We start from the raw sequence: 55,764 nt of genomic DNA on the forward strand, positions 1-55,764 counted from the left end.
TCGGCGCGGATGCGCTTGTACTCCTGCAGTTCCTTCTGGAACGCGTCGAACATCTGCTGATCGTCCTGCCGGGAAATCGTGCGCCGGTAGAACTCGATGTGCTCGTCAAGCTGCTGGTCGTTACGCGGCAGGGCTTCCAGCGCGACACGGCGGTCGGCCTCGGTGGGCGCGTTGAACGCGTCCTGCACCACGACGAAGCCGCCGAACCATGACGCCCGGATCGACGTGCTGTAGTAGATGCCGGGCACCGCGTCGGTGTTGATCATCTGCGCTTCTGCTTCGACATGCAGAAGCCGCCGGTAGTCCACCACCACCATCAGCGTCATGATGGCCAGAATGGCCAGGAAACTGACCAGAATTCTTTGGCGGAGCGTCACATTCTTCATACCGGGAGACCTTTGTCCTAAATCGACTCGTCGACGCCCTGCCGGGACGCCCCTGGGTTATTCCCGCGCCGGCTAAGCCGCACCCGGCGCTTTTTACGGGAATATGGGAAATTTCGACAATTATTACAAAGGTGCCGCGCCGCAGCCATGAAAAACGCGGGAAAACGCGAAACATGGCGGCCTTGTAGGAAAAAAGCAAAGGTCTCTTACATAAAATCAATCGCGCGCGTGTCCGAACAGTTACATCTGCAGTGAGCCGGCCGCGCGCCACAGCGCGACCGGCGGCCGGTCCTGGACCCAGTCGCGGGCCTTTTCATAGGCGTGCGCCAGTTGCAGCACGGCCAGGTCGCCCCGGGGCGGACCGATCAGCTGCATGCCCATCGGCAGCCCATCGGCATTGAAACCCACCGGCACGCTGATGACCGGGCAACCGGCCAGCGTCCAGGGCGTGACGGTTTCCATCCAGCGGTGATACGTGTCCATGGGCCGCCCCGCGATCTCCTTGGGCCAATCCAGGTTGACGTCGAACGGAAAGACTTGCGCGGACGGCACCGCCAAAAAGTCCACGTCCTCAAACATGCGCAGCACAGCCTGATACCACGCGCTGCGTTCTTCCGTGGCCTGATAGACCTGCCGGGCCGTCATGCCTTCCAGCCCCTCGACCTCCCAGATCAGCGCGGGCTTGACCAGCTTTCTCGTGTCGGGATTGTGGACCAGGTCGTGGAACTGCCCGCCCACCATCAGGTGACGGTGCGCCAGCCAGATGCGCCACAGGCGGTCGCCCGCGAACGGCACCCGGTAGGCGTCGACCTGGCAGCCGGCCGTCTCCAGATCCTTCAGCGCCTGCTCGCACAGGTCCAGGATGCCCGGCTCCATCGCCAGGTAGCCGTCCCAATCGCCCAGCCAGCCGACCCGCTTGCCGGCAAGGTCCACGTCCAGCGGCTGCGCGTACAGAGCCGGATCGTCCGTCAGCGACAGCGGCGCGCGCTTGTCGTGGCCGGCGATCACCGACAGCAGCAGGGCCACGTCGCGCGGCGTGCGGCCCATGGGGCCTTCGTAGGAAAGTTGCTTGAGAAAGACTTCGGGCGACGGGCCGGACGGCACGCGGCCGGCCGAGGGGCGCATGCCGTACACGTTGCAAAAGGCCGCCGGGTTGCGCAGCGAACCGCCAAAGTCGCTGCCGTCCGCCACAGGCAGCATGCGCGCGGCCAGTGCCGCCGCCGCCCCGCCGCTGCTGCCGCCCGCCGTCTTGGTGGCGTCGTAGGGATTGCCGGTGGCGCCATACACGCGGTTGTAGGTGTGCGAGCCCAGACCGAACTCCGGCACATTGCTGCGGCCGATGAAGATCGCGCCGGCGGCGCGCATGCGCTCGACCAGGATGGAGTCATGCTGCGTCACCGTGTCCTTGTAGACCAGCGAGCCCATCGACGTGACCATGCCGCGCACGGCGGTCAGGTCCTTGGGCGCCTGCGGCATGCCATGCAGCCACCCCTGCCACTGCCCCGCGGCCAGCTGCGCATCGCGCGCATCGGCTTCGCGCAGCAGCTCGTCGCTGTCGCGGCGCGCGACGATGGCGTTCAGCTTGGGATTGACCTGGTCGATATGCGCCAGATACGCCTGCATCACTTCGCGGCAGGACACCCGGCGGCCACGGATGGCGTCCGACAGCGAATGCGCGGGCATGGCCACGATGTCATTGAGCGGGGCGGAAGTCGGCATGGCTTTTCGTCTCCTGGGCGCGCGCCGCGGATTCGCCGGGCGCGCATGTTGTCATGGGGCGCAGCGCGGCGGCCGGCCGCGCGCATCGCGACAATACTACGCAAATCGGTGGCCCCGCGCCTGGGAAAAGCGCCGGTTGTCAGGCGCGGCGGACGCCGTCAACGTGCCTGCCCGCACGGCCCCATCCCGGCAATTTCCGCCAGGCGGGTCTTAGCGATTGGCTCAAGCAACCCTGCCGACAATTGCGCCAGGTCAAACCGCGCGATTCGCCCGCCGTCCTAACATCGCCTCCTGCCATCCCGCCCGGAGACTCTCTTGACCACCACCGCCCCCGACGACCTCTGCACCGAAGCCGAAATCCAGGACATGGTCCACACCTTTTACGGCAAGGCGCGCGCCGACGAAGCCCTGGGCCCCATCTTCAATGGCATGGTGCACGACTGGGACGAACACCTGTCCACGCTCTCGGATTTCTGGTCCGCCGTGATTCTGGGCACCCGGCGCTTCACGGGCATGCCCATGCCCAAGCACGCGGCCATGCCCAACCTGAAGGCCGAACTTTTCGAACGCTGGCTGGTCCTTTTTAGCGAAACCACCGACGCCCTGCCCAATCGCGCCCTGGCCGACGCCGCGCAGGAAATGGCCAGGCGCATGGCCCGCAGCCTGTGGTACGGCTACCAGCTATCGCGCGATCCCAACCAGCCGCTGACCGAACTGCGCCCCGCCTGACGCCTTGCAAGGTCAGTCCACGCGCCACCACCCCGGCAACAGTCCGCGCACCTTGGCGCGCCGATAGCGGTCATCAATGAGGTGCACCGTGCCCTCATCGTGTTCGGTCCGGATGACCCGGCCGGCCGCCTGCACCACCTTCTGCATGCCCGGGTACAGATATGTGTAGTCGTACCCGTTCTCCTCGCCATAGCGCATGTCCATGGCGCGCTTCATGTTCTCGTTCACCGGATTGACCTGCGGCAGGCCCAGCGTCGCAATGAAGGCGCCGATCAGCCGCTTGCCCGGCAGGTCCACGCCTTCCGAGAACGCGCCGCCCAGCACCGCAAACCCCACCCCCTGCCCCGTTTCGGTGAACCGCGCCAGGAAGGCCGCCCGCCCCGGCTCGTCCATGCCCGGCGTCTGCAACCAGATCGGCACCTGCGGATGGCGCTCCCGCATCAGGTCGGCCACGCGTTTCAGATAGTCGAAGCTGCTCAGAAAGCCCAGGTAATTGCCCGGCCGCTCGGCGTACTGGCGCGCGATCAGGTCCGCGATGGGCGCCAGCGAACGTTCGCGATCGCGAAAGCGCGTGGACACGTTGCCCACGACGCGCACCGCCAGCTGGTTGGCCTTGAACGGCGCGGCCACATCGATCCACGGGGTGTCCTTGGGCAAGCCCAGCGTGTCCCGGTAAAACTGCTGCGGACTCAGCGTGCCGGAGAACAGCACCGTCGCGTGGGCCGCGGCATGCCGGGCGGCCAGATACGGCGCGGGAATCACATTGCGCACGCACAGCGTCGAAGGCGGGGTCTTGGCGCTGCTGACGCCGGCGTCGCCAAGCGTCACATCGAATAGCGCGTGCGAGCCGAATTGCTCGGCCAACCGCATGAAATGCAACGCCTCGAAATAGAACCCAAGTAAAGGATCGTCCTGCGGCAGCGGCGTCTGGCCGATGAACTCGGTGATGGCCGCCACCGCCTTCTGCACCGCCGTCAGCACGCCGGCCGGCGCGGCATCGTAGGCCTGATAGCGTTCGGCCTGCTTCTTGTTCAGCGCGTTCCACGACCGGTGCAGCCCGTCCAGCGATTTCTTCAGTGCCTTGGGCGCCGCGTACCGCGCGGCGGTCAACCGGCTCTGGTCGAGTTCGCCGGTGTACATGCGCCGCGCACGATCCACCAGGTTATGGGCCTCGTCGACCAGCACGGCCACCTTCCATTGATGCGCCTGCGTCAGCGCATGCAGCATGGCCGTGGCGTCGTAGTAGTAGTTGTAGTCGCCCACCACCACGTCGCTCCAGCGGATCAGCTCCTGCGACAGGTAGTAGGGACACACGTCGTGCGCAAGCGCGGTGGCGCGCACGGCGGGCGCGTCCAGCCGCGTGTATTCAAGCGCCGCGGCGCGGGCCTGCGGCAGGCGGTCGTAGAAGCCGCGCGCCAGCGGGCAGGAATCGCCATGGCAAGCCAGATCCGGATGTACGCAGCTTTTATCGCGCGCTTGCAGATCCAGAATGCGCAAGCCAGGCTTGGCGGGCTGCGCATTGATGGTTTCCAGCGCCTCGACCGCCAGCCCCCGGCCCGACCCCTTTGCCGCCAGGAAGAACACCTTGTCCAAGCCCGTGCCCGGACTGGCCTTGAGCAGCGGAAAGATCGTGCCCAGCGTCTTGCCGATGCCCGTGGGCGCCTGCGCCATCAGGCAGCGCCCATCGCGCGCCGTGCGGTACACGGCTACCGCCAGATCGCGCTGCCCGGCGCGGAACTCGCCATGCGGAAACGCCAACGTCTCCAGCGCTGCGTCACGCGCCTGCCGGTGCGCGAGTTCGGTCTTGGCCCATGCCAGGAAACGCTCGCATTGCAGCTGGAAGAACGCGGCAAGGTCCGCCGCCTGGTGGGTCTCCACCAGTACGGTCTCTTCCTCGGTCGCCACGTTGTAGTACACCAGCGCCACCCGCACGTCGGCCAGGCCCCGCGCCTGGCACAGCAGATGGCCGTACACCTTTGCCTGCGCCCAATGCACCACGCGGTGGTTTTCGCGCACGCTGTCGAACTGCCCGCGGTAGGTCTTGATCTCTTCGAGCTGGTTGGCGGCAGGGTCGTAGCCATCAGCACGCCCGCGCACCAGCAGGTCACCGAACACGCCCGACAGCGACACTTCGGTTTCGTAGTCCGGCCCACGGCGCCCTGTCACGGCCGCATGGCCAGCCATGCCTTCCAGGCCGCTGGGCGCGGGCGTGAAACGCAAGTCCAGATCCCCCGCCCGCGCCGTGAATTCGCACAATGCCCGCACCGCCACCGCATAGCTCATGCGGCCTCCTGCAACCAGCTCACGTGGCACACGCGCACCGGCATGCCGTGCGCGACGCAATATTGCAGCCAGCGGATCTGGTTGTCCTGCAGCTTGTCGCCCGGCCCCTTCACCTCGATCAGTTCATAGCGGCGCTCGGCGGGCCAGAAGCGCACCAGATCGGGCAGACCGGTGCGGTTGCCCTTGACGTCGCGCAGCAGCCGCGTGAAGAAAAGCTTCAGGTGCGCGGCCGGCAGGCAATCCAGCGCCTGCGCCAGCAACGCTTCGGACAAGGCGCCCCAAAACACGAACGGCGACTGCAGGCCCGCCTTGTCCGCATAACGCTGCAGAATCACGTCCCGGTAAGCCGGCGTGTCAAGGAGGGCCAGGCAGGCCTCGAACTGCGCCTGACGCCGGGCATGAAAATCCGGGGCTTCCAGATCCGCAGGACCGCGTTGGAACGGGTGAAAGAACGCGCCCGGCAGCGGTGCGAACACGGCCGGCCAGCACAGCAATCCGAACAGCGAATTGATCAGCGCGTTCTCGACATAGTGCACCGGCGCGTCGTCGTGATGCAGGTGATCGCGCGTCACGTATTCGACCGCGGACGGTTGCGCCGGGCGGGCCAGCGCCAGCTCCGTGCGCGGCAGGATCGGTGCCGCGGCGCGTGCCGCCGCGCCCTGCCCCAGCCCGCGCCGCAGCCGCGGCATCATGCGTGCCACGCGCTGGCTCTCTTCCTCGCTTTCGGGCGCGCTGGCGGCTTGCTGGGCCAGCGTCATGGCGTCTTCGAAGCGCTGCATCCTTTCGTACACGCGGATGCGCCGATGCCGCGCGCCGGGATAGCCGCAGGCCGCGTACACGCGCTGGGCGGCTTCCCAGTCCTGTGCGCGTTCGCAGGCTTGACCAATGCGCAGCAACACCTTGGCGCGGCGCTTTTCCAGCCATGCGTTGCCGCTGATGCACGCCTGCGCCGCCTGCAACAGATCGTCCACCGCCGCCCCCTCGTCCAGCGCCTGGCGGCAGGCGTGCAGCGCCAGATAGCAATCCACGTCCGCCCGCGTCTGAAAGGCCCGCGACGCCGCATCGAACGGCACGGTCTCGTACTGGAACACGCCCAGGTCCGCCAGCACGAACTCCGACCAATCCTGATGCAGATTGCCGAAGAACATGAGGCGCAGGCGTTCGCAACGGTCCGCCACCAGCACACGCCAGACGGCTTCGGCGGATTGCGGCGCCCAATCGCAGAATGGCCGGGTTTGCGTCAGATCGGCGCGCAGCGCTTCAAGCATGTCGGCCTTGCGCACGCCCGGCCTGGCTGCCGCGTGCGAGGCGAACACCCGGCAGAGCTCGGGCTTGGTCAACAGCACGAACAGTTCATCCAGCGCCATCGGCGCGCGCCGGTCCAGCCACCCCAGCGCTTCGAGCGGCCGGGCCGCTTCCTCGACGGCCGGGATCTCTTCGTACACCAGCCGGCTGGCGCGAAACCATGGTCCGCGCCGCATCAGCATGCGCACCATCAACGCCTGCGACGCCTGAGGCAACGCCGCGAAGTCCGCCAGAAAGCGGCAATCGTCCTCGTCCAGCAGATCGGCGTAGCGGTCCGAGACCCACGCCAGCGCGCGCTGGAAATTGTGGAGATAGTAGTAACGGTGCGGGGGCAACATCGGCGGCGGCCGGCTGGACTGTTTATTTATCCAGTAATCATAGCAGGCCGGCAGTCTTCGCTGAACCGCAGGCCCGGGGCCGCCCGGCAACCCGCCGCCCGCCCCAAACTGCCCGCACCGCCTCTCGCGCAGGGAAAACTCGGCAGGTCGGCGGCTCATCTACTCACGCATGAAAAACGGCGCCGGAAAGCCTGTGCTCTCCGGCGCCGTTTGCCGTCCCGCCCATCACAAGGCGGGACAGTCAATCACGACATCGTCACATCACTGCGCGCGCACCGGTTGCGGCGCCGCGCCGATTTCCTTGCGGACCTTGGCAACGTCGGACGCGCTGACCGCCGCGCCCTTGTTGCCCCAGCTCGACCGCACGAAGCTCACGACATCGGCAACTTCCTTGTCGGTCATGCGCCAGTCGAAGCCCGGCATCGCGTACGCGGTGGGCGCCGAGGCCGTGCCCGGCATCTGCGCGCCCTTGAGCACGATGTGGATCAGCGAGGCCGGATCGGCCGAGTTGACCGTCGAGCTCAATGCCAGCTGCGGGAACGTTTCGGTATAGCCCTTGCCCGTGCTGCGATGGCAGGCCGCGCAGTTGTTCAGGAAGGCCATCGCGCCGTCGCTCTTGTCCTTGCCGGACCGCAGCGCTTGCGCCACGGTTTCGTCATAGGCCAGCGGCTTGGTCGCGTCCTTGTTCACGGGCGGCAGGCTCTTCAGGTACACCGCGATGGCGTTCAGGTCGTCATCGGTCAGATGCTGGGTGCTGTCCTCAACCACCTGGGCCATGCCGCCAAACGCCGCCGAATGGCCGTTGCGGCCGGACTTCAGGAAGGTCGCAATGTCCTCCTTGCTCCAGCTGCCCAGGCCGTCGGTCGCGTCGCCGCGCAGGTTCTTGGCCAGCCAGCCTTCCACCACGCCGCCCGACAGGAAGGCCGAGCCGTCCGCGTCGGTCAGCGCCTTTTCCTGCAAGGCCACGCCGCGCGGCGTGTGGCAGGTGCTGCAATGGCCCAGGCCCTCGACGAGGTACTGGCCGCGCAGCAGCGCCTGCTTTTCCGCGCCGCTCGTGTTCACCGTGACAGGCGCCGTCGCAACGTCAGGCGCGAACATCCAGCGCCACACCGTCAGCGGCCATCGCATGGACATCGGCCAGACGATGTCGGTGTCCTTGTTCTCCTGCTTCACGGGCTCGACGCCGTGCATGAAGTAGGCGTACAGGGCCTTCACATCCTCGGGCGTGACGTTGGCGTACGCGGTGTACGGCATGGCCGGGTACAGCGAATGTCCGTCCTTGGCCACGCCGTGGCGCACGGCCCGGTCGAAGTCCTCGTACGAATAATTGCCGATGCCCGTTTCCTTGTCCGGCGTGATGTTCGTCGAATAGATCATGCCCAGCGGCGAATCGATGCCCAGGCCGCCGGCAAAAGGCTTGCCGCCCTTGGCCGTGTGGCAGGCGATACAGTCGCCGGCGCGCGACAGGTATTCGCCCTGCTTGATCATCTGCGCGTCGCTGGACGCTGGCGTGCCGTCGGCCGCGAACGCGGCGCTGGCAACGAGGGCCGAGAAGGCCGCAACAATGGTGTGCTTGATCATTGTTCCGTCTCCTTAAGCCTGGACCAGCGGGCCGGGGTTCTTCAGATACTGCTCGCGGATCGCCTGCGCCGCCCAGTAGGCCAGCGCGCCGACCAGACCGGTCGGGTTGTAGCCCATGTTCTGCGGGAACACACAGGCGCCCATCACGAACACGTTCGGCACGTCCCAGCTTTGCAGGTACTTGTTGACGACGCTTTCCTTCGGGTTGCTGCCCATGATGGCGCCGCCCGTGTTGTGCGTGCTCTGATAAACGCGCGTGTCGTAGTGCGAACCCTTCTTGCGCACGCCCACGAAATACTTCTCGGGGTTCATCGCCTTGGCCACGGTCTCCATGCGCTTGCCCATGTAGCCCAGCATGTCGAACTCGTTGTCGTGCCAATCGAACGTCATGCGCAAGAGCGGCTGGCCGTAGGCATCCTTGTAGGTCGGATCCAACGACAGGTAGGCGTCGCGGTACGACATCACCGAACCCGAAATGCCGATCGTCATGTAACGCTGGTACGCATCCTGCACGCCGGCCTTCCAGGCCGTGCCCCAGGTCGCGGTGCCCGGCGGCGTGGGCGTCTGCTTGATGGGACGCCCGCCCGTGCGCACATGGCGAATGCTGGCGCCGCCCAGGAAACCCAGCGGCCCGTGGTCGAACTGGTCGCCGTTCAGGTCGTCCATGCCCACGCCACCCGCGCCCGTGCCGACGAAAGGATTGAGCTGCGTGCCCTTGGGCAACAGCACATTGACCCCACCGTTCATCTGGTAGGCGTAGTTCTTGCCCACCACGCCTTCGTTGGTCTTCGGGTCATACGGCTTGCCGATGCCCGACAACAGCAACAGGCGCACGTTGTGCATCTGGTAGGCCGACAGGATCACCAGGTCGGCAGGCTGCTCGATCTCCTGGCCCTTCGCGTCGATGTACGTCACGCCGACGGCCTTCTTGCCGCTCGAATCCAGAATGACCTTGATGACCTGCGCCTGCGTGCGCAGCTCAAAATTGGGCTTCTTCAGCAGCACCGGCAGAATCGTCGTCTGCGGCGAGGCCTTGGAATACATGTAGCAGCCGTAGTTCTCGCAGAACCCGCAGAAATTACAGGGGCCAAGACGCACGCCGTACGAGTTGGTGTACGGGCCCGACGCGTTGGCGGCCGGCGTGGGATACGGGTTGAAGCCGACTTCGCGCGCGGCCTTCTCGAACAGCGACGCCCCGTGGGTCGTGGCCAGCGGCGGCAGCGGGAATTCCTTGCTGCGCTTGCCTTCCAGCGGGTTGCCGCCTTCGACGATCTTGCCGTTCAGGTTGCCGGCCTTGCCCGACGTGCCACAGACGTATTCGAACTTGGAGAAGTACGGCTCCAGTTCGTCGTAGGTCACGCCGAAGTCCTGGATGGTCATGCCTTCCGGAATGAACTTCTTGCCGTAGCGCGTTTCGTAGCGCGTGCGCAGTTCCAGTTCTTCGGGCAGCACACGGTAGTGCATGCCGTTCCAGTGAAAGCCCGCGCCGCCCACGCCCGTTCCCAACAGGAACGAACCGTTCTGGCGGTACGGCACGGCCACGTCGTCCACGTTGTGGCGGATCGTGACGGTTTCCTTGGACAGGTCCTGGAACAGATAGCCGCGAACCGAATACTTCAGCTCGTCGATCACCTTGGGATACTCGGCATCCTTGGGCGTGTCCTGCATGCCGCCGCGCTCCAGCGCCAGCACCTGCAGGCCCGCTTCGGTCAGCTCCTGGCCCAGAATGGCGCCCGTCCAGCCGAACCCGACCAATACCGCATCAACTTTGTCTTTCTTGATCGCCATGATTTAACCCTTCTCCCCAGAGATCGACACGGGGCCATAGGGGTACTTGACGTTGGGCTGGTCCGCCCAGTCCATGAAGTCGGCGCGCGCGCCGGGAAAGCCCACCATCTTCCAGCCCACCATGCCCTTGTTGCCGCCATAGATCGGATCGGCGAGAAAGCCTTCCTTCGTGTTGGCAAGCAGGAAGCTGAAGAACGTCTTGGACGGCACGGATTCGAACGCGATCTTGCCGGACTGCAGATCCTTCAGGATCTGCTCCTGCAAGGCCTTGTCCAGCTCGGCGTATGCCTTGCCGTGCGTTTTCACGCACCAGGCATCACAGGCCTCGATGCCGTTGCGATAGACCTGGCGGGGATTCTGGTCGAGCTGGTAGCCCAGTTCAGGCACCTGGTCGGTGTGGAACGGCCCGTCCATGTACCACAGCTTGCCGTGGCCAAAGGGCGTTTCCATCTGACGATCGATGAACTCCGGCACGCCGGCCGCGATGGCGCCAGGGCCGTACTCGTCGGCGGGAATCAGGTGATCCACCGCGGCCACGATGAAGGCCCATTCGGCCTTGGTGAAATAGGTGGGCTCGTACGGCTTGGCCGCCTTTGCGGCATTGCCGTCGGCGGCGTTGGTACAGCCGACGGTCAGGCCGCCGACCGCCAGCGTCGACGCTGGCACAATGGCCATCGCCTGCAGAAACCGCCGGCGCGGTTGTGCGTCATCAGTCATGGACATCTCCGTGAATATTCCAAGTTGTCCTAGCGCGCTACCGAACATGCAACCTGGAAACACGAACTGCCCGAGCTAGTGACAACATGCTCTTTTCTTGCTCAAGATCAAGACTGCTCTTTGAAAAGGGACGTAAGAGCAGGTGTCGGCATTATGCGCTTCTGATCCGCTCGTTCGACCGTATCAGTTGGAATTTCTTGACGTGGAAAAGTCTTTTGCATTAAGGACAACGTAAGAACATCTGAAAAGCATTGCTTTCTGACAGCAAGGTGAACAAAAACCGTCGTCGGCCGTCCAGTACAATCCGCGTTTGGCGACGTTGTGATCGCCCATTTGTCTGGACCCCAAGCATGTTGCGTCTGTCTGAAATCAAGCTGCCGTTGAACCACACGCCCGAGGAACTGCCCGCGGCAATCCTCAAGAAACTGGGCATTCCGGCCAGCGACCTGAACGGCTTCACCATCTTCCTGCGCAGCTACGACGCGCGCAAAAAGCACAACATCCTGCTCATCTATGCGCTGGATGTGGACGTGGCCAACGAAGCCGCAATCCTCGAGCGCTTTCACGACGACCGCAACGTCAAGCCGTCTCCGGACACCGAATACAAATTCGTCGCCCAGGCGCCCGCCACGCTCGCCAAGCGCCCCATCGTCATCGGCACCGGGCCCTGTGGCCTCTTTGCCGGCCTGGTCCTGGCGCAAATGGGCTTCAAGCCCATCATCCTGGAACGCGGCAAGGCCGTGCGCGAACGCACCAAGGACACCTGGGGCCTCTGGCGCAAGCGCATCCTGAATCCCGATTCCAACGTTCAATTCGGCGAAGGCGGCGCGGGCACGTTCTCGGACGGCAAGCTCTACAGCCAGATCAAGGATCCCAAACACTACGGCGAAAAGGTGCTGAAGGAATTCGTCCTGGCCGGCGCGCCTGAAGAAATCCTTTACGTCAGCAAACCCCACATCGGTACGTTCCGCCTGGTCGGCATGGTCGAAGTCATGCGCGACACCATCACCAAGCTGGGCGGCGAAGTCCGCTTCTCCAGCCGCGTTGAAACCCTGCACCGCGAGAACGGCAAGGTCACCGGCGTCACGTTGGCAAACGGCGAACACATCGAAGCCGACCACGTCGTCCTGGCCATCGGCCACAGTGCCCGCGACACCTTCCAGATGCTGCTGGACCAGGGCGTCTTCATGGAAGCCAAGCCCTTCTCCATCGGCTTTCGGATCGAACACCCGCAATCGCTCATCGACCGCGCACGCTTCGGCCCCAACGCCGGCCACCCCATCCTGGGTGCCGCCGACTACAAACTGGTGCATCACGCCAGCAACGGCCGCTCCGTGTACAGCTTCTGCATGTGCCCCGGCGGCACCGTCGTCGCGGCCACGTCCGAACCGAACCGCGTCGTCACCAACGGCATGAGCCAGTATTCGCGCAACGAACGCAATGCCAACGCCGGCATCGTCGTGGGGATTTCACCTGAGGTCGACTACCCCGAGCACGTGCTGGCCGGCGTCGACTTTCAGCGCAAGTGGGAATCGCAGGCGTTTGAGCTGGGCGGCCGCGACTACAGCGCGCCGGGGCAGTTGGTTGGCGATTTCCTGCAAGGCAAGGCGTCGACTGAATTTGGCGCGGTGCAGCCGTCGTACACGCCGGGCGTGCACCTGACCGATCTGGCCACCGCCCTGCCCGACTTCGCGATCACTGCGATTCGCGAAGCATTGCCGGCGTTCGACAAGACCATCAAAGGCTTCAACATGCCCGATGCCGTGCTGACGGGCGTGGAAACGCGGACGTCGTCGCCGATTCGCATCAAGCGCGATAACGAGACGCTGGAGAGCATCAACACGCAAGGATTGTTTCCCGCGGGCGAAGGTGCGGGTTATGCGGGCGGAATTCTGTCGGCGGGGGTGGACGGGATCAAGATTGCGGAAGCGGTGGCGCTGAGCATCATGGGCCGTCTGGGCTAAGGGGTCGCGGTCAGGGATTAGGGATAAGTGAAGATCAGCCTGCCGCCCGGCGCACTCGCCGGGCGGCAGTTGCAATCACAAATCCGCCGCGTCCCGCAGCCGCACGCCATCCAAATCCGCGGCATTCAGCGCGTCATACATCACCCGGTCGACCACCGGGTCGATCGACATCAGCGTCTGGCGGAATATGTGTGCATTCCCGACGCGCTCGTCTCGAAATACGAGATTAGCGCCGCCCACGACGCTGTAATACAGCTCGTCTTCGCCGGTCAGGAAATTACGATCGTACTTTTTCTTGACCCGCGACGCTCCCACATCCAGCGCATCGAGCGTGCGAATCACGCTGCAAAAATAATATTGCGGTCCTGGCGAGCCGTCGGCCTGCGTATAGTCGCAAGCGCTGAATACAAAGGCCTCGGGATCAACCGATTCGAACACTCGCTTCAACGGCTCCGAGACGATCCAGATGCCGCACCACTGCTCGAATTGCCGAAGCGCTCCGCCTTCTTCCGGCACATGGACGATGTGCGGCCGTTCGCAATATTGCGAAGGATCGCCGTCGGGCGGTTCCATCGTGTACATGCCGGGCCGAATCAGCTTTTCCTCGTTGGCGATTACCAGGCCCGGGCCAATGCCATCGCTCCAGTGGCTTGCGCTAAGGACGAAGTATTTTCCCTTCTGCGATTCAAACGTCATCACGTGAGCATTCTCCGGGGCAGATCCAAGGCTCACCATCGTACCGCCAACGCGCTTATTCAGATGGCCGCGTCTGCGTCAGCCCCGTGGGCGGCCCGTCAATTGCCGTCCACCCTGCATCCACCGCCAGGCTGCTGCCCGAGATATAGCTCGCGGCATCCGACGCCAGAAACGCCACCGCCGCGCCCACCTCGGAGGGCTGACCCCAGCGGTTCAGCACCGTATGGCCGGCGTATGTGTTGTAGATGTCGGGACGTTCCTTCAGCGGCTCGGTCAGACGGGTCTCGATGATGCTGGGCATCACCGCATTGACGCGCACGCCGTAGGGGCCGACCTCCGCCGCAAACGCCTTGACCATCTGCTCGATGCCCGCCTTGGTGGCGGCGTAAATGCCCAATCCGGGCTCGATCGTCACGGCACGCATCGACGAACACAGGATCATGCTGCCCGCGCCCTGCTTCATCATCGGCCGTCCGAAGTGGCGCATGAAGTGAAACGCGCCGCGAAGATTCAGGTTCACCACCTGGTCGAACTCGTCTTCCGTGTAATCGACGATGAGCTTGCGGATGTTCAGCGCTGGTGTGGCTACAGCGATGTCTATCTTTTTTTGCTCGGTTAAAACCCTGGCGGCCAACTGCGCGATGAACTCGCCGCTGGCCGCATCGGCCTGCATCCAGCCGGCCGCGCCGCCGCCGTCGATGATCTGCTGCGCAGTGGCTTGCACGCCAAGTTCGTCGCGGTCCGCGCACATCACATAGGCGCCCATCGCACCCAATGCGTGCGCCGACGCTTGCCCGATGCCGGAAGCGGCGCCGAGTACGACTGCGGTTTTGCCTTGGAGACTGAATAGTTGGGGGTAGTTGGTCATGAAGCTTCGATGAAGACTGTTATGGATACGGACTGGCTTGGTGCGGCCGTCGGACTGCTCAAAATGGATTCGGACCGCTCGCGGAGGCCATCCAACAGCACAAGGCGCAAACGCTTGGCTATTATCCTTGCATGATCCAAGCCCCGCCCATCGCCATCGCAGCGCAGATTGATGACGCCAGACGCGTCATCGAACGCCATCTCGGAACCCGCCTTGCCGCCATCCATCTGTTTGGCTCTGCGGTCGCCGGCGGGTTGCAACCTCACAGCGATATCGACCTGCTCGCCACCGTGACTGAGCCTCCCGACACGGCAACGCTCCATGCTTTGGCGCTGGAACTACTGACGGTCTCCGCACCGCCGGGCCAGTCGCCCAGTTTGCGCGCGCTTGAAGTCACCGTGATGACGCTTCAGCACGCCGTACCTTGGCGTCACCCGGCCCGGCGAGAGCTTCAGTTTGGCGAATGGCTGCGCGAGGATTTGCTGGCGGGCATCGTGGAGCCGCCCATGCAGGACCACGACCTCGCCATCGTTCTGACAAAGGTGTTGGGCCACAGCATCCCAGTCGTCGGTCCGCCTGCCGATCAGATCCTTTACGCCGTACCGCGCCAGGATCTGACACGCGCACTGCTGGACACCGTCGCCCAATGGAACCATCCAGAGGACTGGGCGGACGAAGAGCGAAACATCATCCTGGCGCTGGCGCGCATCTGGTACACGGCTGTGACGGGGGAAATCGCATCAAAGTCAGACGCGGCGACGTGGTTGCTGGAAAGGATCGACCCACCCCATCGGCCGATCCTCAGCAAGGCGCACGCGATCTACCTTGGACGAGCCACGGACGATCTGGCGGAACGGCACGCAAGGGAAACGGCCGCGTTCATCGCTTACGCGCGCCGCGCTGTTGAAAGGACTTGCGCCGCTGGTTGAGCGGCGGATGTAAAAAAGCCGGCATCAGCCGGCTTGGTTGACTTAGCGCGCCATACCGATCTGCAGCACCGACGGGTCGCGCTGCATGTACCGGTTCATGATCTGGCTCAGAATCGGGTTGCCCGCGTTCTCCGCCTTCGGCGCCGTCAGGCTGACCACGGCCGCGCACAGCTTGCCCGCCTGAACGGTGTGCCCCTTCACATCGGCTTGCACCGTCGCCGCCATGGCTTTTTTCCAGGCCGCGGCAACCCCATCGACCGCCTGCTGCGCAACGCCGCAATCCGAGTAGGACAGCGATAGCACCACCGCAGGCACGTCCTTGACCTGCACGTCCGCAATGATGCCGCCAAAGTAAGGCGGAATGCCTTCGTTGCTGGATGCCGCAGCTGCTTGAAGCTTCTGCTTCGCACCCTCCAAGTCGGCCGGCGATGACATCAACACCTTTGCCGGATCCACCCCTTGCAAGCCAAAGACCGGCGAGATGACAGCCGCCTGCACGATCCGCCCGCCATCCGAAGGTACGGAGTCCTTCAGGCCGGCAATGGAAGCCTTCACGATCTCGCTGTCCGCAACGGAAGGCTTGGGCTGAGACAACGCCTTCATGCCCGAGGGCGCCGCCGCCTGCACCAACGCCGTATCAAGCGGCAAGACAAACGTCGGCATACCCATCGTGCCCCGCCAAGGCTGCTGCCCGGTGGCTTTGGTCAGATCGGGTTTATTGGGCTCGCCGTTTGCCATCAATCCGGCCACATCGCCGTCCACGGGCTTGAAGTCTGCCTGCTTCAGACGATCGGCAAACTTTGCCGCCGATTGTTTGTCCCTCAGCCCCCAGTAGGTGACATTGCTGGGCGACTGGCCAAAGCCTGCGAAATAGGACAAATCATTGAGAGGAATATGCGCGCTGTCGGACCATTTATCCAGACCGTAGCCCATGGATTGCAGCGCCGTGATCGCCTGCGCGATAGACAACCGGCGCATCGCATCGGCGGTGGGCCCATCTTTTTCAAGGCCGCGCCACGCCTGCATATCAAGGAAGGATATCTGTATCGCTTCAGGGGCACTCAACACCACCTGCGGTACTTGCTTCAAGGCCTGTTGCAAGGTTTGCGTGCTGTCCTGTGCTGCCATCGACGTACCGCAAACAGTCATCAAGCCAAGTGCAAGGGCCTTTAAGCGCATCCGATATCTCCTGTGGGCTGGTGGTCAACTAAGCCCCGGGGAGTATATCAATGGTCGGTCACCAATAAAAAAGTCAGCGTAGGGGCTTTGCCCCGGATTGCCAGATCAAAATCAGAATTTTCTGATACGAATCACTTCTCATTACCACTTAATCTCCCTCTCATTCATCGGCTCAAAACGGGGGGGAAGCATGGAGAAAAAGCAGAGCGCTTTGCTGACAATTGGTGCCCTAATTCTGACGGTTTCGCCGATTCAAGGGCACGCGGAAGTCAAGGCTCCGGTGTGGATCATCGACGAATTCGTTTCCGATGCAGGTCAGATGCAGCTTGACGGCAATCTGACCTATATAAGCAGCTCCTCAAAGTCTGCGGCGGGATACCGAGGGGGATTCCTGAGTATCACCCCCACCTACATGATTCCTATTTTGAGCAGTGTTGATGAAGTTCATCAGCAAGCTGACCGATTCATTGCCATGCTGGGCGTTCGCTATGGACTTACCGATTCCACTGAGATTGGCGTACGTGCTACAGGGGCATGGACCCAGACTCGCAGCTATGCGAGCGAATCTGGCTCATCAACTACAGAGCAAGAGTTGTCATTCAACTCGGTATCGATAAACGGTGCCACACGGCTTTATCAAGGTGCGCAATCCAGCGCTTTTGCGTTCGCCACGATCGGCCTCGTCGACCGAGTTTCTCTCAGACCATACCGTCCGAAAAACATCAATTTTCATACCTTCACCCTGGGCATGGGCGGCTACGTGGTGGACGACCCTGTCGTCTTTTCGTTGGCCGGATCCGCAACGCTCGCGCGGGATGTCAAGTTCGCAGACGGCAGCTATAGGCGCGGAGCTCTCTTTTCGCTCTCGCCTGGCATCTCATTCTTGGCGAATGACCGTACGACGCTTTCTTCTGGACTAGAGTTTTCCCACCAATTGGCAGATCGCTTTAATGGAAACAAGTTGGATCTCAATCGAAGTCAGACGAGACTTTCCTTAGGAGTGGGCTACGCATTCAGCGAAAAGCTGACGGTTCACGGCAATTATTGGACGGGCTTGGCAGGACTCGCGCCCAATAGCACCGCGCAAATCAGCTTCACTTACAAGAACTGACCGTGGACTGCCCGTTTATGAACAGGTCATTCAAACCCTGTTGGATCCTGATCCACGCATTCTTGCTTTTTCCCCCTACAACCCTCGCTTCCGACACAGAAAGCGAAAGAAATCGCCTTCGCGTCTCGTGGAAGAGCATGCGCGACGAGGGGGTCGTTCGACAGCAATTCGACTTCTCGTGCGGAGCGGCTTCCATTGCAACATTGCTGACCTCCCACTTCTTGGATCCCGTGGATGAGATGACGGTGCTCAAACTGTTGCCTTCGGTGCATCGTCCGTACTCCTTGGCGGATATGGTCAATGCTCTGAACGCCTTGGGATATGAATCTGCCGCAGTTCGTCTGGACCTGGCAACGCTACAGCAACTGACCGCACCAGCCATCCTTTTTATGCAACCGCGACGAGCCAAGACCACAGTAGGACACTTCGTTGTTCTGAGAAGGCTTGGATACGCGAGCGTTTCGGTTGCTGATCCATCCTTGGGAAATAGAACTTACTCCCTCAACGACTTCCGGCGCAGGTGGAGCATTCCAGGTAATACGTCGGAAACTGCCCAGGGCATAGCGTTGATCGTCCGTAAAACTGTTGATTCTATCGATAGGGAGGATCCGAACCACAGGAAGCATGACTATTTCCGTCGAGCCGAGTCACCCATCCTTCTTCGCGGTCCGACACGTCGTTATTCCCCGCACGTGTTGAATAAGCGCCCATGAAACACGTTAAAGCCAATTTCCCTGCTTGCATTGAAAGCTGTATGAGCGGGGCCTTGCCCCGTTCCCACTTTGGAGAATTCAATGAATGAACCTGCATTTCGCAGTTACGGATTCGTCGCTTTGGTATGCCTAACATCCGCCTCAGCGTTTGCCTCCGGGCACACCAACCCTGACTGGTCTGACAGTTTTACTAGCGAGCAAGTCAACTTGCACGTCTTGAGCGCCGAAGAGCAAGAAGCCTACAGAGGCGCCGTAGGTCCAATGTTAGTGCCGGTCATTAGTGGCGCCGCAGGAGCCGCAGCGTACGTAGGGGGATCATTGGCCTCGGGGAATACCCCTACGGTGTCAGGCGCCCTGCTTGCCGCCGCGGGAGGCGCAACTGCGGGACTGGTTCCAGGGCTCGGGCTAGGCGCGGCAGGCACGGCAGTGATTCAGGGGGGCATCGGTGTGGGCACAAGCGCAGCAATTGGTGTCATGGACCGTGGCCCCATCACCGTTTCCCCACAATATCCTCATGCCGCATTCGGGATAGGTGGCGGATGCGACCCCATCCGCTGCATTTATAAGGACGGCGTTCTTAGGCCAAGAAACTTCGGAGAACACCCCTAATCTCTGACCCATCGCTGATGCGTCGACAAGGTGCCCGTGACATTACAGGGCGCTGTATGTCATGCAGGGTCAGGATCGGCCCTGCCTTAATGACGCGCGGAAAAATACTCCAAATGCCCAACGACGACCTGTACATTATTGCTACGAACACCGTTCTGATATTCGTTGCTTCTGCAGCCGCAAGAAAATGCTCCAAATACCCTCGATTAAACGCACGCCGTATAGCAATTGCGATATTTCTGATGTGCTTCGTTTCGGTGTACTTAGTTTGTTTTTATGCGCGAGCGCTGCCTCTGGAAAAGAGCCTGCTGTCCGGAGGCGTGACAGCATCCGTGATCACCATAGCCTTCTTTGCGCTACGTTGGGGGTGGTCACGCCAAAGATAGTGTTTTGATCGACGCGAAACTCTCTCCTTCGTTGGCCGAAATTCAGGTTCGCGACGGATTCCAAGCCGTTGTCTGACCTTATCGTCGATCAAGCTGCATCTTGGCGCGCTCGAACTTGTCGCGGAACGCCCCGGTCTTTGCCTGCTTACGGCAGCATCCCACCCAGTGTTCCGTCCCGCATGGCCCCGAGGGCTCAAGCCAACCCAAAAAAAGGACAAGCCCGCTTTTACGCGGGCTTGAAGGCGTTGCAACGGACTTTGAAGCCCGTCTACGACGGACGCAGGATCACTCCCACTCAATCGTCGCCGGCGGCTTGCTCGACACGTCGTACACCACCCGATTAATCCCGCGCACTTCATTGATGATTCGCGACGAAACGCGAGCCAGCAGCGGATGCGGCAGCGGTGCCCAATCAGCGGTCATGAAGTCGAACGTCTGCACCGCACGCAGCGCAACCACGTACTCGTACGTGCGGCCATCGCCCATGACGCCCACCGACTTCACCGGCAGGAACACGGCAAATGCCTGCGAGGTCAGTTCGTACCAGGTCAGGCCGCTGGCCTCGTCCTTGGTGTTGCGCAGTTCTTCGATGAAGATCGCGTCAGCACGGCGCAGCAGTTCGGCGTATTCATGCTTGACTTCGCCCAGGATGCGCACGCCCAGGCCCGGACCGGGGAACGGGTGGCGGTAAACCATCTGCGGCGGCAGGCCCAGTGCCACGCCCAGTTCGCGGACTTCGTCCTTGAAGAGTTCGCGCAGGGGTTCAAGCAGTTGCAGGTTCAGCGTGTCCGGCAGGCCGCCCACGTTGTGGTGCGACTTGATGGAGGTGGCCTTGCCCGTCTTGGCGCCGGCGGATTCGATGACGTCGGGGTAGATCGTGCCCTGGGCCAGCCACTTGGCGCTCTTTTGCTTTCCGGCTTGTTCCTGGAAGACTTCGACGAATTCGCGGCCGATGATCTTGCGCTTGGCTTCGGGGTCGGCAACGCCGGCCAGCTTGCCCATGAATTGCGCGGTGGCGTCGACGTGAATGATCTTCACGCCCATGTTTTCGGCAAAGGTCTGCATGACCTGCTTGCCTTCGTCCAGGCGCAAGAGGCCGTGGTCGACGAAGACGCAGGTGAGCTGGTCGCCGATGGCCTTGTGGATCAGCGCGGCGGCAACCGATGAGTCCACGCCGCCGGACAGGCCGAGGATGACTTCGTCGGTGCCGACCTGCTCGCGGATGCGGGCGACGGCCTCAGACACGTAGTCGGGCATGTTCCAGTCGCCCGAGCACTCGCAGATCTCGTTCACGAAGCGGGCCAGCATGGCCTTGCCCTGAACGGTGTGCGTGACTTCGGGGTGGAATTGGACGGCGTAGAAGCGGCGGTCTTCGTCGGCCATGCCGGCGATCGGGCAGGACGGCGTGGACGCCATCAGCTTGAAGCCCGGGGGCAGCTCGGTGACCTTGTCGCCGTGGCTCATCCAGACCTTGAGCATGCCGTGGCCTTCGGGCGTGCTGAAGTCTTCCAGGCCTTCCAGCAGCTTGGTGTGGCCATGGGCGCGGACCTCGGCGTAGCCGAATTCGCGGTGGTCGGAGAAGCTGACCACGCCACCCAGTTGCTGCGCCATGGACTGCATGCCGTAGCAGATGCCCAGCACGGGCACGCCCAGCTCAAACACGGCGTGCGGGACGCGCATGGAGCCCTCTTCGTAGGCCGAAGCGTGGCTGCCGGACAGGATGATGCCCTTCAGACCCTGCGCCATCTGTTCGCGCACGAAGGCGTCGTCGACGTCGCCAGGGTGGACTTCGGAATAGACGCCGGCCTCGCGGACGCGGCGGGCGATCAGCTGCGTGACTTGCGAACCGTAGTCGAGGATAAGAATGCGCTGGTGCATGGAGACTCTACCCGTTGGAAATAAAACCGCACCGGCAGACCCGCTGATCGTTGCGGTTCTGCCGGTGCGTGATGCATGACATTGTAGTTGACTGTGCGGATCAGTCGGCGCGGTAGTTGGGCGCTTCCTTGGTGATCTGCACGTCGTGCACGTGGGACTCGCGAACGCCCGCGGAGGTGATCTCCACGAACTCGGCCTTGGTGCGCATGTCGTCGATGGTGGCGGCGCCGCAGTAGCCCATGGAGGCGCGGATGCCGCCGACCAGTTGGTAAATGATGGCGAGCACGCTGCCCTTGTAGGGGACGCGGCCTTCGATGCCTTCGGGGACCAGCTTGTCGGCGTTGTTGGCCGGGTCCTGGAAGTAGCGGTCGGCCGAGCCTTCCGTCATGGCGCCCAGGCTGCCCATGCCGCGGTACGACTTGTACGACCGGCCTTGGAACAGCACGACTTCGCCGGGGGCTTCTTCGGTGCCGGCGAACATGCCGCCCATCATGCACGAGAACGCGCCGGCGGCCAGCGCCTTGGCGACGTCGCCCGAGTAGCGGATGCCGCCGTCGGCGATGAGCGGAACGCCCGTGCCTTCCAGCGCCTTGGCGACTTGCGAGATGGCATGGATTTGCGGCACGCCAACGCCGGCCACGATACGCGTGGTGCAGATGGAGCCAGGGCCGATGCCGACCTTGACGCCGTCGGCGCCGTATTCGACCAGCGCGCGCGCGGCGGCTGCGGTGGCGATGTTGCCGCCGATGACTTCAACCTTGGGGTAGTTCTGCTTGACCCAGCGCACGCCTTCGAGCACGCCCTTGGAGTGGCCGTGCGCGGTGTCGACGATAAGGACGTCGACGCCGGCGGCGACCAGCTTTTCCACGCGTTCTTCGGTGTTGCCGCCCACGCCCACGGCCGCGCCAACGCGCAGCTGGCCTTGGCCGTCCTTGCTGGCCATCGGGTGCTCGGTGTTCTTGACGATGTCCTTGACGGTGGCCAGGCCACGCAGTTCAAAGCCGTCGTTCACGATCAGCACGCGTTCCAGACGGTGCTTGTGCATCAGGGCCTGCGCTTCTTCGAGCGTGGCGCCTTCCTTCATGGTGACCAGGCGTTCCTGCGGCGTCATGATGTTGCGCAGGGGCTGATCCAGGTTTTCTTCGAAACGCAGATCGCGGTTGGTGACGATGCCGACCAGCTTGCGGCCTTCGACGACCGGCAGGCCCGAGATGCCATGCTGGCGCTGCAACGCAATGGCGTCGCGCACTTTCATCTGGGGGGTGACGGTGACCGGATCGATCACGATGCCGAATTCGTGGCGCTTGACGCGAGCCACTTCACGCGCTTGGGCGTCGGCGGAGAGATTCTTGTGGATGATCCCGATGCCACCCTCTTGCGCCATGGCGATGGCCAAACGCGATTCGGTGACGGTGTCCATGGCGGCGGACACGAGGGGAATATTCAGGCTGATGTTGCGAGTCAGGCGCGTGGCCAGGGAGGTGTCGCGCGGCAACACCTCGGAATACGCAGGCACCAACAACACATCGTCGAAGGTGAGCGCTTTTTGTACGAGACGCATGGGTAACTCCGGGCGCAAAGCGAGATTATACGCCGCCAGTCTGATTTGACTAGGTGTTAACCATAGGTCGAGGTGGATATTTATGACACCGCAACGACACGACAACCTGAGTGACTTATTTTTACCCGGGTCATATTGACAGGGAATTTTGACGGGGTAATAATCCCACCCATAAATTTACCCGGACAAAAAAATGATTCCAAACCCTTCTGACTCTCATACCGCCTTCGAAGGCCATCGGCTGTTGGCGGCGGGCTCGCTGGCCGACGTCGCGCTGGCGGTCAAGCAGGCGCTGGCCGCGCGCCGTAATGACGCCGTGCTGGTGTTCCAGGATTCGACAGGCAAGCAGGTCGATCTGGACGTAAGCGGTGATGATGCGCAGATCGCTGACCGGTATGCCCGGACGGACACTGCCGCCCCCGTGGTTCAAGACACGCCGCCCGACGAGGCGCCGCGCGGCCGGGGCCGCCCGAAACTGGGCGTGGTGCCGCGAGAGGTGACCCTCTTGCCGCGTCATTGGGATTGGCTGTCCGCCCAGCCAGGCGGCGCTTCGGTGGCACTGCGCAAACTGGTGGAGCAGGCCCGCCGCGACAACGAGGCGCAGGACGCGCGACGCCATCGCCAGGAGGCGGCGTACCGGTTCATGACCAGTGTCGCGGGCAACCTGCCTGGTTTCGAGGAAGCCACGCGCGCGCTCTACGCGAACGATCGCGACGCCTACGCGCGGCATTTGGGGCAATGGCCGCACGACGTGCGGCGCTATGCGATGGCGCTGGCGTGGGACGCTGCCCAAGCGCCAGCCGAAGATGTTTGAATCCGGCCGCGGGCTGCCCGGCGCCAATGGGCGCCGCCGCGCGCGGCAGACTACAGCGCAAGCCGAAGGCGTGCCCCGCAACCATCCCGCTGGATTTATGAGGTATGTTCCCGGAACACCCGACGGATCCCGACCATGCAGTCCGACGAAAACTACCTCCTCTACGACGGCGATTGCCCCTTCTGCTCAAACTACGTGCGGATGATGCGGCTACGCAAGGCCGCCGGGCCCATCGCCCTGCTGAACATGCGCGACCATCCCGAGCTGGCCGCGCACCATCGGGCGCAAGGCTACGACCTGAATCAGGGCATGCTCCTGCATCTGGATGGCCGCGATTACTGGGGCGCCGACGCGATCCACCGGCTGGCGTTACTCAGTACCGGCAGCGATGTGTTCAACCGCCTGAACGCCACCATCTTCAGCAACGCCTGCCTGTCCAAGGCGCTATATCCGTTCATGCGCACGGGCCGCAGCCTGACGTTGGCCTTGCTGGGCAAGAAGAAAATGCCTTGATGCGTGCGCCGCGCAACCCAGGCAACTCGCGCAACTCGCACACGCTACGCGCCCTAAGGCCACGCCTGCTGGCCGCGGGCCTCGCAACGGCGCTTTGCTGGCAGGACGCTTGCCCGCCCCGCCGTTTTATCCAATCAATCCGGAACTGACCTGATGATCTACCTTATTGGCGCCCTGCTTCTCGCATGCACGCTGGCCGCGGCCGTCTATCGCCGCATGCAGCGCCGGCCCGCGGACTCGGGCCGCGCCATGTCCCGCGACATGCTGGCGGGCGCGGCAATCTTTGCATTTATGGGGCCGGCCGTCGGCATGCTGGTCATGGCCGTCGTCATATCCATCGGTGCGCAGGATCCGGAGCTGCTCTTGTTCGGTCTCTATGGGCTGCCGTGGGCCTATCTTTTCGGCGGCATACCGGCGCTGCTTTGCGGGATGACCGCAGGCGCGCTCAAGCCTGCCGCGCCGTCCTGGCTGGCAATCCTGCGCATGGGTCTGATCGGCGCGGCGTATGCCTTCGTCTTCCTGCTGACGTTCGGCGCGCGCGACCGGTCCCTAGCGGCCCTGGGGTTCCCGTTGGTCATGGGCGCCCTGCCCGCTGCGGTGGCCGGCCTGTTGTGCGCGCGGGTGCTCTACGGCAAGCCGGTGGCGGTTCGCCAGCCGGCTTAGCGCCGACAGCCAGGATCGCACGTCACGGCTTTGCGGTGCGCACGAAGAAGAATCGCAGCATCTCGGCCGTGGCGTCCGGACCGGACCGATCCGTGTAGGACCCTTGCTCCGATCCACCCGCCCAGGCATGTCCGGCGCCGTGAACATCCCAACGTTCGGCGACGATGTCGCCCGTGGCGTCGCGGTACAGATGCCGGGTGCTGTGCCGCTTATTGGCGGCGCCAGGAACGCGCACGGTTTCAACGCGCGCGCCGGGCCCCACGCTGGCCGCGATCACGTTGTCGGCATTGCCGGGGTGCACGGTGGCATCGCGGTCGCCGTGAAAGACGATGACCGGCACGCCGGCATTGGCCGGCGCGGCCGTCTTCAGGCCCACGCCCTTCATGGCGGACAGCGCCGACGGAAGATCCGACGCCACGCCAGCAGCCAACCCCGAATGCACGCCGGCCGCCGCATACAGGTCGGGATAGGCGCCGGCCAGGATCGCGGCCATGGCCCCGCCCGCCGACAGTCCGGCGACATACACGCGCGCCGGATCGATGTTGTGGGTGGCCATGACCTCGCGCGTCATGCCCGCCAGGATGGCGGGTTCCCCGCGCCCTTGCTGCTGGTGGTTGTGCTTGAACCAGTTCCAGCACTTCTGGGGATTGGCATCGCGCGCTTGCACGGGATACAGCACGTAAAAACCCTGTTCGCGGGCGGCGTCGTTCATGGCGGTGCCCGCCGCGAAATCGTCGGCGTCCTGGGTGCAGCCGTGCAGCATGACAACCAGAGGACGCGGCGCGCCCTCTGGGTTGGGCGGCACATACAGCTTGTAGCCGCGCTGTCCGGACGCATTGCGAAATGATCCCGACGTGAACGTATCGCCCGAGACGGCGGCGGTGTGCGTGGGCGGGGCGGCTTCGTTGAACGCGGGCCGGGCCGCACCAGAGGCCCGGCCGGAATCGGGAACCTCCCAGGCCTCAACGTCGATGACGTCGGCATCGTCGTTGCTCGGCGCGGCAGCGGCCGGCAAGCCGCGCAGCGCGGCCTGGATCGCGGCGGTGGCAGCCGTCAGATCGCCGGCTTGCGTGAGCTGGGTGGCGCGGTTCATGAGGTGTTGGAATTCAGGGTGCATTGAGTGACCTTTTTGCGGCGTGGACGATCAGCGGATGCGCTGACGCAAGGCGGCTTTGACGGCGGGGCTGGCATGCAGCGCCCCCAATACCGTTAGAGATTCGATCGTGGCAAGCGCGAGCTCGGGCGTGACATCGGCCGCGATGGTCGCCAGGCCCAGCACCCGTATCTGAAGCATTTCGCCCGCGGCTTGAACCGCCAGCAGCTCCTGGGCGGTGTAGTGCTGGATGCCAAGCACCAGCGTTTTACGGCTGACGGCCTGACGCACCGCGTCGCCATGGGTGGCAAGTTGATTGCGGATCGCCGTTCGGATCAGGTCCGTACGGTTTGCATAGAACCCTTCCTGGACGAGCAGATCGATCTGGCCCAGGTCGACATAACCCAGGTTGATCGTGATCTTCTCGTCTGCAGGTTTGGGGGTGGAGGCGAGTTGTGAGGTGCGAGGCGGCATGGATCGAATCATAAACCATCCACTTGGATGGTCTATGGATGTTTCAACTTGATATATCCGCGCTGGTCCCGTTGATGCTGGCAAGGCGCGCGCCGCTCCGCTACTGTGGTCTTGAACCCCAGGGGATTCCTATGCCGCGACGGCTTGTTTCGGGCTTGCTCATGTTTGCTGCATGCGCCACCGCAGCCAGCGCACAGCCGGTCCCGCCCGATCTGCATGGCGCCCTGATCGTCTCGTCAACGTATCGCTACTACGCGTCGATCCTGTACGGCTCCGCTGCGGCGGCTCGCGGCAGCGCGCTCGCCGCTTGCCGCGAAGACGAGCCCCACGCCACCTGCGCGGTGTATGCCAGCTTCAAGAACCAATGCGTGGCGGTGGCTGCGAACGGCGCGCAGCACGTCGTGGCCATTGGCGAGCGTGCGTGGGACGGGCAGCGGACCGGGGAGTACGTTCTGGGCCTGTGCCGCGACAAGACGGGATCCGAATGCAGGCTGGTGCTGACCGCGTGCTCGACCCAGGCGCAGCAGTTGCAGGATCAAGGCGCCCGCGCCGACGCGAACGGGGCGATGCAATTTGCGCCGGACCTCGCGCCCCACCACTAGAAAACCGATGGGTTCATCCCTGTCCGCCGCGGCGGGCCGCGTCCGGGGTATCCAGTTTTGCCACGCGCTGCAGGAACGCATCCAGCGCCGGGTTGTCGTGCTGCGCGTGCCACGCCAGGTACATGTCCGCGTACAGATTGCGCTGGTCGATGGGCCGGAACACCACGCCTTCAAAGCGCAGTTCCCGCGCCGAATCCGGCACGATGCCCACGCCCAGTCCCGCGCGTACCAGCGCCAGCAGCGTATGCGTCTGCCCGGCGCGCTGCACGTACTGCGGCTGCACGTCCGCCAGGCCGAAGGCGCCCACGATGCGGTCATAGAAGTACTTTCCTTCCCGCGGCGAATACAGCACGAATGGCTGGCCTTGAAGCAATCGCAGGGGCACGGTCTCGTGTTCGCACAACGGCGAATCGGCGGGAAGCGCCAGGACCAGCGGTTCGCGTTCGACCAGGCGAGATTCGATGCCGGCCTGCTGCGGCACGCTGCGCGCCAGGATGGCGTCCAGCTCATGGGCCAGCAGCAGACGGGCCAGTTCGGTGGTGACGGTTTCTCGAAGCTGGATCTCCACGCCCGCCAGCAGCTTGCGCGCCTGCACGATGAGCGACGGCATCAGGCGGTACGACGCCACGGCAGTAAAGCCCAGCGTAATGTGGCCGGCCTCGCCGCCCGACGTACGGCGCGCGGTGGCGGCCGCCTGTGCTGAAAACTCCAGCAGGTGGCGTGCATCGCGCAGAAAGCGCCGGCCCGCGGCGCTTAGCACCACTTGACGACTGTTGCGCTCGAACAGCGTGACGCCTAGATCCTGCTCCAACAACTGGATCTGGCGCGATAGCGGGGGCTGCGTCATGCACAGCCGTTCGGCGGCGCGGCCGAAATGCAGTTCCTCTGCCACCGCAATGAAGCATTCGAGCTGGCGGAATTCCATCGATTCAATCCTTGAATTGATTGATGCTATTTATAGCTCGAACGGATATCCATGGACAGGCCTCCCTATACTCGCCTGCAGGGCCGCGTATCCGGTCCGCCAAGCATCAGGAGCCTTACCCGCAGCACCATTTTTTGCGGCCTCGCCGCCATCAACGCCATAAAAGAGAAAATCCATGGAGACAAAGAACCCCGCCCGGATTCGCGTCCGGCTCCTCGCCGCGGCGCTGGCCCTGGCCGCCACCGCGGCCGTGCCCCACGCAGCCAGCGCCGCCGGCTATCCGGAACGCCCGATCAATCTCATCGTTCCCTTCTCGCCCGGCGGCGGCACCGACATCTCGGCGCGATTGCTGGCCGCGGCCCTGGGTGAAAAATTCTCGTCGTCGGTGGTGGTGGACAACCGGCCGGGCGCGGGCGGCCAGATCGCCGCCGACCTGGTGGCCCGCTCGCAGCCCGACGGCTACACGCTGCTGTTCGCGAATTCGGGAATGCTGGCGATCAACCCCTGGATCTACAAGCTGCATTCCGACCCGGTGAAGGCGTTTGCGCCCGTATCGCTGTTTTCGGACCTGCCGTTTGTGCTGGTGGTGCCCGCCAGCCTGCCGGCCAAGAACGTGGCGGAACTGGTCACGCTGACCAAGTCCCAGCCGGGCAAGCACACGTTTGCCAGCTCGGGCACGGGCGGCGCGCCCCATCTGTCCGGCGAAATCTTCCAACAAGCCACGGGCGTGGACCTGGTGCACGTGCCCTACAAGGGCGGCGGCCCGGCGATGACCGACCTGATGGCCGGCCGCGTCGACATGCTGTTCGCGTCGGTTCTGGAGACCATGCCCTACGTCACGGCCGGCAAGCTGCGCGCGCTGGCCGTCACCGGTGCGACGCGCTCGCCCGCCATGCCGGACGTGCCCACCATCGACGAAGCTGGCGTGAAGAACGCGCAAAGCGGCTCGTGGACGGCGGTGCTGGCGCCTGCCGGCACGCCGCAGGCCGTGATCGACAAGCTTTCCGAGGCCATCCGCGCCGTCGCGGCCGATCCGGCCGTCAAGGCCAAGCTGGAATCGCAGGGCGCCGTGGCGCATGGTTCGACGCCAAAGGAACTGCAGGATCTGGCCGCCAGCGAGCGCGAACGTTATGGGCAGATCATCAAGTCCCGCAACATCCAGACCAATTGATTCCGGTCCCGGCCCGCTTCGGCGGGCCTTTTCCTCTAATTAGATAAGCCGTATCCATGACTGCATCCCTTCCCGCTTCCGCCGCCGATCTGCTGATGGTCGGTCCCCTGCTGCCCGACCTGGTGGCCGACCTGGAATCGCGCTACCGCGTCCATCGCCTCTGGGAGGCCCAGGACAAGGCGGCGCTGCTGCGTGAGCACGGCGCCGCCATCCGCGGCATCGCCACCAGCGGCCGGTTTGGCGCGACGAAGGAACTGATCGATGCCCTGCCCGCGCTGGAAGGCATCTTCAGCTTTGGCGTGGGTTACGACACCATCGACATCGCGGCCGCCAAGGCGCGCAACGTCGTCGTCACCAACACGCCCGGCGTGCTGGACGCCTGCGTGGCCGACACCGCGTTGGCCCTGATGCTGGCCGTCTCGCGCCGTATTGCCGAAGCCGACCGCTTCGTGCGCGCGGGCCGCTGGCCCACCGAAGGATTCGGCCTGGGTTCGCGCATGACCGGCAAGCGCTGCGGCATCGTCGGCCTGGGCAACATCGGCTTGCAGATCGCCCGCCGCGCGCAAGCCTTCGACATGGAAATTCTTTACACCAACCGCAAACCCCGCGCCGACGCGCCCGCGTCGTATCGCTATTGCCCGACCATCGTGGATCTGGCGGCGCAATGCGATTACCTGGTGCTGGCCGTGCCGGGCGGCGGCGCCACCCGGCACATGGTGAATGCGCAGGTGCTGGAGGCGCTGGGCCCCCACGGCTGGCTGATCAACATTGCGCGCGGCACGGTGGTCGACGAGGCCGCGTTGGTGGCGGCGCTGCAGAATAAGCGCATCGCGGGCGCGGGGCTGGACGTGTTCGAACATGAGCCCGCCACGCCCCCGGAATTGAATGCCATGGATAACGTGGTGATGCTGCCGCACATCGCCAGCGGCACCCACGAGACGCGTCGCGCGATGGCGGATCTGATGCGCGCGAATCTGGATTCGTGGTTCCGCGAAGGCCAGGTGCATACGCGGGTGGTGTGAACGCAGCGCGACCTGCGCTACCTCCCTGTGGCCCGTTCTGGGCGCAGTTGGGAAAACACCCACTCGCTCCTTGGACGCTGGCGGACTATACTGGATATATAAACAGTATTTTCCGCCATGCCGTTCAAAACCCCGCTCTCCCACGCCGACCTGCGTTTCATCCGCGAGCGTCAGCCCTGGAATCCCGATGTGATCACCCTGCTCTGGGAGGTCAAGCGTCTGCGCTCGATTCTTTTGCGCGCGTACCAGTTGTCCGGCGATTTCAAGCGTCCGGCTGGCATCACGGGCGAGCTCTACGACGATTTCATGCGGGACCTGCACCACGAACCCTGTGTGCTGGAGCGCGACGACATGAAGGACGCGCTCATGGAACCCGCCAACAGATTGCGCAAGGGGATGGCGCCCAGATAGGACTGGAGCGCGGGCGGGCACGAGAGTATCGTCAAGACGCATCCCTGATCCAGGAACGGAGGCGCCCATGACTGAAAAACCCGAAATAGACATCGAGGCCGGCGCGTCCCAGATGGGCAACCTGGTGCAATTCCTGCTGTGGATCGCCGCCCGGCCGCGCACGTATGCCGAGACGATGGAGGCCTGGCGCACCAATTGCCCCCGGCTGTCGGCCTGGGAAGACGCCACGGCGAATGGCCTGATCGACATGTCGCCGGGCGAAAGCTCGGTGCGCGGGGAAGCGGTGGTGGTGCTGACGGAAAAGGGGCGGAACTTGCTCGCGTGAGGCCGTTTTACACGGTTGCCACCGGCGTGGCCGGCGATCCGACCGCGCCCGGCAGGTTCAAGGGCGGGGCCGTCAACAGGAAGCGGCTTCGGCCGTTGGCTTCAAGCCACCGGGCAAGCTTGCCCAGATACCACATCTCGCCTATCGGCATGCCGAGCTTGAAGATGCAGTGATGGTGCAGCGGCAGCGCCGCGCAGCAGGCATTGGGCTTCTGGGTGGGATAAATCTCCAGCGCATGGTTGTCGGACGCCATGGCCGCGACTTTCGCGTCCGTGATCCACTGCAGCAGTTTCTCGTCGCTGCCGTCCAGGCCGGCGCAGATTTCATGCAGCGTGTGCGGGTCCGGCTGGCGCTGCTTTTCCAGCAAGGCATCGCCGAATTCCGTATGAAAGAGCACGATGTCGCCCTGCTCGATCTCGATCTTGTCCGCCTCGAGGATCCGCATCAGGTCGTCGTAGCCCACCGATTTCTGCGCACGGCCGTAATGCCTGGCCAGATCCACCATGACGCCGCGGCTCTGCAGGCAGGACTCGGCCAGGTGCGTGATGTCCAGCTTCTTGGCGTTGGAGGCGGCTCCGTGGCCCAGGTCTGTCTTGGCGAAACCATTCTCCACGTCGTAATCCACCGGCCCGACCACATGATCGTTGGGCCGGTAGCCGTTGTAGTAGACACGCTCGGGCAGGCCGTCGCCATTCGCATCGAATAGCGCCCCCACGTGCGCCAGCGAATCCCATTGCGTCGAGTACTGCAAGCTCATCTCGACGATGTCGTCGCTGAGCACATCCACGCAGCCCGGCCGCAACCGGCCGAGCGGGAAATTCATGTACTGGTCGCCGTCTCTTTCGGTGGGGCGCAGCTTGGGCGGATGGCGACGGACGTTGACGCCGTTGCCGCCCGGATAGTCCAGCGGCAGAGACAGGCAAAAACTCACGCCCGCACGGACTTCGCTTATGCCCTTGAGCACGTTGTCCGGAGTGATGTAATTCAGGCAACCGCGCTGATCGTCAGGACCGAAGTCCCCCCAGTTCGATCCTTCGGGACGGTTCTTCCATCTCATGCGTCGCAACTCCTTGGCGTTGAAAGCGGATTGACTTAAATTTATCACGTATAGGATACTATCATCATGGATGTGAAAACTGCAGCTCGAGTTCTGGATGTGCTGAACCTCTTTGCCGAGGAGCAGAAGCCATTGCTGTACAGCGAAATCGCCACGCAGATGCAGATCCCCCTGTCCAGTTGCCACGGTTTGCTCAAGACCATGGTGGCGCGCGGCTATCTGTATGAAATCGGCAAGAAGCATGGCTATTACCCGACGCAGAAGCTGATCCACGTCGCTACCCTGATCTGCCGCAACGATCCGCTCAATGACGTGATCGAGCCCGTGCTGGAACGGGTGCGCGACCTGACTGGTGAAACCGCCCTGCTGGCCAAACTGGCGGACGACAAGGTGGTGTACCTGATCGTGGCGGAATCCAAGCAGACGATCCGTTTCTCGCACCAGCCCGGCGGTTTCAAGGCCGTCCACGCCACCAGTTCGGGCAAGGCGCTGCTGTCCGTGCTGTCGCCTGAAGAACGCCAAAAATGGTTCAAGGCCTACGGCGGATTTACCGCCTTCACCGACCGCACCATCACCACCCGCGCCGCTTTCGACAGCGATCTGCAGGCGGGCGTGGCGCGCGGTTGGCAGCGCTCGGTCGGCGAGAACGTCGAAGACGTGATGTCCATGTCCCTCGGATTCCGCGCATACGAACAACCCTTTGCCATCGTGGTGGCCGGCCCCCTGGGCCGCATGCTCAAGAACGAAGCCACCACTGGAAAACAGCTGGAAGAGGTCAAGGCACTGATGCACGCCGCCCTGCCCTCGGCCAACCTCACCTTCGTAGGAGAAGACAGTAGATGAACAAGCGCAGCTTTCTTACCGCGGCCTGCTCGGCCATCCTCGCCGCCATGCCGGTCACCGGGGCGCTGGCCCAGGGCAGTTATCCGGACAAGCCGATCCGCGTGATCATGCCGTGGGCGGCGGGCGGCCCGACGGACGTCGTCGGCCGCGTCGTCGCTGTGCAAATGGGTGAAATCCTGGGCCAGCCGCTGGTCATCGAAACCCGCGCAGGCGCCAGCGGCACCATTGGCGCCGCGCAGGTCGCCAAGGCGCCGGCAGATGGCTACACGGTGCTGATGAACCCGTCGGTCCAGGGCATCTATCCGGCCCAGTTCAAGAGCCTGAGCTTCGATCCGATCAAAGACTTCCGGATGGTGGGTGTGCTGGGCACGGTGCCGATGGTGGCCGTCGTCCCGCCCACGTCCAAGTTCAAGACCTTCGCCGACCTTATCGAACATGCCCGCGCGCAGCCCGGCACGCTGACCTTCGCATCACCCGGCGTTGCCACCCTGCCTCACCTGGCGGGCGAGCTGATCAATTCGTCCACCAAGGCGTCCATCTCGCACGTCGGCTACCGCGGCAGCAGCCCGGCCCTGACCGACGTTGCCGGCGGCCATGTGGATCTGATGTATGCGCCGCTTGCCCCCGCCCTGCCCCTGATTCAGAGCGGCAAGGTTGTCCCCCTGGCCGTCACCACCAAAGCCCGGCTGGCCGACTTGCCCAACGTGCCCACCATCGCCGAAAGCGTCCTGCCCGACTTCGACATCGTCACCTGGTATGGCATGTGGGTGCCCAAGGACACGCCTGAACCGATCATCGCCAAGCTGAATGCGGCGATGGTGCAGGCCTCGAAGTCGCCCAAAGTGGTCGACGCGCTGAAATCGCAGGGCACGATGCCCAGCACGATGAGCTACCGAGAGGCTGAAGCCTTCAACCTGGCCGAAAGCGCGCGCTGGATCAAGGTGATGAAGGACGCCAACATTCAGCCCGAATAACTGTTGCACCCCGCGCCAGCGCCCTAAGCGCTTGAAATAACTCGAGGTAATGAAAAGGCATAAGAAATTCCCAGTTAGGGAATTTACTTATGCCTTTTAATTATTTGTAAGGCGCATACTTGACGGGCCAGAATTCGTCCTTGGCATAAATCAAGACCAATGGAACTTCGTCAACTCGAGGCCTTCGCGGCCGTCATGTCCACCGGCAGCGTCACCGCGGCCGGACGGCTGCTGGGACGCTCGCAGCCTGCGATCAGCCGGTTGCTGCAGGAATTGGAGGCCGAAATCGGCTATCCCCTGTTCAACCGCAGCGGTCCCCGCGTGACGCCCACCGAACAGGGCTTCCTGCTTTACGACGATGTTGAACGCGCGTTGTCCAGCCTGCAGCAGATCCGCAGCCGGGCCGACGAAATTGCGCGCGGTCAGGCGCAGCCGCTGTTGATGGCTGCCACTTCCGCCCTTGCCGCCGGCCTGGTGCCGGCCGCCCTCAAACGCATCGAAGACCGCCTTGGACCCGCCCGCGTGCAGTTGCGCAGCGCCTCGCCCGAGCGCGTGGTGCACGCCGTGCTGTCGGGCGCCGCGCAGTTGGGCGCGACCAGCCTGCCGCTGGAGCACCGCGGCCTGACCGTGCACTGGATTGCACAGGCGCCTTGCGTGGTGGCATTGCCCGAAGACGATCCCGCCGCGCGCCACGCCGTGGTGCCGGTGTCGGCGCTGGCCGGACGCCGCCTCATCACCATGGCCAACCCCTATCGCCTGCGCCGCCGGCTGGACGCGGCCCTCGCGCACAACGTGCAGGCGCTGGGCACCATCGAAACCAATTCGTCCGTCAACGCCCTGGCCGCGGTCCGCGCGGGCCTGGGCGTATCGGTGCTGGAACCCGTGACCGCCTATGGTTCGCCGATGGCGGGCGTGGCGATCCGTCCCATCGATCTGGACATCCCTTTCTTCTTTGGGGTCATCACCCCGCAGTCGCAAACGCTGTCGCCCGCCTGCCAGGCGATGGCCGACGCGTTGGCCGAAGCCGCCGCAGACCTGCTGCCCGGCTTTGTGCTGCACGACGCGTCCGAGCATTCGGCGCTGCTGCAGTCGATCTACGGCGATGACGCCCCTGTCATGGAAACACCCGCATCATGAATCTGCCCCTCGCCACCCCGCCGCAAGGCCTGCCCGCCCTGGAGGCGCGCCTTCGGCAAGACCTCTCCTGGCTGGAAATTCCCGCCAAGAACTGGGTGACGCCCCGGCTGGTCGACGGCCAGCAGGCGCTGGATGTGGCGATTATCGGCGGCGGCATGGCCGGCTTGGCCGCAGCCGCGTCTCTGAAGCACCTGGGCATCGATGCGCCGATCTTCGATCAGGCGCCCGAAGGCTACGAAGGCCCGTGGGCCACGACGGCCCGCATGGAAACGCTGCGCTCGCCCAAGCAACTGACCGGTCCCGCGCTGGGCCTGCCCGCGCTGACCTTCCGCGCCTGGTTCGAGGCGCAATTCGGCTTGGCGGCCTGGGAAGCGCTGGACAAGATTCCCCGCCTGCAATGGATGGACTATCTGCGCTGGTACCGCCGCGTGCTGAACCTGGACGTGCGCAACGAACACCGCATCCTGTCCGTGCAGCCGCGCCCCGATCAGCTGGTTGAGCTGGACATCCAGTCGCCCGCCGGACGCACGACCGTCCTGGCTCGCCGCGTCGTTCTGGCCACCGGCCGCGACGGCTTGGGCGGCGCATACGTGCCCGACTTTGCAAAAAAGCTGCCGCGCGACCGCTGGGCGCATTCGTCCGACGTGATGGACTACAACACCCTGGCCGGCAAGCGCGTCGGCGTCGTGGGCGCGGGCGCGTCCGCCATGGACAGCGCGGCGACCGCGCTGGAAGCCGGCGCCGCCAGCGTCGATCTGCTGATACGCCGCAATGACATCCCGCGCATCAACAAGGGCAAGGGCGCGGGCAACCCGGGCCTGACCCACGGCCACCTGACGCTGCCGGACGAATGGAAGTGGAAGATCCGCCACTACATCAACGCCGCGCAAGTGCCGCCCCCGCGCGGCAGCACGCTGCGCGTGTCGCGCCATCCCAATGCGTTCTTCAACCTGGGCTGTGGCGTGCTGGACCTGGCCCTGGTCGATGACGAGATTCACGTCACCACGCCCAAGGGCGTGTTCGTGCTGGACTTCCTGATCTTCTCCACGGGCTTTCGCATCGATTGGACCGTGCGGCCGGAGTTCGCGCCGCTGGCGCCCCATGTGCGCGCCTGGGGCGACCGCTACACGCCGCCTCCCGGCGAGGAAGACCAGGAACTGCACGACTCGCCCGATCTGGGACCGGTGTTCGAACTGCAGGAGAAAGTCCCCGGCGCCTGCCCGGGCCTGGATCGCGTGCACTGTTTTTCGTACCCCGCCGCGCTGACGCACGGCACGATCTCGGGCGACATCCCCGCCATCAGCGAAGGCGCCAAGCGCCTGGCGCAAGGCATCGCCGGCCTGTTCTACCGCGAAGACGTGGTGACGCACTACGCCAACATGGAAGCGTTCTCGGAGCCCGAAGTGTTCGGTGACGAGTGGACGCCGGCCGCCGCGCCGGCCACGGCTTCGCAGGCGGAGACCGCGCAATGACCGCATGGCTGCTACGCCGCGTGGCGCAGGCTGCGGTGGTCGTGTTCCTGATGACGCTGATCGTCTTCGTGGGCCTGCACGCCATCGGCAACCCCGTGGACATCCTGATCGGCCAGGACGTGGACCAGGTGGACCGCGCGCGCATCATCGCCGAACTGGGGCTGGACAAGCCGCTTTGGCAGCAATACCTGGCCTTCCTGAACGGCGCGCTGCACGGCAACCTGGGCAACAGCTTCGTCTACAACATCCCGGCGATCGAACTGGTGATCCAGCGCCTGCCGGCCACGCTTGAACTGGCCATCACCGCCCTGTCCTTTGCCGTCATCATCGGCCTGCCGCTGGGCCTGTTTGCGGGTCTGTATCCGGACAGCCGCGCGGCCAAGATGATCATGGCGGGCAGCATCGTGGGCTTTTCGCTGCCTACCTTCTGGGTGGCGCTGATGCTCATCATGGCGTTCAGCGTGTCGCTGGGCTGGCTGCCCGCCAGCGGCCGCGGCCAGACGGTGGAGTTCCTGGGCTTTCAGTGGTCGTGGCTCACGGCAGACGGCTGGCGCCACCTGATCCTGCCGGCGTTCAACCTGTCGCTCTTCAAGATATCCCTGGTGATCCGCCTGACCCGCGCCGGCGTGCGCGACGTGATGCCGCTGGACTTCGTGAAGTTCGCGCGCGCCAAGGGCCTGTCGCCGTTTCGCGTGGTCTGTGTGCACGTGCTGCGCAACACCATGATTCCGCTGGTGACGGTGCTGGGCCTGGAGCTGGGCTCGACCATCGCATTTGCCGTCATCACCGAAAGCATCTTTGCGTGGCCCGGCGCCGGCAAGCTGATCCTGGACAGCCTGAACGCGCTGGACCGCCCCGTGATCGTGGCCTATCTGATCGTGGTGGTGTGCCTGTTCGTGACGCTGAACCTGATCGTCGACATTCTGTACAAAGTGCTGGACCCCCGGGTGCGGCTGGAGGCCACGGCATGAGTTCCGTATCCCAAACCGCGCAGGCGCCCGCCCTGCGCCGCGAGTCGCCGTGGCGCCGCAACCTTGCCGAGTTCATGTCGTCCAAGACGGCCGTGCTGGGCCTGGTTGTCGCCACTCTGCTGATCCTGGCCGCCGTGCTGGCGCCGTGGATCTCGCCGCAGAATCCCTATGACCTGCTGCAGATCGACGTACTGGATTCGCGCCTGCCGCCGGGTTCCATGAATGGCCTGGACACGTTCCACTACTGGCTGGGCACCGACGGCCAGGGCCGTGACCTGCTGTCGGGCATCCTGTATGGCCTGCGCATCAGCCTGATGGTGGGCGTGGGCTCGGCGCTGATCGCCGGCATCATCGGCACGCTGCTGGGCCTGTTGGCCGCCTACGCCGGCGGCAAGGTCGACGCCTTCATCATGCGTCTCGTGGACCTGATCCTGTCGTTCCCGTCGATCCTGGTCGCGATGATGATCCTGGCTTATCTGGGCAAGGGCGTGGGCAACGTGGTGCTGACGCTGGTGATTCTGGAATGGGCCTACTACGCCCGCACCGCGCGCGGCCAGGCCCTGGTCGAGCGCCGCCGCGAATACGTGGAAGCCGCCCGCTGCCTGGACATTCCCAACTGGCGGATCATGTTGAAGCACATCCTGCCCAACTGCCTGCCGCCGCTGATCGTCATCGGCACGCTGCAGATTGCGCGCGCCATCACGCTGGAAGCCACGCTGAGCTTCCTGGGACTGGGCGTGCCCGTGACCGAACCGTCGCTGGGCCTGCTGATTTCCAACGGCTTCCAATACATGCTGTCCGGCGAATACTGGATCAGCTTCTACCCCGGCATCGCGCTGCTCATCACCATCGTGGCGATCAACCTGGTTGGCGACCGCCTGCGCGACGTGCTGAACCCGAGGACCCACAAATGACCGACCGCTCTGCCTCGGCTGGCGCGCCGGCCACGCTTGAAGTGCGCAACCTGCGCACGCACTTCCACACCCGCGCGGGCGTGCTGCCCGCCGTGGATGACGTCTCTTTCACCTTGCCGCGCGGCAAGATCCTGGGCCTGGTCGGCGAATCCGGCTCGGGCAAGTCCGTGACGGGCTTTTCCATCATGGGTCTGGTCGATGCCCCAGGCCGTATCGTGGGCGGCCAGGTCCTGTTTCAGGGCCGCGACCTGACCACGCTGCCCCCGCGCGAACTGCGCCGCCTGCAGGGCAACCGCATCGCCATGATCTTCCAGGATCCGATGATGACGCTGAACCCCGTGCTGCGGGTGGACGTGCAGATGATCGAGACGGTGCGCGCGCATAACAAGATGAGCAGTGCCCAGGCCCGCATCCTGGCGCGCGACACGCTGGGCATGATGGGCATCCCCAGCCCCGAGGAACGCCTGCTCGCCTATCCGCATCAACTGTCGGGCGGCATGCGCCAGCGCGTGGCCATCGCCATTGCCATGCTGCACCGGCCGGACCTCATCATTGCCGACGAACCGACCACCGCGCTGGACGTCACCATCCAGGCGCAGATCCTGTCCGAAGTGCAGAAGCTGGCCCAACAGCACGGCACCAGCCTTATCTGGATCACCCACGATCTGTCGGTGGTGGCGGGCCTTGCCGACGACGTGGCCGTCATGTATGCCGGGCGCATCGTCGAACACGGCAAGGTCGACGACGTGCTGGACCGTCCGCAGCACCCCTACACCGTGGGCCTGATCGACAGCCTGCCCATCAACAATGCGCGCGGCCAGCGCCTGCGCCAGATTCCCGGCATGACGCCCAACCTGCTGCACCTGCCGGCCGGCTGTGCCTTCGCGGCGCGCTGCGCGCGCGCCACCGCCGCCTGCGGCCAGCAACCCGGCATCACCGAAGCCTTACCCCAACACGACGTGCGCTGCTTCCATCCTTCCATCCAGATCCACCGCGAGGTGGCGGCATGAGCGCCACCTCCACCGCCAACGCCCCCACGCCGCTGATCGACCTGCGTCAGGTCAGCAAGCGCTTTGGCGAACGCAAGGTCGGCGCCGCCGGCCGCGCCATGCAGTCGCTGGGCCTGTCCAAGCCGCCCGCGATCACGCGCGCCGTGGACCATGTCGATCTGATCGTGAATCCCGGCGAGGTCGTCGGCCTGGTCGGTGAATCCGGCTGCGGCAAGTCCACGCTGGGCCGCATCGCGGCGGGCCTGCTCACGCCCTCGGGCGGCGAGGTCCGCATCAATGGCGTGCGCCCGGCGGACATGAATGCGGCCGAGGCCCACGCCGCGCGCCTGAAAGTGCAGATGATCTTCCAGGATCCCTACGCCAGTCTCAACCCGCGCCTGCGCGTGGACGAGATCGTGGGCGAGGCCGCCCGCATCCACGGCCTGGTCGGCAACGGCGACTTCGACGACTACGTCAGCGCGCAATTGGAACGCGCGGGTCTGGACCCGTCGCTGCGCCAGCGCTACCCGCACCAGTTCAGCGGCGGCCAGCGCCAACGCATCGGCATCGCCCGCGCGCTGGCGGTGCAGCCGTCGATGCTGGTCTGCGACGAAGCCGTGGCCGCGCTGGACGTCTCGATCCAGGCGCAGATCCTGAACCTGTTCATGGACCTGCGCGAAGAACTGAACCTGACTTATCTGTTCATCAGCCATGACCTGGGCGTGGTCGAACACCTGTCCGATCGCGTGGTCATCATGTACCTGGGCCGCGTCGTGGAAACGGCGACGGTGGAAGAAGTCTTCCGGCGTCCCAACCACCCTTACACGCAAGCCCTGCTGGCCGAAATCCCCAGCCTGAAATCGCGCCACAAGATCTTCACCGCGATCAAGGGCGAGATTCCCAGCCCGCTCAATCCGCCCACCGGCTGCCATTTCCATCCGCGATGTCCGCACGCGATGCCGCGCTGCAAGACCGAGGTTCCCACGTTGAAGGGAATCGCCATCAACCACCTGAGCGCCTGTCACCTGAACGACATGGCCTGACGATCACTGGCCGCGGCACGACCGCCGCGGCCGCTGGACCCACACCGTTCCCCCTTCACCAAGGATCCCGGACAATGAAACGCCTGATTCTCTCGACCCTCACCGCCGCCATCCTGGGCGCCTCGGCCGCCGCCTCCGCGGACAACCTGTCGATCGGCTTTGCCGACCCGTTGTCGTCGCTGGACCCGCAGCTGAACAACCACGCCGGCGACCGTTCGGTGGCCCTGCACTTCTGGGATCTTCTGATCGAGAACAAGTGGAACAAGCTGCAGCCGGGCCTGGCCGTGAGCTGGAAGCCGCTGGACAACACCACCTGGGAATTCAAGCTGCGTGAAGGCGTCAAGTGGCAGGACGGTACGCCGTTCACCGCCGACGACCTGATCTACTCCTACACCCGCGCCCGCGGCGTGCCGGGCAGCGTCGCCACCTACGCCGGCTACCTGCGCACCATCGACACGATGACCGCCAAGGATCCGCTGACCCTCATCATCAAGACCAAGGCCCCCAACCCCGACCTGCCGCTGAACCTGGCGTCCATCCACGTCGTCAGCAAGCACGTCGGCGAAAAGTCTTCGACCGAAGACTACAACTCGGGCAAGGCCATGGTCGGCACCGGCCCGTACAAGTTCGTCTCCTACACGCCCGGCGACCGCGTCCTGATGGAACGCAACGACGCCTACTGGGGCGACAAGCAGATCTGGGAGAAGGTCAACTACCGCTACATCAACAACGCCGCCGCCCGCACCGCCGCGCTCTTGGCCGGCGACGTGGACGTGATCGACAAGGTGTCGGTGTCCGACCTGGCCAAGCTGGAGAAGGCCGCCAACATCTCGGTCTACCCGTACGACGGCCTGCGCGTCATGCTGCTGCAACCCAGCTTCAACCCCGCGCCCAACCAGTACATCACCGACAACAACGGCAAGCCGCTGGACAAGAACCCGCTCCTGGACGTGCGCGTGCGCCAGGCGCTGAACCTGGCCATCAACCGCAAGGCCATCGCCGACCGCATCCTGCAAGGCGCCGCCACGGAAGCCAACCAGTGGATGCCCAAGGGCACCTTCGGCTACAACCCCGAGATCAAGGACATCCCCAACGACGTCGCGCAAGCCAAGAAGCTGCTGGCCGAAGCGGGCTTTCCCGACGGTTTCAAGCTGACCATGCACGTGCCCAACGACCGCTACCCGCAAGGCCCGGAAACGGCCCAGGCGGTGGCGCAGTTCTGGACCCGCGTGGGCGTCAAGACCCAGGTGGAAGTCGTGCCGTGGGCCGTCTATTCGGGCCGCGCCAACAAGAACGAATTCGCCGTCAGCATGCTGGCGTGGGGCAACGGCACGGGCGAAGCCAGCTACGCGCTGGTCAACATCCTGGCCACCGTCGACGCCAAAAAGGGCCTGGGCGCGTCCAACTGGGGCCACTACACGAACCCCAAGGTCGACACCGCGCTGGAGCAATCCACCTCGGAATTCGACGTGGCCAAGCGTGAAGCCATCCTGCGCGACTCCGTCAAGCTCGTCTCCGACGACGTCGGCATCATTCCGCTGTTCCACTACAAGAACATCTGGGCCACCAAGAAGGGTCTGAAGGTTACCCCGATGACCAGCGACCGCACGGCCGCCATGATGGTCACCAAGGTCTCGGACAAGTAAGCCATGGCGCCGACCCTGCACATCAGCCCCGCGGACGCCCTCATCGACGTCCCGCGCCAGATCCGCGTCGAACACGTCGCGCCCGGCGCCACCGTCGAGATCACCGCCCTCACCCGCCGCAACGGCGTGCTCTGGCAAGCCCAGGCCGCCTACACGGCAGGCGAGGACGGCGCCGTCGATCTGACCCGCGACGCGCCCGTCTCGGGCGACTACACCGGCCTGGCCCCGATGGGGCTGATCTGGGCGCAGTCTCCCGATGACGGCAAGAGCCGCGAGTACTTCAACCAGCCGGTGACCGATGCCCTCGTCACCGAGGTGGTTGTCCGCGTCGAAGGCGCCGAGGCGCGCGGCAGCTTCACGCAACGCCTGGCGGTTGACGGCGTCACGCGTGTCGAGGTCCGCGAGGAAGGCCTGGTCGGCACCCTGTACCTGCCCGCCGGCAGCGCCCCGGGCTCGCATCCCGCCGTCATGATCCTGAACGGGTCCGGCGGCGGCATCAACGAACCGCGCGCCGCCCTGTACGCCTCGCGCGGCTACGCCGCCTTCGCGCTGGCGTACTTCAAGGCGCCCGGCCTGTCGGACTACATTTCCAACACCCCGCTTGAGTACTTCCAGACGGGCCTGCGCTGGTTGCGCAAGAAGGTCCAGCCCCTGCACGACTTCGTCGCCATCAGCGGCCAGTCGCGCGGCGGCGAACTGGTGCTGCTGCTGGGCGCCACCTTCCCGAAGGAAGTGTCGGCAGTGGTGGCCTACGTGCCCGGCGCCGTCGTGCACAGCGGCCAGAACGCCTGCGACCCCAAGATCGGCCGCGAAGGCCCGACCTGGCTGCTGGGCGGCAAGCCCATCCCCCACGTCTGGGAAAACAACCGCACGGCCACCTGGGCCCCGTTCGATGAAGGCCCCGCGCCCCATCGCCACGAGAAAGCCATTTTGACGGCCTTGCAGGACCCGGACGCCGTGGCGCGTGCACGCATCCGCGTGGAAGACATCGAAGGCCCGGTCATGCTGCTGTCCGGCACCGACGACGGCTCGTGGCCGTCCAGCCTGTACTCGAAGATGGTGCAGGACAAGCTGACCGACGTGCGGCACCCGTACCCGGTCCAGTGGCTGGACTACGAGAACGGCGGCCACTCGATCCTGTTCCCCTACGTGCCCACCACCCAGCTTGTGTATGCCCACCCCGTGTCGGGCAAGATCAGCACCAGCGGCGGCAACCCCAAGGACAACGCCCGCGCCGACCAGGAATCCTGGGAAGGCGTGAAGACGTTCCTGGACGCGGCGGTAAAGGCCAAGGGCGCGGCGGCTGGCAAGCCGGCAGCGACCGCGAACGATGCCTCGGGCAACGTCCGCTGAACGAAACTTTAGGAGACCTCCTCAATGGCACAACAACCGATCGTCTACGACATCAGCAAAGACATCGTCGACCAGCTCGTGGGCCTGGCGCCCGGCACCCAGACTTTTGACGTGCGCCACAAGCGCGACAAGGTCGCCGCCGCCACGCAAGGCAGCTACGACGCCCTCTTCGACCCCGCCCTGCCCGGCCTGCCGCTGGCCGACCGCCTGCTGGTCGCGCTGTACGCCACGCGCATCACGCCGTCGCCGCTGTTGGCCGCGCACTATCGCGCCCGTGCCGTCGAGGCCGGCGTGCCGGCTGCGGACATCGCCGTCGCCGAATCCGGCAAGCCGGCCGATGCCGCCGACCCGCGCCTGGCCGCCATCCTGGAATTCACGCGCAAGCTGATCGAAAAGCCGGTCGAAGGCGACGAAGCCGCGTTGAAGACGCTGCCGGCTGCGGGGGTTTCCACCCCGGCCGTCGTCACGCTGTCGCAGCTGATCGCCTTCCTGTCGTATCAGACGCGCCTGGTGGCCGGATTGGTCGCGATGAAAGCGGCTGAAGGGCTTGAGGCGGGTGCTGGCGCCGCGGATGCCACGTCCGTCATCAACCCCGGCAACACCGAACCCGGCGCCGTCATCAAGGCCCATGGCTTCACCAACGAAGTCCTGGAATGGAAGGCTTGGCTGGACGTCGTCAACGTCGACACCGCCACCCCCGAACAGATCGCCGTCCTGGAAGAAAGCCACCCCAAGGCCAAGGCCTCGGACTATTACCTGTTCCTGGTCCACCAGCCCGAAATCCTGCGCCAACGCTCCACGGCCTTCAACGCCATCATGTACGCGCCGGGCGGCCTGTCGCGCGCCGAGCGCGAACTGGGCGCCACCGTGGTGTCGCGCGTGAACGGCTGCGTGTACTGCGCGTCGGTGCACGCGCAGCGGTTCGAGCAACTGGCCAAGCGCAATGACGTGATTGGGCAGGTGTTTGAGAATCCGGTCACGGCGGGCACGACCAAGCGTGAACAGGCGATCGGCAAGTTTTCGATCCAGATTACCGAGGCGCAGGCCGACGTCAACGCGGCCAGCATCCAGGCGCTGAAGGATGTGGGTCTGAATGACGGGGAGATCCTGGATCTGCTGCATTCGGACGCGATCTTTGCGTGGGCGAACCGGTTGATGCTGAATTTGGGTGAGCCGGAGCTGGTGACGGTCTGACGGGCAGTCTACATTCAGCCGGTGTCTGACACCCGCATACGCTCGCTTGAGTTCCCTCGCCTGCGCATACGGGTGTCAGACACGCGGAAGGATCGGCTGGTGTCAGACACTCGGAAGGATCGGCTTGTTACACTGTCCCTTCCCGCACCTACACGCGCCCCGCCCCAGCGGGGCGCTTTGCCTTTCCCCATGTCCGAAAAAACCCACGACATCCGCCCCGGCCAGTCGATCGAACTGCTCAAGGCCCTGCACATCCTGACCCGCGACGGCAAGATGAACCAGGACAGCCGCCGCAAATTGAAGCAGGTCTATCACCTGTTCCAGTTCATCGAGCCGCTGCTCAAGGATGTCCAAGACCAACGCGGCGCCATCACCCTGGCCGACCACGGCGCGGGCAAGTCGTATCTGGGCTTCATCCTGTACGACCTGTTTTTCAAGGATCAGCCCGAGGCGCTGAAGAACGGCTCCCACATCTACGGCATCGAAACCCGCGAAGAACTGGTGAAGTCGTCGGAAGATCTGGCCAAGCGGCTGGGCTTTGGCGGCATGTCGTTCCTGAATCTGTCGGTGGCGGAGTCGATCACTTCGGACAAACTGCCCGCGTCGATAGACGTGGTGACCGCCCTGCACGCCTGCAATACGGCTACCGACGACGCGATTCACTTTGCGTTGGAGAAGAAGGCCAAATACATCGTGGTCGTGCCGTGCTGCCAGGCCGAGGTGGCGTCGGTGCTGCGCAAGAACAAAGCAAAAGCACTGGCGGACCCGCTGGCTGAGATCTGGCGGCATCCGCTACATACGCGGGAGTTTGGCAGCCAGATTACGAATGTGCTGCGGTGCCTGCAGCTTGAGGCGCACGGATATCAGGTCAGCGTGACCGAACTGGTCGGCTGGGAGCATTCGATGAAGAATGAGCTGATCATCGCGCAATATAAAAACCTGCCGACGCGCAAGCCCGCGCAGCGCTTGACCGAGATGTTGGAGCGGATCGGACTGCAGGAATTGAAGGATCGGTTTTTCTTGCCGCAAGCTGCGTAATACTGAAAAGGACCGCCTGCGGCGATGAATTTTTCCCATTATCTTGATCGGGTTCGTGCGGTGTGCGACGCACATGGCCACGCGCTACACCTCAACCCGGGTGCGGCGGCATCAGGGCTTGAAGCGGTCGAGGCGGAACTTGGTTTTCCCCTCTCTGCGGACGCCAGGCAGGCTTGGCTTCTGGCCAATGGGGCCGAGCGCGATGTGCCGGTATTCATGCGTCCGGGCTATCTGACGGCCTATGATTTTCTGCCGCTTGAAAAGGCGATTGCAGGACGAGCACGGATGGCGGACCGCGCGCCGCGATATGCCGGATATATGGAGCCAGAGCCACGCGATGCGCGCATCAGGGACGGCTGGTTTCACCCGGGCTGGCTCCCCTTCGCCAGCTTTGGCGGCGCAACGATGCTGCTGATGGTCGACCACTCCCCAAGCGAATCCGGCACACCGGGGCAGATCATCGCATTCACTCATGACCCGGATCAGATCACGTGGGTGGCACCAAGCTTCACCGCGCTACTGACGGGATCAATCGCTGAGATCGAAGCCGACCCCGAGGAATTTCTGGGGGATTTTTAAGGCCGGGGATCAGACGCCCCCAGCCCATTCCCACGACCGAAGTAAAATCCGCTACCCATGCGCTTCTCTGACTTCGACCAACGCCTCGCCGCCCTCGGCGCGCTGCCCGTTCACCGCGGGCGGGTCATGCGCGTCTGGCTGCAAGGACAAGCGCTCGACACCGGCACGCGGCGGCGTAGCGCTGAGCATTTTCTGCCCCTCGCCGTTCGCGATGCAGTGCCCGCCTTGACGGCAGAACTTGACGGCCTTGCGCGCATCCGCTCCGAACATGCCGGCAGCGACGGTTCGCGCTTGCTTGTCGAACTGGCCGACGGGCAGATGGTGGAAAGCGTGCTGTTGCCGCGCGACGGACTGTGCGTGTCCACCCAGGTCGGCTGTGCGGTCGGCTGCCGCTTCTGCATGACCGGCAAGAGCGGCTTGATTCGTCAGGTCACCAGCATGGAAATCCTGGCCCAGGTCGTGCTGGCGCGGCGTCAGCGTGCGGTGAAGAAAGTCGTTTTCATGGGCATGGGTGAACCGGCCCACAACCTCGACAACGTGCTCGAAGCCATCGACCTGCTTGGCACCGAAGGCAATATCGGGCACAAGAATCTCGTGTTCTCCACCGTGGGAGACCAGCGCGTGTTCGACGCGCTGCCGCGGCAACGCGTCAAGCCTGCACTGGCGCTGTCGCTACACACGACCAAAGCCGAGTTGCGAGAGCATCTGCTGCCACGCGCGCCCAAGATTTCGCCGGAAGCACTGATCGAACTTGGCGAGCGATATGCTCGCGACACCGACTATCCGATCCAGTATCAATGGACGCTGCTCAAGGGCGTCAACGACGGCGACGACGAACTCGATGCGGTCGCGGATTTGCTCAAGGGCAAGTACGGCGTGCTCAACGTCATTCCGTTCAATAGTCTTGAAGGCGATACCTACCAGCGCCCCGATGCCGAGCGCACCCGCGAAATCGTCCGCTATCTGCACAGCCGTGGCGTGCTGACCAAAGTCAGGAATAGCGCGGGGCAGGATGTGGACGGCGGCTGTGGCCAGCTGCGCGCGCGTGCCGTAGGCGCCGAGCAAGTAGTCGAGCTGCGCCGCACGCGCACAGCCAGACCGGCAGCCGCCTAGTCTGCCTTGCGAGCGGGCCCGTCACGCCCGAGTCGAGACCTGTCCCCACCTTGCCGAAATCCCGGCCACCGCCTGTCTCATCCGGTCCACGACCTCCCTGAATCTCCCGGCCCCCAACCGTTCCGCCATCGCCGTCACCGTAATCGCCCCCAGCGCTTCCCCTGTAGCCGACATGATCGGCACGGCCACCGCACTGGTCCCCGGCATCAGGCCCACGGGCGCATGTGCCAAGCCCTCGCGGCGGGCTGCATCGACCCGCGCGATCACGTCCTCTACCCGCTCGCCCAACACCTCCAACCGCGCCGCATTACTGCGCACCAGCCGCGTGCTGTCGTCTGCGTCCAGGCTGGCCAACAACGCCACCCCGGAGACCCCGACCCCAAGCGGTCTGCGAACACCCACCTCAATCGACAACACCTGTATCGGATGCCTTCCCGTGCGGCGCCCAATGCAGATCGAGTCATGCCCATGCCGGATGCTTAGAAACACGGTATCCCCGACTTGATCCGCAAGCTCCGCCATATAGGGATCGGCCAAGGTCAACAACGGGAACCGCCGCGTTCGCGCCAGCCCGAGCAAGGTGATTTCCTGGCCAATCAAATACCGGCGCGTCTCCGGGTCCTGTTCTACCGCCTCTTCCTGCACCAAGGTCTTGAGCAGCCGATGCACGGTCGGCCGGTTCAGGCCGGACATGCGCTCCAGGTCCACCAAGCGCACTCCCCGTTCCTGCCCGCACGCGATCAACCGCAGCAAAGCCAATGCGCGCCGGACGGTCTGGGCGCCGGCCGCGCTTTTATCCTCGGAGCCGCTCATGCGGCCTCCGGTTTCATGACGGACTTTGCCGTTTGGGCGATGCCGCGCTTGGTAATGATTTCGCCCAGCGATGCATAGTTTGGCCCGCCGATGCGGCAGATGGGGCGCAGCATTGCGGTGTCGATCTTGCCGTCTTGCATCAGGCCCTCGCGGATGTGGAACATCACGACTTCGCCCACAAAGAATTCGGCGCCGGTGTTGCCGAACGGCGTGACGCTGTGCAGCCGGCATTCCAGACTGATGGGCGCGGCGGCCAGGCGGGGGGTGGCGACCACCACGCCGGGGATGACGGGGAGGCCCAGCAAATCGGCTTCGCTGACTTCAGGCGGATGTTCCTGAGCGCTTTCGTGCAAGGGGTCCAGCAGCGTTTCGTCGGCAATGTTCACGACGAAATGACCGTTGTCCATGATGTTGCGGCCGGTGTCTTTGCGCTGGCCGGCCTTTCTGCCGATGTTCACGCCAATCATGGGCGGCTGGTTGGAGACGAAGGTGTAGCAACTGAAGGGGGCCAGGTTGACGACACCGTGGGCGTTGACGCTGCTGATCCAGGCGATCGGCCGGGGCACGATGATGCCGCTCATCAGGCGGTAGGTCTGCTCGGGGTTCAGGTCACTGGCGGGAAAGTGCATGGTCGTCTCGCTCCGTAGTCCGGATATTGAACATCAGTTTAAGGGCGCGTCCATGCGGACTTCATGCGCCGAGCGTCATTTTCCCGTGAAGCAGGGGCAGATCGAAAGGAGCGCCTAACCCAGCGTTCCAAAAGAGTCCAATATCCGGACCTTTTTGAAAAATTGCCGTTGTTCAGCGCGGCGCAAATTCCTAGAGTGTCAACAAACAAACAAAACGCGATGACACGCACAGGAGACTCACCATGAACCGCACCGCGCTCCGCGCCTGCGCCACAGTGGCGCTGACCGTCCTTACCTCGATGGCGCACGCCGCCTGGCCCGACAAACCCGTGAAGATCGTTGTGCCCTACCCGCCCGGCGGGAATGTGGACGTGGCGGCGCGGCTGATCGCGCCGGGGTTGCAGGCGGCGCTGGGACAGCCGTTCATCGTGGAGAACAAGCCGGGCGCGGGCGGCATGATTGCCGGCGAGCAGGTGGCACGGTCGGAACCGGATGGCTACACGCTGTTCATGGCGGCCAACGGTCCCCTGCTGTTTTCGCCGCTGATCTTCAAGCGCGACGCCTACAAATGGGACCGGGACTTTGCGCCGATCAGTTCGGTGTCGTATACGCCACTGGTGTTGCAGGTGCGGCCGGAGCTCAAGGCCAAGAATCTGGAAGAGCTGCTGGCGCTGGCCAAGAAGGAGCCGGGCAAGCTGAACATGGCATCGCCCGGCGCGGGGACGACGAATCACCTGGTGAGCGAACTGCTGCAGTCGCTGACCGGGGCGCGCTGGACGACGGCGCAATACAAGGGCAATGCACCCGCGACGACGGATCTGCTGGGCGGCCAGGTGGATTTCAATTTCGACCAGATTTCAGTCGCGTTGCCTTACGTCAAGGAAGGCCGGTTGCGAGCGCTGGCCGTAACCACGGCCAAGCGCGTGCCATCGATGCCGGACGTGCCAACGTTTGCGGAAGCCGGCGTGCCGGGCATGGAAGCGGCGACGTTCACTGGATTGCTGGCCCCGAAGGGCACGCCGCCCGAGGTGCTGAACAAGCTTAGCGAGGCGCTGACCAAGATCCTGGCGCAGCCGACGATCATCCAGCGCTTTGACGATCTGGGCGCACAGGCGCGCGGCAGCTCTCCCGAGGAGTTCACGCGCTACCTGGCCGCGGAAGATGCGCGCTGGACGCCGATCATCAAGCGCGCCGGCATCACCGCGAACTGAACACTGCCCGAGCCGGCAACCGGGCGGCCCTCAGAGCAGCCAACCCGGCCGCCACTTGGATTTACGGGGCGCGGCAACGCCGCCCCCTCCCCCGACACTTCGACTGAGACGGAACACGCCATGAGCAGACGCAGCATCTATGCCGAAGGCTTCAGCCACAAGAACCCCATTCCCGCCGCCTGCCGGATCGGCCCCATGCTGTATTCCGGCAGCATCCAGGGCACGGACCCCGCGACGGGCGCCTATGGCGACTCGCTGGAGCGCCAGTGCGAGCTGATGTTCGACCACGTGCGCCGCATCGTGCAGGCGGGCGGCGGCTCGCTCGATCACATCGCCAAGATGACCGTGTGGATGCGTGACCGCAGCCAGCGCGCCGCGCTGAATGCGGTGTGGCTGCAAGCCTTTCCGGATGCGCAGAATCGTCCGGCGCGCCACACCATGCAGGCGGACCTGGATGGCGACAAGCTCATCGAGTGCGACTTCGTGGCCGTGATCGAATAAAGGAGCCGGAAGATGCCGCAATATCAAGCCTTCAATCCCAACCCGACCGCACCGGCCTATCGCCTGCCGCCCGGATCGTGCGATAGCCAATTCCACGTGTTCGGCCCCGCCGACCGCTACCCGGTGCGCCCGGGCGCGGCCTATGAGATGCCTAGCGCGACCATTGAAACGGCGCTGGGCCTGCACCGGCTGCTGGGCATCCAGCGCGGCGTGATCGTGCAAGCCACCACGTACGGCGCCGATCACCAGGTTGTGCTGGACGGCCTGGCCGCGGCTGGCCCGTCGTATCGCGGCTGCGCGAATGCCGTGGTGCTGGCCGAATGCGACGACGCCTATATCCAGAAGCTGCACGACGCCGGTGTGCGCGGCGCGCGCTTCACGCGCCAGGGGCTGGGCATCAGCATGGCGCCCGAGGTCTTCGACCGCGCCATCGCCCGCATCCGCGAATTGGGCTGGTACGCCAAGTTCCAGCCGGAACCCGACGGAATGATGGCGCAGGCAGCACAGTTCCAAAACCTGGAAATCCCCGTGCTGCTGGACCACATGGGCCGCGCGGACCCGAGCGCGGGCGCCGCCGACCCCACGCGACGCTTGCTGGAGTCGCTGCTCTCGCGCGGCAACTTCTGGGTGATGCTGTCGTTGACGGAGAAGATCTCGCGCACGGGCGAGCCCTGGGACGATGTGATCCCGCTGGCCCAGGCGCTGATCGCCGCGAACCCGGACCGCGTGGTGTGGGGCAGCGACTGGCCGCATCCGGTGTCGGTGAAAGCCACGCCCAACGAAGGCCGGCTGCTCGATCAGTTGGCGCGCTATGCCGGCGATCAGGACACGCTCAGGAAGATCCTGGTCGACAACCCCGAGCACCTTTTTGGATTCGACGAATGAAACTGCTCAGTTTTATGCATGACGGCCAGGCGCGCTTTGGCGCGCTGCGCGGCCAGGACGAGATCGTAGCGCTGGACGGCCACGGCCACGACAGCTTGCGGGCCGCGCTGGAAGCCGGCGATCTGCCCGCGCTGGCGCGCCTGGCCGAGTCGCTGCCCGCGACGCACCGGCTGGATCAGGTGCGGCTGCTGCCGCCCATCCCCGCCCCCGAGAAGATCATCTGCGTGGGCGTGAACTACGGCAAGCGCAACGAGGAATACCAGGACGGCAGCGCGCCGCCGGCCTATCCCAGCGTATTCCCGCGCTTTCCGGGATCTTTCGTGGGACATGGCGAACCCTTGCTGCGCCCGCCGGAGTCCGAACAACTGGACTACGAGGGCGAGATCGCCATCGTGATCGGCAAGGCCGGCCGCCGCATTGCCGCGGCAGACGCCTGGCGCCATGTCGCGGGTCTGACGTGCTTGAACGAAGGCACGGTGCGCGACTGGCTCAAGCACGGCAAGTTCAATGTGACCCAAGGCAAGAACTTCGACGCCAGCGGTTCGATGGGACCGTGGCTGGTAACCGCGGATGAATTCGATCCGGCCGCGCCGCTCACGGTCAGCACGCGCGTGAACGGCGAACTGCGCCAGCAGGACACCACCGAGAACCTGATGTTCCCGTTCGCCGAGCTGATCCGCTACATCTCCATCTGGACCACGCTCAAGCCAGGGGACGTGATCTCAACCGGCACGCCGATTGGCGCGGGCGTGCGCTTCACGCCGCCGCGCTTCCTGAAACCCGGCGACGTGGTCGAAGTGGAAGTCGCCGGCATCGGCGTCCTGTCCAATCCCGTGGCCGATGAACCGGCCGTGTCCGCATAAGGAGCCGACATGCTGAATGAAAAAGACCGCGACCGCGCCGCGAGCCTGCTGCTGGAAGCAGAGCGCAGCGGCGTGCCCACCACGCAACTGGACCAGGTCTTTCCGGACATCGAGATCGCGGACGCCTACGCGATCCAGAAGCGGATCATCGACGCCAAGCTGGCTGCGGGCGCCAAACTGCGCGGCCACAAAATCGGCCTCACGTCCAAGGCGATGCAGAGCACCGTGGGCATCGACGAACCGGATTACGGACATCTGCTGGACACGATGTTCTATCAGGACGGCGAGACCATCCCGACCGACAAGCTCATCGTGCCGCGCGTCGAGGTGGAACTGGCCTTCGTTTTGGGCAAACCGCTTCGCGGGCCGGACGTAAGCCTGTTTGACGTACTGGATGCCACGGATTACGTGGTGCCGGCGCTGGAGCTGATCGACGGACGCAGCAAGTATCCGCGCCGCATCGTCGACAACATTGCCGACAACGCCGCATGCGCCGGCATCGTGTTGGGCGGCCGGCCCGTGCGTCCGATGGACGTGGATCTGCGTTGGGTGGGTGCCCTGCTCTTGAAGAACGGCGTGATCGAGGAGTCGGGCGTATCCGCCGCGGTCCTGGGGCATCCGGCGCTGGGAATCGCGTGGCTGGCCAACAAGCTGGCCCTGCACGATACGGGGCTGGCCGCGGGGCAGATCGTGCTGGCGGGGTCGTTCACCCGCACGGTCGCGGTCAAGCGGGGCGACACGCTGCATGCCGACTACGGCAAGCTCGGCAGCATTTCGGTGCACTTTTCCTAGGACCAGACGTGGAACTTCCGATCAATACGTTCAAGCGCGCGCTGCGCGAGCAGCGTCACCAGACGGGACTTTGGGTCACGCTTGCCCATCCGAACAGCACCGAGCTGGTGGCGGCCAGCGGCTTCGATTGGCTGCTGCTCGACACCGAGCACACGCCGGCGCTGTTGCCCACCGTCATGGGGCAACTGCAGGCCGCGGCCGCCTATGGCAGCCATCCGGTCGTGCGCCCGTCGTGGAACGACAAGGTGCAGATCAAGCAATACCTGGACATTGGCGCGCAGACGCTTCTGCTGCCGTATGTGCAGAATGCCGCGGAAGCCGAAAGCGCCGTGGCCGGCATGCGCTATGCGCCACGCGGCGTGCGCGGCGTAAGCGGCACCATGCGCGCCACGCGATACGGCCGCGTGCCCGACTACATGCGCCGCTGCGAGGAAGAGCTTTGCCTCCTGGTTCAGGCCGAGACCGGCGAAGCGCTGGAGAATCTTGACGCCATCATTGCGGTGGACGGCGTGGACGGTGTGTTCATCGGGCCAGCCGACCTGGCGGCCAGCCTGGGATATCCCGGCGAGCCGCAGCATCCCAACGTGGTGGCGGCCGTCGAACAAGCCATCCGCCGGGTGCGCGCGGCGGGCAAGGCGCCGGGCGTGCTGACCACGGATGAAACGTTGGCACGGCGCTACATGGCTGCAGGAAGCCTGTATACGGCGGTGGGCGTGGACGCGGCGATCCTGGCGCGCCACTGCGATCAACTGGCGGCGCGGTTCGCGGCCACCGCGTCTGAATAGGGTCGTTTCAATTTCGCGGGCCTCTGGCGCGCCGGGCGCGCGCCAATCGCCTGCCAATCAATCGCTTCCAATCAATCGCCCGAGCTTCGGCGCAGCCGGTCCGTCGACTCCTTGTTCAAGCGCTTCGCTTCGTCTTCCGCGTAGCCTTCCTCGCCTGACTCGTACTGACCTTCATACATGCAGCTGCTGCGCAGCATGCCGCACTCGCCGACGACCGAGGAGCAGCCTGCATTCAACGCCGCGAGAAACAACAAGACACTGCAACGGCCTAACGTTTGAATCGACATATCGCTCCTTGAGAATGGGTCTGTAGCGCCGGGGTCTGTAGTGCCGGTTGGTCCGGCACAGCAATGCCATTCAGCATGGACGAAGACGCCAGGGTCCGCAACACGTTGCGTATCGAATTGTCTCTGGCCGCAGGCCGGTGAACCACGCGCCGATTCGCCATCAAAGATGCCGGTGACTGCAGCCCATCACTTGCCCTGTCAGCTCGCCAATCAACCGCGCCAGGCCTTGCGCGCTTTCCCGGTCCAGCCCTTCACAGCGCACCATTCGAAACCCCATCGCCAGGCTGTAGCGCCAGTCCAGCTCAAGAATGTGGTAGCTGCGTCCGCGCTGTTCGCAGTGCCATTGCGCGGCCGGGTTCTCGTAGGCTTGGCCGATGAAGTCCACATGCGCGTCGGCCGGCATGGGAGAGGCGGGTTCGTTCGATCCCGGGGGGCTGGGTGCGCATAGATTCTCGCCGACCATGACGCGCGGGTTCGCGCCGTCAAACGCCAGCAGCAGGAGCGGGAAGTTCCGAGGATCGGCGTCGTAATCGTCCCTGACCGAGGCGCTGAGGTAGGGCCGGGCCGCCGGACCCAGACAGTATTGGACGCTATGCCAAGCCGCGTCGGCTTCGTCAAAGCTGTCGCGGCTGGCGCTGTAGGGAATGTTGTCGCCTTGCGGGGGCAGGACGTAACCGCCTTCCAGCAGCCGCGCTTGCAGGGCGGGCCAGTCAGGCGGCGCCAGATGGAAATCACGGGGAAAGATGAATTGATGGTGTTCAGACATGACCGGTCATCCAGGCGCTGGGAGGGATGGCGCGAAACCGGATGAGGACCGATTCACGCCAACGCGACGAAGCCGCAGTATTACAGAAACTACCCGGCGCCACGGCGTGTTCGTCATCATTTCACCGCCGCGTTTCCTCCGTCGGCAAACAGCGCGGAGCCGGTGACGAAGCTTGCCATCGGGCTGGCCAGGAACAAGGCGGCCGACGCAATTTCTTCTGGCCGCGCAATCCGCTTCATGGCGTGCAATCCTGCGGCCCACTCCTTCTGCGCGGCGTCTCCGGCCATCGCCGTGTCCACACCGCCCGGCATCAGCGCACTTGCCCGGATGCCTTGGCCGCCGTAGTCCGCGGCGATGCCCTTGACCAGCCCCATCAGCCCCGCCTTGGCCGCGCCGTAGGCCGCCATGCCGGGCAATCCGACGCTGGTGCCCACGAAGCTGGACGTGAAGATGATGGCGCCACCGCCTCGGGCCAGCATGGCCGGGATCTGATGGGCGCTGCCAAGGAAGGCAGCGGTGAGATTCACGTCGATCGTGGCTTGCCAATCGGCAAAGCTGATGTCGGCCAGCGGGCCGATCGGGCCCGTGGCGCCGGCGTTGTTGAAGGCGATGTCCAGGCCGCCGAAAGCGTCATTTGCCTCGGCAATCAATCGCGCGTGCGTGTCAGGCTGGCTGGCGTCGCCCGCGACGGTACGCACCCGCCCGCCCCGGTCGCGGATGCTGGCGGCCACGGCGTCCAGGGCCGCCGCGCCTCGGGCATTGAGCACGACGTCGGCGCCTTCGGCACTGAATAGCAATGCGGCGGCGCGTCCGATGCCGGACGATGCGCCGGTGATGAGGGCGACTTTCCCTTGCAAGAGGGGCATGATGTTTGTCCTGAGTGAATAGCGGGCCGCCATTGTCGGAACCGTACGCCGCAGCGGCTATCCGGTTCTTGCGCTCTCCTCTATGCAGGTGGTGCGCGTGCCCTGGAAAAGGCGCACAATAATCGGCGGCGCCCGCCTGAGATCGCATCCCCTGCCGGGCCCAACACCGCATGTTGAATTCCCGGCTTTCAACAGGCCGAACGAAAGGAGCGACCTCATGCGCGCTTTCGTACAGAAGCCCAAAGCGGCTTTTCACCCCGCACCGCCCGAACGGCGCGCACGAACCGCAG

55 protein-coding genes (2 of these 55 running past the window's edge) are annotated in these 55,764 nt (G+C 64.5%); 34 read left to right on the top strand and 21 right to left on the bottom strand.

The window, feature by feature from the left end:
• Positions 1-386, bottom strand: the 5' end (the start) of a protein-coding gene (locus H4P35_RS14865; RefSeq protein ID WP_226846099.1) for a methyl-accepting chemotaxis protein. The gene continues 1,234 nt to the left of window position 1, outside the view; the window shows 386 of its 1,620 coding nt (coding positions 1-386); its start codon is at positions 384-386; the stop codon falls past the left edge of the window.
• Between the two features lie 240 nt (positions 387-626).
• Positions 627-2,105, bottom strand: a complete 1,479-nt coding sequence (locus H4P35_RS14870; RefSeq protein WP_226846100.1) for an amidase — start codon at positions 2,103-2,105, stop codon at positions 627-629.
• A 366-nt stretch (positions 2,106-2,471) separates the two neighbouring features.
• Here H4P35_RS14870 and H4P35_RS14875 point away from each other — a divergent pair, with 366 nt between their 5' ends.
• Complete coding sequence (locus tag H4P35_RS14875; RefSeq protein WP_226849474.1) at positions 2,472-2,834, top strand: group III truncated hemoglobin; 363 nt, start codon at positions 2,472-2,474, stop codon at positions 2,832-2,834.
• A gap of 12 nt (positions 2,835-2,846) precedes the next feature.
• On the opposite strand, the gene H4P35_RS14880 is transcribed toward H4P35_RS14875, so the two are convergent.
• From H4P35_RS14880 to H4P35_RS14900, 5 genes are all read right to left on the bottom strand, one after another.
• Positions 2,847-5,117 (bottom strand): ATP-dependent DNA helicase, encoded by a 2,271-nt coding sequence (locus H4P35_RS14880; RefSeq protein ID WP_226846101.1) that lies wholly within the window; start codon positions 5,115-5,117, stop codon positions 2,847-2,849.
• The gene (locus H4P35_RS14885) at positions 5,114-6,760 is read right to left on the bottom strand and encodes a VRR-NUC domain-containing protein (protein WP_226846102.1); all 1,647 of its coding nucleotides are present in this window, start codon (positions 6,758-6,760) and stop codon (positions 5,114-5,116) included. Before H4P35_RS14885 ends, H4P35_RS14880 begins: the two co-directional genes overlap by 4 nt.
• Before the next feature lie 261 nt (positions 6,761-7,021).
• A complete protein-coding gene (locus H4P35_RS14890) occupies positions 7,022-8,341 on the bottom strand; it encodes a cytochrome c (protein WP_180098564.1) in 1,320 nt (439 codons plus the stop codon).
• Between the two features lie 12 nt (positions 8,342-8,353).
• Positions 8,354-10,129, bottom strand: coding sequence for a GMC family oxidoreductase (locus H4P35_RS14895; protein ID WP_226846103.1), 1,776 nt, complete (start codon positions 10,127-10,129; stop codon positions 8,354-8,356).
• Between the two features lie 3 nt (positions 10,130-10,132).
• On the bottom strand, positions 10,133-10,846 hold the full coding sequence (locus tag H4P35_RS14900; RefSeq protein WP_180098562.1) for a gluconate 2-dehydrogenase subunit 3 family protein: 714 nt from the start codon (positions 10,844-10,846) through the stop codon (positions 10,133-10,135).
• Positions 10,847-11,196: 350 nt separating this feature from the next.
• On the opposite strand from H4P35_RS14900, the gene H4P35_RS14905 reads away from it, so the two are divergent.
• Complete coding sequence (locus H4P35_RS14905; protein WP_226846104.1) at positions 11,197-12,810, top strand: NAD(P)/FAD-dependent oxidoreductase; 1,614 nt, start codon at positions 11,197-11,199, stop codon at positions 12,808-12,810.
• A gap of 75 nt (positions 12,811-12,885) precedes the next feature.
• On the opposite strand, the gene H4P35_RS14910 is transcribed toward H4P35_RS14905, so the two are convergent.
• Together H4P35_RS14910 and H4P35_RS14915 are read right to left on the bottom strand one after the other, a co-directional pair.
• Positions 12,886-13,506, bottom strand: coding sequence for an imm11 family protein (locus H4P35_RS14910; RefSeq protein WP_226849475.1), 621 nt, complete (start codon positions 13,504-13,506; stop codon positions 12,886-12,888).
• A 55-nt stretch (positions 13,507-13,561) separates the two neighbouring features.
• Complete coding sequence (locus H4P35_RS14915) at positions 13,562-14,374, bottom strand: SDR family NAD(P)-dependent oxidoreductase (protein WP_226846105.1); 813 nt, start codon at positions 14,372-14,374, stop codon at positions 13,562-13,564.
• 131 nt (positions 14,375-14,505) lie between these two features.
• Between H4P35_RS14915 and H4P35_RS14920 the strand changes: the two genes are divergently transcribed.
• On the top strand, positions 14,506-15,303 hold the full coding sequence (locus tag H4P35_RS14920; RefSeq protein WP_226846106.1) for an aminoglycoside adenylyltransferase family protein: 798 nt from the start codon (positions 14,506-14,508) through the stop codon (positions 15,301-15,303).
• Between the two features lie 42 nt (positions 15,304-15,345).
• Here H4P35_RS14920 and H4P35_RS14925 read toward each other — a convergent pair whose 3' ends face one another.
• Positions 15,346-16,482: a hypothetical protein gene (locus tag H4P35_RS14925; protein WP_226846107.1), complete on the bottom strand. Its 1,137-nt coding sequence runs from the start codon at positions 16,480-16,482 to the stop codon at positions 15,346-15,348.
• Positions 16,483-16,672: 190 nt separating this feature from the next.
• Here H4P35_RS14925 and H4P35_RS14930 point away from each other — a divergent pair, with 190 nt between their 5' ends.
• Positions 16,673-17,593, top strand: a complete 921-nt coding sequence (locus H4P35_RS14930) for a hypothetical protein (protein ID WP_226846108.1) — start codon at positions 16,673-16,675, stop codon at positions 17,591-17,593.
• A 137-nt stretch (positions 17,594-17,730) separates the two neighbouring features.
• Entirely contained in the window at positions 17,731-18,306 is a 576-nt protein-coding gene (locus H4P35_RS14935; protein WP_226846109.1) for a C39 family peptidase, read from the top strand.
• Positions 18,307-19,586: 1,280 nt separating this feature from the next.
• Here the strand turns inward: H4P35_RS14935 and guaA are convergent.
• Entirely contained in the window at positions 19,587-21,179 is a 1,593-nt protein-coding gene (gene guaA / locus H4P35_RS14940) for a glutamine-hydrolyzing GMP synthase (RefSeq protein ID WP_062841038.1), read from the bottom strand.
• Positions 21,180-21,279: 100 nt separating this feature from the next.
• Positions 21,280-22,740: an IMP dehydrogenase gene (gene guaB / locus H4P35_RS14945; RefSeq protein ID WP_056319209.1), complete on the bottom strand. Its 1,461-nt coding sequence runs from the start codon at positions 22,738-22,740 to the stop codon at positions 21,280-21,282.
• 193 nt (positions 22,741-22,933) lie between these two features.
• Between guaB and H4P35_RS14950 the strand changes: the two genes are divergently transcribed.
• From H4P35_RS14950 to H4P35_RS14960, 3 genes are all read left to right on the top strand, one after another.
• Positions 22,934-23,554 carry a DUF2239 family protein gene (locus H4P35_RS14950; protein WP_226846110.1) on the top strand — a complete coding sequence of 207 codons (621 nt, stop codon included), beginning with the start codon at positions 22,934-22,936 and terminating at the stop codon, positions 23,552-23,554.
• A 135-nt stretch (positions 23,555-23,689) separates the two neighbouring features.
• Positions 23,690-24,067: a DCC1-like thiol-disulfide oxidoreductase family protein gene (locus tag H4P35_RS14955; RefSeq protein WP_056319205.1), complete on the top strand. Its 378-nt coding sequence runs from the start codon at positions 23,690-23,692 to the stop codon at positions 24,065-24,067.
• Positions 24,068-24,220: 153 nt separating this feature from the next.
• Positions 24,221-24,730, top strand: coding sequence for a hypothetical protein (locus H4P35_RS14960; protein WP_226846111.1), 510 nt, complete (start codon positions 24,221-24,223; stop codon positions 24,728-24,730).
• Between the two features lie 22 nt (positions 24,731-24,752).
• Here the strand turns inward: H4P35_RS14960 and H4P35_RS14965 are convergent, their stop codons facing one another.
• Positions 24,753-25,847, bottom strand: a complete 1,095-nt coding sequence (locus H4P35_RS14965; protein ID WP_226846112.1) for a PHB depolymerase family esterase — start codon at positions 25,845-25,847, stop codon at positions 24,753-24,755.
• 27 nt (positions 25,848-25,874) lie between these two features.
• The gene (locus H4P35_RS14970; protein WP_217617587.1) at positions 25,875-26,297 is read right to left on the bottom strand and encodes a CopG family transcriptional regulator; all 423 of its coding nucleotides are present in this window, start codon (positions 26,295-26,297) and stop codon (positions 25,875-25,877) included.
• 38 nt (positions 26,298-26,335) lie between these two features.
• Between H4P35_RS14970 and H4P35_RS14975 the strand changes: the two genes are divergently transcribed.
• Entirely contained in the window at positions 26,336-26,899 is a 564-nt protein-coding gene (locus H4P35_RS14975) for a DUF4189 domain-containing protein (RefSeq protein ID WP_226846113.1), read from the top strand.
• Positions 26,900-26,912: 13 nt separating this feature from the next.
• On the opposite strand, the gene H4P35_RS14980 is transcribed toward H4P35_RS14975, so the two are convergent.
• Complete coding sequence (locus H4P35_RS14980; protein WP_180098551.1) at positions 26,913-27,824, bottom strand: LysR family transcriptional regulator; 912 nt, start codon at positions 27,822-27,824, stop codon at positions 26,913-26,915.
• A gap of 175 nt (positions 27,825-27,999) precedes the next feature.
• On the opposite strand from H4P35_RS14980, the gene H4P35_RS14985 reads away from it, so the two are divergent.
• From H4P35_RS14985 to H4P35_RS15000, 4 genes are all read left to right on the top strand, one after another.
• Positions 28,000-28,995, top strand: coding sequence for a tripartite tricarboxylate transporter substrate binding protein (locus H4P35_RS14985; protein WP_056319185.1), 996 nt, complete (start codon positions 28,000-28,002; stop codon positions 28,993-28,995).
• Between the two features lie 56 nt (positions 28,996-29,051).
• A complete protein-coding gene (locus tag H4P35_RS14990) occupies positions 29,052-30,017 on the top strand; it encodes a 2-hydroxyacid dehydrogenase (protein ID WP_226846114.1) in 966 nt (321 codons plus the stop codon).
• Positions 30,018-30,134: 117 nt separating this feature from the next.
• Positions 30,135-30,428, top strand: coding sequence for a hypothetical protein (locus H4P35_RS14995; protein WP_062841045.1), 294 nt, complete (start codon positions 30,135-30,137; stop codon positions 30,426-30,428).
• 67 nt (positions 30,429-30,495) lie between these two features.
• Positions 30,496-30,753, top strand: coding sequence for a hypothetical protein (locus tag H4P35_RS15000; RefSeq protein WP_226846115.1), 258 nt, complete (start codon positions 30,496-30,498; stop codon positions 30,751-30,753).
• Positions 30,754-30,760: 7 nt separating this feature from the next.
• Here the strand turns inward: H4P35_RS15000 and H4P35_RS15005 are convergent, their stop codons facing one another.
• The gene (locus H4P35_RS15005; protein ID WP_152384669.1) at positions 30,761-31,810 is read right to left on the bottom strand and encodes a cyclase family protein; all 1,050 of its coding nucleotides are present in this window, start codon (positions 31,808-31,810) and stop codon (positions 30,761-30,763) included.
• Between the two features lie 66 nt (positions 31,811-31,876).
• Here H4P35_RS15005 and H4P35_RS15010 point away from each other — a divergent pair, with 66 nt between their 5' ends.
• The 14 genes from H4P35_RS15010 to H4P35_RS15075 all read left to right on the top strand — a co-directional run bounded on the left by H4P35_RS15010 (position 31,877) and on the right by H4P35_RS15075 (position 47,076).
• A complete protein-coding gene (locus H4P35_RS15010; RefSeq protein ID WP_128828244.1) occupies positions 31,877-32,653 on the top strand; it encodes an IclR family transcriptional regulator in 777 nt (258 codons plus the stop codon).
• Positions 32,650-33,627, top strand: a complete 978-nt coding sequence (locus H4P35_RS15015; RefSeq protein WP_226846116.1) for a tripartite tricarboxylate transporter substrate binding protein — start codon at positions 32,650-32,652, stop codon at positions 33,625-33,627. Before H4P35_RS15010 ends, H4P35_RS15015 begins: the two co-directional genes overlap by 4 nt.
• Positions 33,628-33,786: 159 nt before the next feature.
• Positions 33,787-34,764, top strand: coding sequence for a LysR family transcriptional regulator (locus H4P35_RS15020; protein WP_226846117.1), 978 nt, complete (start codon positions 33,787-33,789; stop codon positions 34,762-34,764).
• Positions 34,761-36,236, top strand: coding sequence for an NAD(P)/FAD-dependent oxidoreductase (locus tag H4P35_RS15025; protein WP_226846118.1), 1,476 nt, complete (start codon positions 34,761-34,763; stop codon positions 36,234-36,236). The genes H4P35_RS15020 and H4P35_RS15025 overlap by 4 nt, the downstream gene beginning before the upstream one ends.
• Positions 36,233-37,207, top strand: coding sequence for an ABC transporter permease (locus H4P35_RS15030; RefSeq protein ID WP_152384672.1), 975 nt, complete (start codon positions 36,233-36,235; stop codon positions 37,205-37,207). Before H4P35_RS15025 ends, H4P35_RS15030 begins: the two co-directional genes overlap by 4 nt.
• Positions 37,204-38,121, top strand: coding sequence for an ABC transporter permease (locus H4P35_RS15035; protein WP_056319169.1), 918 nt, complete (start codon positions 37,204-37,206; stop codon positions 38,119-38,121). The genes H4P35_RS15030 and H4P35_RS15035 overlap by 4 nt, the downstream gene beginning before the upstream one ends.
• Positions 38,118-39,131, top strand: a complete 1,014-nt coding sequence (locus H4P35_RS15040; protein WP_226846119.1) for an ABC transporter ATP-binding protein — start codon at positions 38,118-38,120, stop codon at positions 39,129-39,131. The genes H4P35_RS15035 and H4P35_RS15040 overlap by 4 nt, the downstream gene beginning before the upstream one ends.
• On the top strand, positions 39,128-40,153 hold the full coding sequence (locus H4P35_RS15045) for an ABC transporter ATP-binding protein (RefSeq protein ID WP_175155696.1): 1,026 nt from the start codon (positions 39,128-39,130) through the stop codon (positions 40,151-40,153). Before H4P35_RS15040 ends, H4P35_RS15045 begins: the two co-directional genes overlap by 4 nt.
• A 74-nt stretch (positions 40,154-40,227) precedes the next feature.
• Entirely contained in the window at positions 40,228-41,799 is a 1,572-nt protein-coding gene (locus tag H4P35_RS15050) for an ABC transporter substrate-binding protein (protein WP_056319159.1), read from the top strand.
• Between the two features lie 3 nt (positions 41,800-41,802).
• Positions 41,803-43,152, top strand: coding sequence for an acyl-CoA thioester hydrolase/BAAT C-terminal domain-containing protein (locus H4P35_RS15055; protein ID WP_226846120.1), 1,350 nt, complete (start codon positions 41,803-41,805; stop codon positions 43,150-43,152).
• Between the two features lie 24 nt (positions 43,153-43,176).
• Positions 43,177-44,346 carry a CMD domain protein gene (locus H4P35_RS15060; protein ID WP_226846121.1) on the top strand — a complete coding sequence of 390 codons (1,170 nt, stop codon included), beginning with the start codon at positions 43,177-43,179 and terminating at the stop codon, positions 44,344-44,346.
• A 189-nt stretch (positions 44,347-44,535) separates the two neighbouring features.
• Complete coding sequence (locus tag H4P35_RS15065) at positions 44,536-45,384, top strand: SAM-dependent methyltransferase (protein WP_226846122.1); 849 nt, start codon at positions 44,536-44,538, stop codon at positions 45,382-45,384.
• Between the two features lie 24 nt (positions 45,385-45,408).
• Positions 45,409-45,963: an SMI1/KNR4 family protein gene (locus H4P35_RS15070; RefSeq protein WP_226846123.1), complete on the top strand. Its 555-nt coding sequence runs from the start codon at positions 45,409-45,411 to the stop codon at positions 45,961-45,963.
• A 57-nt stretch (positions 45,964-46,020) separates the two neighbouring features.
• Positions 46,021-47,076, top strand: a complete 1,056-nt coding sequence (locus tag H4P35_RS15075; RefSeq protein WP_226846124.1) for an RNA methyltransferase — start codon at positions 46,021-46,023, stop codon at positions 47,074-47,076.
• 21 nt (positions 47,077-47,097) lie between these two features.
• Here the strand turns inward: H4P35_RS15075 and H4P35_RS15080 are convergent, their stop codons facing one another.
• Both H4P35_RS15080 and H4P35_RS15085 read right to left on the bottom strand, forming a co-directional pair.
• Positions 47,098-47,889: an IclR family transcriptional regulator gene (locus H4P35_RS15080; RefSeq protein WP_226846125.1), complete on the bottom strand. Its 792-nt coding sequence runs from the start codon at positions 47,887-47,889 to the stop codon at positions 47,098-47,100.
• On the bottom strand, positions 47,886-48,518 hold the full coding sequence (locus tag H4P35_RS15085) for a flavin reductase family protein (protein ID WP_226846126.1): 633 nt from the start codon (positions 48,516-48,518) through the stop codon (positions 47,886-47,888). Before H4P35_RS15085 ends, H4P35_RS15080 begins: the two co-directional genes overlap by 4 nt.
• Before the next feature lie 242 nt (positions 48,519-48,760).
• Here H4P35_RS15085 and H4P35_RS15090 point away from each other — a divergent pair, with 242 nt between their 5' ends.
• From H4P35_RS15090 to H4P35_RS15115, 6 genes are all read left to right on the top strand, one after another.
• On the top strand, positions 48,761-49,729 hold the full coding sequence (locus H4P35_RS15090; RefSeq protein ID WP_062841059.1) for a tripartite tricarboxylate transporter substrate binding protein: 969 nt from the start codon (positions 48,761-48,763) through the stop codon (positions 49,727-49,729).
• A 120-nt stretch (positions 49,730-49,849) separates the two neighbouring features.
• On the top strand, positions 49,850-50,230 hold the full coding sequence (locus tag H4P35_RS15095) for a RidA family protein (RefSeq protein WP_152384682.1): 381 nt from the start codon (positions 49,850-49,852) through the stop codon (positions 50,228-50,230).
• A gap of 12 nt (positions 50,231-50,242) precedes the next feature.
• A complete protein-coding gene (locus tag H4P35_RS15100; RefSeq protein ID WP_226846127.1) occupies positions 50,243-51,115 on the top strand; it encodes an amidohydrolase in 873 nt (290 codons plus the stop codon).
• On the top strand, positions 51,112-51,978 hold the full coding sequence (locus H4P35_RS15105; protein ID WP_226846128.1) for a fumarylacetoacetate hydrolase family protein: 867 nt from the start codon (positions 51,112-51,114) through the stop codon (positions 51,976-51,978). The genes H4P35_RS15100 and H4P35_RS15105 overlap by 4 nt, the downstream gene beginning before the upstream one ends.
• 9 nt (positions 51,979-51,987) lie before the next feature.
• Complete coding sequence (gene hpaH, locus H4P35_RS15110; RefSeq protein ID WP_226846129.1) at positions 51,988-52,770, top strand: 2-oxo-hept-4-ene-1,7-dioate hydratase; 783 nt, start codon at positions 51,988-51,990, stop codon at positions 52,768-52,770.
• Between the two features lie 8 nt (positions 52,771-52,778).
• Positions 52,779-53,555: an aldolase/citrate lyase family protein gene (locus tag H4P35_RS15115; RefSeq protein ID WP_226846130.1), complete on the top strand. Its 777-nt coding sequence runs from the start codon at positions 52,779-52,781 to the stop codon at positions 53,553-53,555.
• 71 nt (positions 53,556-53,626) lie between these two features.
• Here the strand turns inward: H4P35_RS15115 and H4P35_RS15120 are convergent, their stop codons facing one another.
• The 3 genes from H4P35_RS15120 to H4P35_RS15130 form a co-directional block, all read right to left on the bottom strand.
• Positions 53,627-53,842, bottom strand: a complete 216-nt coding sequence (locus tag H4P35_RS15120; protein ID WP_056319125.1) for a hypothetical protein — start codon at positions 53,840-53,842, stop codon at positions 53,627-53,629.
• A gap of 160 nt (positions 53,843-54,002) precedes the next feature.
• The gene (locus H4P35_RS15125) at positions 54,003-54,608 is read right to left on the bottom strand and encodes a hypothetical protein (RefSeq protein ID WP_226846131.1); all 606 of its coding nucleotides are present in this window, start codon (positions 54,606-54,608) and stop codon (positions 54,003-54,005) included.
• Positions 54,609-54,724: 116 nt separating this feature from the next.
• The gene (locus H4P35_RS15130; protein WP_226846132.1) at positions 54,725-55,474 is read right to left on the bottom strand and encodes an SDR family oxidoreductase; all 750 of its coding nucleotides are present in this window, start codon (positions 55,472-55,474) and stop codon (positions 54,725-54,727) included.
• A 217-nt stretch (positions 55,475-55,691) separates the two neighbouring features.
• Here H4P35_RS15130 and H4P35_RS15135 point away from each other — a divergent pair, with 217 nt between their 5' ends.
• Positions 55,692-55,764: the start of a DUF4157 domain-containing protein gene (locus H4P35_RS15135; RefSeq protein WP_226846133.1), read on the top strand. It continues 1,685 nt past the right edge of the window; the window shows 73 of its 1,758 coding nt (coding positions 1-73); the start codon lies at positions 55,692-55,694; the stop codon falls past the right edge of the window.

It is taken from the genome of Achromobacter sp. 77, assembly GCF_020541125.1.
Lineage (GTDB): Bacteria > Pseudomonadota > Gammaproteobacteria > Burkholderiales > Burkholderiaceae_B > Achromobacter > Achromobacter mucicolens.

Excerpts from the sequence above, each read along its gene's own strand:
- H4P35_RS14870 (WP_226846100.1), bottom strand. The coding sequence starts at position 2,105 with ATGCCGACTTCCGCCCCGCTCAATGACATCGTGGCCATGCCCGCGCAT.
- H4P35_RS14875 (WP_226849474.1), top strand. The coding sequence starts at position 2,472 with ATGGTCCACACCTTTTACGGCAAGGCGCGCGCCGACGAAGCCCTGGGC.
- H4P35_RS14880 (WP_226846101.1), bottom strand. The coding sequence starts at position 5,117 with ATGAGCTATGCGGTGGCGGTGCGGGCATTGTGCGAATTCACGGCGCGG.
- H4P35_RS14885 (WP_226846102.1), bottom strand. The coding sequence starts at position 6,760 with ATGTTGCCCCCGCACCGTTACTACTATCTCCACAATTTCCAGCGCGCG.
- H4P35_RS14890 (WP_180098564.1), bottom strand. The coding sequence starts at position 8,341 with ATGATCAAGCACACCATTGTTGCGGCCTTCTCGGCCCTCGTTGCCAGC.
- H4P35_RS14895 (WP_226846103.1), bottom strand. The coding sequence starts at position 10,129 with ATGGCGATCAAGAAAGACAAAGTTGATGCGGTATTGGTCGGGTTCGGC.
- H4P35_RS14900 (WP_180098562.1), bottom strand. The coding sequence starts at position 10,846 with ATGACTGATGACGCACAACCGCGCCGGCGGTTTCTGCAGGCGATGGCC.
- H4P35_RS14905 (WP_226846104.1), top strand. The coding sequence starts at position 11,197 with ATGTTGCGTCTGTCTGAAATCAAGCTGCCGTTGAACCACACGCCCGAG.
- H4P35_RS14910 (WP_226849475.1), bottom strand. The coding sequence starts at position 13,506 with ATGACGTTTGAATCGCAGAAGGGAAAATACTTCGTCCTTAGCGCAAGC.
- H4P35_RS14915 (WP_226846105.1), bottom strand. The coding sequence starts at position 14,374 with ATGACCAACTACCCCCAACTATTCAGTCTCCAAGGCAAAACCGCAGTC.
- H4P35_RS14920 (WP_226846106.1), top strand. The coding sequence starts at position 14,506 with ATGATCCAAGCCCCGCCCATCGCCATCGCAGCGCAGATTGATGACGCC.
- H4P35_RS14925 (WP_226846107.1), bottom strand. The coding sequence starts at position 16,482 with ATGCGCTTAAAGGCCCTTGCACTTGGCTTGATGACTGTTTGCGGTACG.
- H4P35_RS14930 (WP_226846108.1), top strand. The coding sequence starts at position 16,673 with ATGGAGAAAAAGCAGAGCGCTTTGCTGACAATTGGTGCCCTAATTCTG.
- H4P35_RS14935 (WP_226846109.1), top strand. The coding sequence starts at position 17,731 with ATGCGCGACGAGGGGGTCGTTCGACAGCAATTCGACTTCTCGTGCGGA.
- guaA (WP_062841038.1), bottom strand. The coding sequence starts at position 21,179 with ATGCACCAGCGCATTCTTATCCTCGACTACGGTTCGCAAGTCACGCAG.
- guaB (WP_056319209.1), bottom strand. The coding sequence starts at position 22,740 with ATGCGTCTCGTACAAAAAGCGCTCACCTTCGACGATGTGTTGTTGGTG.
- H4P35_RS14950 (WP_226846110.1), top strand. The coding sequence starts at position 22,934 with ATGATTCCAAACCCTTCTGACTCTCATACCGCCTTCGAAGGCCATCGG.
- H4P35_RS14955 (WP_056319205.1), top strand. The coding sequence starts at position 23,690 with ATGCAGTCCGACGAAAACTACCTCCTCTACGACGGCGATTGCCCCTTC.
- H4P35_RS14960 (WP_226846111.1), top strand. The coding sequence starts at position 24,221 with ATGATCTACCTTATTGGCGCCCTGCTTCTCGCATGCACGCTGGCCGCG.
- H4P35_RS14965 (WP_226846112.1), bottom strand. The coding sequence starts at position 25,847 with ATGCACCCTGAATTCCAACACCTCATGAACCGCGCCACCCAGCTCACG.
- H4P35_RS14970 (WP_217617587.1), bottom strand. The coding sequence starts at position 26,297 with ATGCCGCCTCGCACCTCACAACTCGCCTCCACCCCCAAACCTGCAGAC.
- H4P35_RS14975 (WP_226846113.1), top strand. The coding sequence starts at position 26,336 with ATGTTTCAACTTGATATATCCGCGCTGGTCCCGTTGATGCTGGCAAGG.
- H4P35_RS14980 (WP_180098551.1), bottom strand. The coding sequence starts at position 27,824 with ATGGAATTCCGCCAGCTCGAATGCTTCATTGCGGTGGCAGAGGAACTG.
- H4P35_RS14985 (WP_056319185.1), top strand. The coding sequence starts at position 28,000 with ATGGAGACAAAGAACCCCGCCCGGATTCGCGTCCGGCTCCTCGCCGCG.
- H4P35_RS14990 (WP_226846114.1), top strand. The coding sequence starts at position 29,052 with ATGACTGCATCCCTTCCCGCTTCCGCCGCCGATCTGCTGATGGTCGGT.
- H4P35_RS14995 (WP_062841045.1), top strand. The coding sequence starts at position 30,135 with ATGCCGTTCAAAACCCCGCTCTCCCACGCCGACCTGCGTTTCATCCGC.
- H4P35_RS15000 (WP_226846115.1), top strand. The coding sequence starts at position 30,496 with ATGACTGAAAAACCCGAAATAGACATCGAGGCCGGCGCGTCCCAGATG.
- H4P35_RS15005 (WP_152384669.1), bottom strand. The coding sequence starts at position 31,810 with ATGAGATGGAAGAACCGTCCCGAAGGATCGAACTGGGGGGACTTCGGT.
- H4P35_RS15010 (WP_128828244.1), top strand. The coding sequence starts at position 31,877 with ATGGATGTGAAAACTGCAGCTCGAGTTCTGGATGTGCTGAACCTCTTT.
- H4P35_RS15015 (WP_226846116.1), top strand. The coding sequence starts at position 32,650 with ATGAACAAGCGCAGCTTTCTTACCGCGGCCTGCTCGGCCATCCTCGCC.
- H4P35_RS15020 (WP_226846117.1), top strand. The coding sequence starts at position 33,787 with ATGGAACTTCGTCAACTCGAGGCCTTCGCGGCCGTCATGTCCACCGGC.
- H4P35_RS15025 (WP_226846118.1), top strand. The coding sequence starts at position 34,761 with ATGAATCTGCCCCTCGCCACCCCGCCGCAAGGCCTGCCCGCCCTGGAG.
- H4P35_RS15030 (WP_152384672.1), top strand. The coding sequence starts at position 36,233 with ATGACCGCATGGCTGCTACGCCGCGTGGCGCAGGCTGCGGTGGTCGTG.
- H4P35_RS15035 (WP_056319169.1), top strand. The coding sequence starts at position 37,204 with ATGAGTTCCGTATCCCAAACCGCGCAGGCGCCCGCCCTGCGCCGCGAG.
- H4P35_RS15040 (WP_226846119.1), top strand. The coding sequence starts at position 38,118 with ATGACCGACCGCTCTGCCTCGGCTGGCGCGCCGGCCACGCTTGAAGTG.
- H4P35_RS15045 (WP_175155696.1), top strand. The coding sequence starts at position 39,128 with ATGAGCGCCACCTCCACCGCCAACGCCCCCACGCCGCTGATCGACCTG.
- H4P35_RS15050 (WP_056319159.1), top strand. The coding sequence starts at position 40,228 with ATGAAACGCCTGATTCTCTCGACCCTCACCGCCGCCATCCTGGGCGCC.
- H4P35_RS15055 (WP_226846120.1), top strand. The coding sequence starts at position 41,803 with ATGGCGCCGACCCTGCACATCAGCCCCGCGGACGCCCTCATCGACGTC.
- H4P35_RS15060 (WP_226846121.1), top strand. The coding sequence starts at position 43,177 with ATGGCACAACAACCGATCGTCTACGACATCAGCAAAGACATCGTCGAC.
- H4P35_RS15065 (WP_226846122.1), top strand. The coding sequence starts at position 44,536 with ATGTCCGAAAAAACCCACGACATCCGCCCCGGCCAGTCGATCGAACTG.
- H4P35_RS15070 (WP_226846123.1), top strand. The coding sequence starts at position 45,409 with ATGAATTTTTCCCATTATCTTGATCGGGTTCGTGCGGTGTGCGACGCA.
- H4P35_RS15075 (WP_226846124.1), top strand. The coding sequence starts at position 46,021 with ATGCGCTTCTCTGACTTCGACCAACGCCTCGCCGCCCTCGGCGCGCTG.
- H4P35_RS15080 (WP_226846125.1), bottom strand. The coding sequence starts at position 47,889 with ATGAGCGGCTCCGAGGATAAAAGCGCGGCCGGCGCCCAGACCGTCCGG.
- H4P35_RS15085 (WP_226846126.1), bottom strand. The coding sequence starts at position 48,518 with ATGCACTTTCCCGCCAGTGACCTGAACCCCGAGCAGACCTACCGCCTG.
- H4P35_RS15090 (WP_062841059.1), top strand. The coding sequence starts at position 48,761 with ATGAACCGCACCGCGCTCCGCGCCTGCGCCACAGTGGCGCTGACCGTC.
- H4P35_RS15095 (WP_152384682.1), top strand. The coding sequence starts at position 49,850 with ATGAGCAGACGCAGCATCTATGCCGAAGGCTTCAGCCACAAGAACCCC.
- H4P35_RS15100 (WP_226846127.1), top strand. The coding sequence starts at position 50,243 with ATGCCGCAATATCAAGCCTTCAATCCCAACCCGACCGCACCGGCCTAT.
- H4P35_RS15105 (WP_226846128.1), top strand. The coding sequence starts at position 51,112 with ATGAAACTGCTCAGTTTTATGCATGACGGCCAGGCGCGCTTTGGCGCG.
- hpaH (WP_226846129.1), top strand. The coding sequence starts at position 51,988 with ATGCTGAATGAAAAAGACCGCGACCGCGCCGCGAGCCTGCTGCTGGAA.
- H4P35_RS15120 (WP_056319125.1), bottom strand. The coding sequence starts at position 53,842 with ATGTCGATTCAAACGTTAGGCCGTTGCAGTGTCTTGTTGTTTCTCGCG.
- H4P35_RS15125 (WP_226846131.1), bottom strand. The coding sequence starts at position 54,608 with ATGTCTGAACACCATCAATTCATCTTTCCCCGTGATTTCCATCTGGCG.
- H4P35_RS15130 (WP_226846132.1), bottom strand. The coding sequence starts at position 55,474 with ATGCCCCTCTTGCAAGGGAAAGTCGCCCTCATCACCGGCGCATCGTCC.